Here is a 57,671-nt window from a genome sequence, read left to right on the forward strand (position 1 = left end):
TCATGATCTGGGGAAATCTCATCGAATTTAACCGCCAGCAGCGCCTGGCCCAGCCGGTATTCATTCATTGAAGTACGCAGCTTAGGAGCAATGCTCTTTTGCTTCATCAGCTTGCTGTATTTATGAGGGAAACGGTAATCATACCCGTAAATGATGGACAAATATTCAGGATTGCGCACCTTCATATACGGAGCGGCTTTGCCGTCCTGCACTTCCGGCTTGATGACGACACCCTCCATATGGTTATCGACAGTTAGCCTGGCAAAGAACCCTTCGGCTATTTCATAGCTTTGCGGATCGGACAAATCAAGCAGCACGAGCTCATCATCCGACAAGAACCGGTACATCTCCGATGTATTCCAATCGGGAAGCTGCTCTTCCCCGTTGTCATAAACGATTTTTAACAAAGCAAATGGTTTATACTCCGCCTCTCCGTCCTCGGCATAAAGCTCCAGCTGCCTTTTGTACGTTTCATAGGCCTTCCAATGCTCCTCGACCGGAACATGAGTGTCTATGATTTGACGGAGGTCTTTGTAATTTTGATAAATATGGCTGCTGTATTTTTCGCTTAATTCGGTCTTGGGCATGCGGAACTGGTCCTGCTCGAACCCGCTGCCGCGATACTGCTCAACCAGCTTGTCAAAAGCCTCATCAAATCCGTTCTGCCTCAAAAATTCAAGCTCGCCTTCCAGCGCCTTCTCGATAGGCTTGAACTGCTTTTGAATCAAGCCTTCGCCTATCGCCGACCAAGGCATAAGCTCGCCGTCCAGCAAAAGCATGGAGATTTGGTGCTGCTCCATATACGAACCGAACTTGTTCAGCAGCTTGGCGTAAATCCCGGTCAAGTCGATTCGATTGATTTTATAGCCGTTGCGGCTTACCGCAAAGCATTGATCGATGTCCTTATGCAAATAAATATTGCATCGGGAGCCCATATATTTAGGCTGGAGCACCACCTGCTGAACGCCCCGTTCTTGGAAATAGTTCAAGCCGCTTTTTAACGATTCCAGCTCATTGACGGCCTCATCCTTATCTGCAGGAGACATCGTACCGGAGATAAAGTTCACCTTATGACGGGTGCTGTAATGCAGGCGGCGCACTTCATCCTCTTCCAGATCTTGAATCGAAATTTTGCGCGCTTCACGAAACAGAACCTTCAGTTCCTCCTGAATGACGGCTTGCGCTGCCTTGCGTGCTTTCAGGAATGGCTTGAACGATATGCTCACCGACGTCAGGGCGTTGCCGTGAACGGCCCCGGTATCCAAGTGCAGCTTATTTTTGATACGGAAGGACTGCTTGGCGGCAATATGCCCAAAAATATGATACGGATGGTTTCTTACCGCCTCTTCCTGCAAGAAGGAAAGCTGCTCCTCTGCCGGAGTGCTGCGATCCAGCCTGAAATTACGTTGATGACGCATCGAATTCGGGTCCAGCTTCCCGATATACTTGTTGCGGCAAGGCGCATGGGTTACATAGAAGGACGGACCGTTCATTCCTACCATCCGGTAGAAAGGTTTCGATAAGCCTACGAGATGATTGAACTTTTCGAGCAGTGCCGCATCGCTCTGCAGGGCTTGAATCGACGTGAAGTAGCTGTGCAGCAGCTCCTGATCCGCCCCGCTGATTTCTCCCTGCAAGTATTTGTAGACGAAATTCTCATGGTTGCCCATGACAAAAAGAAAATGTTCCCGGTTCTCATACAGAAACTGTACCGTTTCTCTGGTTTGATTGCCTTTATCGATCCAGTCGCCGAGCAGAATCACCTTCGTATTCCGCACTTTTTCTGCAGCAACCAGCTTGTTGCCGTCGATTTGAAAACCGTGGTCCAGCAGCAGGCCCTTCAGGTCCTGAATGCATTCATGGACGTCGCCCACGATAATATATTTCTGATCCTGCGGAAGCGCCGTCGAGGCATATTCGCCCCAATCCTCTACGATCACTTGGTAATCCGGATTTGCGCTACCCTCTTCCGGCAAGTAGAAATCTTTGCTGCGCACCTTGTGAATTTTGGAATAGCCTTCTCTAGCCAAGGAGCCGAGCACTTCTTTACGCAGCCTGTTAATATGATTCGTAATAAGCCTCTTCGACCGTTCCGAAGCGTAATAATCTTCTCTTTTCCGATAATCGAATAAGATGACTTCCAGATTGTAGTTTTGCTCATGTGCAATCTTGCGTACCTTCTCTCGAAAGTCTTCTGCCAAACCGGTCGTGTCCAGAACAATGAACTCGGCATGAATGGGGAAGCTGGCTGCCATTTTTACTTTTTCGAATAACAGATGGAAAGCCTGCTCGCTGGCCTCCAGCATCACCTGATCATATTTATCGTACTCATAGCCGAGCACTTCCTGCCGGATGCTGTCTGAGGAAATGTATTGGACGTTGGTCTTTAACCCGCTTCCTTCGTCCTCCAAACGGAGACCGGGAATCAGCACCTCCTTGGCGAAGGTCGTTTTGCCGCATTCTGTTGAGCCTATCATCATAAAAATCGTATGAACTTTAGTCCGGATTTCCAACCGTTACGCCCCCTTTTTTCTAAGAATAACGCCTTGCGTCGTCCTGATCTCATTAACCCCGTCGCCAATCGATACAAATTCGTAGTCCAGATGGGTTGGAGATACCGCACTTTCGAACCATTGTCTGAATTGCTCCTGCCCCATTTCCCAGCGATGGTCATCATGTCTGAATCCGCTAATCTCGTAATACCGGTTAAAGTCGGAGTTCGGGGTGGTAATAATGAAATGGTCGAAATCGACGTGCTCGCATATTTTGGCGATTAGCGCCGCTGCTTCCTCTTTATCCATGTGCTCAATGACTTCCGTTAAAATCACGTCGACCTGTTCCATGTTGTATTCTTCCAGAAAGCGGTCGATAGACTCCAGAGTGACGATGTTATCAAGCTCCTTGGATTTGGCTTTACGGTTCACGACCTCCAGCACTTCTTCGTTAATATCGATCGCATAATAGCTGTCCTCGATTTTCCCCGCGAAAGGAATCGCATAGAATCCTTCACCACATCCAATATCCAGTATCGCTTTGTTAAATGGCAGCGCGCTGCCGATGTAATTCCTTCTTTGGTAAGCCGTCCCGCCAAAATCAAACTGAATGGCGTACCGGGCTGTGCTTTCCAGCTGAGCTTTATATTTTCTAAACCGGTCTCTCGTCGATAAAAAGTTCCTTACAAACAGGCTTCGGATATAGAACGGAGCATCGATGATGTTCATGCTTTTCACATATTTATCAATGATACTCTCCGAAATATCAATGTGCTCCTTGCCGAACATGGACAGAAACAAGCATAGAACACTGGCTACATGCAAAAGCTCGTAGAGGCTCTTGTTCGTTGTAATCGTAAGAGAATAGCTCTGATGAGCCAGATGCTTGCTTTCAAACGTAAACTCCTTCATATGCTTCTCAAAAAACTCAACATATCGAATCATCTCCACATGAATCATATGGATGAAAAATCCGTTCTCGTATCCGTCTGTATCTCGTTCATCCCGCGCCTTCAATGGCGCTGAGAAAAACTCATTGATCGCATTCAGAGGAAATAACGGCGTGTTATACCTCGATACGTTCAAGTATTCAAAGGTCTCCTGTTCGTGCTGCTTATACGAAATATCGTTATCCGCATCTTTAAAATAGACGTTGTAGGTGGAATCGTCCGTATACCAGCCGTAAGCCGTCCCTTTGCGAATCGATCGCAGCAGCATGCCGGATTCGGGATTTTTCTTGAGGATAAAGGAAAGCTTAGGGTTGGTGGACCGTATTTGAACAATAGCCATGCGTACCGCTCCTTAAAATAAAAGTAGTTCTGTTATTTATTATCGATCCTGCAGACTTCTGACAACAGGGTGAAAGTATTACGACCATGCAACTTTTTCCAGCCAGGCACGTTTAAATGGATAGAATTCACCCCATCCCGAAAAGGAGGGAGCAGCGCATGAAGAAGCTGGACGGTCTCTAACTTCCCAGAAGGAGGTTAGAGCCAAAGATGAGCCGAAGCAGAAAGCATGCCCCCGTATGGACCGATCATCACACGCCGGGTACCCGTTGGGCCAAGCGTCAAGCCAATAAAGCAGTTCGTCGTTATACCTATGATTTGCCTAATGGAAAAGGGTACCGGAAGGTCTATAATCCATGGAATATTTGTGATTATCGTTTTTTCAAGACCAAGCAGCAGGCGATTTATGAGTGGGTAATCTCTCCTTGCCTGTGCAATAGACGAATGTCAGAGGAAGAAGCCATTCGAAGCTGGTTGAAGTGGTATGTGAGGAAGTAAAAGGAAGTGTCGGTTCGGGAAGTACCGGCACTTCTTCTTTTTTCGATCGGAGATCAGGGGACATACATGGTTCCCTTCGGCAGCTTACACTTTCCCGGCACTTTTATCCCCCAGCAGCGAATTCAGCTGCTCCAGCAGATTGCCTCCGCCAGTCAACGAAATCGTGCCGATCTTCTCACAAATCTTCTCCAGGAACTCCAGCTCCTTCAACCGGTACAGCGTCATGTTCTCATCCATCAGCTTGGCGGTATTCAGCAGGCTTCTCGTCGATGCCGTCTCCTCACGCCGGGTGATGATGTTGGCTTGGGCCTTTTTCTCGGCAAGCAGCACGGTGTTCATGATCTCCTTAATATCCCCCGGCAAAATGATGTCCTTCACCCCTGCGGACAAAAACCGGACGCCGTACTCTTCGCTCTTCTCATTCAATCTCGACAGAACGAAGGCCGCGATTTCCTGCTTCATTTTCAGCAGATCATCTAACTTCAAGGTTCCTACATACTCCCGCAAAATAAGCTGCAATTGAATGTACAATTGCTCTTCAAAGGAACGGATCTCCAGCACCCGCAGCGGTTGAACGATTCTGTACTGGCATACGAAGTTCAAGCGCAGAGTGACTTTGTCCTCCGTCATCATCTCCTGGCCGGTCATATCCATCTGCTGCTGGCGCAAATCGACGGTTTTGACCGCTACCGAGACAGGCCCCCTCCAGAAGTAATACTTTCCGGGTGCCAGCTCCCTCTGCATCACATGGTTATAGTACAGCGCACCGGATTCATGATTAGCCACCTCGAACGCCTGAAGATAGCTGGCCAGCCTAGGCAATACCGCCAAATCAACCTCGGTCGGCAGCTCGGGGTTCCGGATATCGATCCGGATATAAGTATGCTTCTTCAGTACATTCCAGAACGCATAGCTCCCGGCGGTTAGAAGAGAGACGAATTGGCCGTTCTCGTAATGCAGGACATACTCATGGTCTTGCGCCTGAACGACATCCAGCTCCTGCAAGAGCCGCTCATCCTGCATGAACAGCTGCAAATCCTTCCCCTGGACATGAAAAGGCTTCGTTATAGTAAGAACCTCTACCGTATCCTCCGAAAATGGAGAGAATCGGTACGTGCCTGGCTGCAGCAGCTTGACATAGCTTCCTTTGCGGAACAGCAGCCCGCGTTCGTCGGTTTTAATATTGATCTTTTTAAACATCATGTTTCCTCCTTAAGCAGACCTTCAGTCTGCCTTTGATTGATGACTCTGGAAAAGGGAGGTCCTCCTGCGCGTAAGACGGAATCCCGCTTAAGACTTGTGCTGTGCGAACCATTACGCTTCCGCCTTGACGGGATGCAGCCAGGTCCGGATGCAACCTGTCTCATCATGCCTTGGAGTCAGCCTCTGATCCTGAACGGCACATGCCGGTATCCGCGGATTGCTAAGCCCCGCCGCAGTGTGCGTAGAAAGCCACCGAGGAATCCCTTTCCGGCCATCCCGTAATGGTTAGCATGTTCTCCTCGAGTGAAAGTCGAGTGCCCTACCTCGGGCAATATCGTCCCATACGATATGGGGAATCGAACCCCTGTGAGGAATTGAGCCGAATAGGTCAAACAGCATACAAGTGTATAGGATACGCCTGCACTGCCGGACTACGATGTCCGAGCCTAGGTAAGCCTTCCGTGCGTCAACCCGATACCTATTGTCTCTTATTTGAATCCATCCGAACATGGCGAAAGTATTACGACGCGGAAGAAAAAAGGATTGTCAAAATATACAAAAATGAGGAGAATAAAAGCATAGTCGAAATTTTCTACATCTGAGGAGCTGCTGACTTTGCAAACCATTAAACAATACATCGCTGCCGGATTTCCGCTTATCTGGGTCACGGGATACGAAGAGAACATCATACTGGAGGACATATTCAAGATCAGTAAGGACATCCAAATGGGAGTCAAAATATGGTCCTGTACGAAGGGCTGGTTTGATCCGCAAACGGGACAATCGCTGGAAATGCATCCGTCAGATCAAATCAGCTGTTTTGACGTATACAGGCAAGAGCAGGACAACATGATTCATGTATTCACTAACTTCCACTTCTTCCTGGATAATTATATGGTACTGCAGAAGATACGGGATATGGTGCCGTTCGCCAAGCACGGAAGCAAGCCCTGCATCTTCCTCTCTCCGTATGTGCAGCTTCCTGCGGAAATTGAAAAGGAAGTGGCCCTGGTCGAGTATCGGCTTCCGGATGTACAGGAGCTAGGAAAGGTGCTCGACATCGTGATGTCCTCCGTAGATTCGAGAATTGAGATCACTGATAGAACCAGACTGCTCGAAGCAGCGCTCGGTATGACATGCGCAGAAGCGGAGAATGCGTTTGCCGTTACTCTTGTAAGGCACGGCTCGTTTCATGGACAGGCCATAACGGAGATTCAGAGGGAGAAAACAAAGATCATCAGACGTTCAGGACTGCTTGAATATATTGAGCCCTCACTCACGCTAGACGATATCGGAGGAAACCAGGAGATTAAAGACTGGCTGCTGGAACGGGAACAAGCCTTTACCCCTATGGCAAGGGATTACGGAATTAAGGAACCTGCCGGCCTTCTTTATGTGGGGGTGCCCGGATGCGGCAAATCTCTTGCCGCCAAGGCCGCTTCTGCCGCATGGCAGCTTCCCCTGCTGCGGTTTCCGCTGGATCGCGTATTTGGCTCGCTTGTCGGTCAGTCCGAGAAGCAGATGCGTGCAGCGATTGAGCTGGCCGAAACTTTGAGCCCCTGTATTCTGTGGATCGATGAGCTGGATAAAGCCTTCAGCGGCTTAGGGAACGGCAATGACGGGGGCGTAACCAACCGGATCTTCGGCCAGCTGTTAACATGGATGCAGGAGAAATCGAAGCCTGTGTTCCTTTTTGCAACCGCCAACGATGTGACTTCACTTCCTCCCGAGCTTCTTCGGAGGTTTGATGAAATCTTCTGGGCCGACCTCCCTCAAAAGGAGGAGCGTCAAGAAATCTGGCACATTCACATCGCCAGAAAGAGGCGCAATCCCCAGCTGTTCGATCTGAATGCCTTGGCCGAAGCATCAGAAGGATATAGCGGCGCCGAGATCGAAAAGGTGCTGGAAGCGGCTATGTTTTACGCTTTTAGCCAGAAACGCGACTTTACGACCGATGATATGCTGCGGGCGATTCAAAGCAAAATCCCGCTTTCTATAACGATGAAGGAAAAAATTGAATCCATTAGGGCTTGGGGAAAGCTGCGGGCCAAGAGTGCCTCGCGATGCACAGGGGAAATCGATCTATCCGAAATCGAGGAAAGATCCGCTCTCCCAAAAAGAAGAATTACTCTATCTTAATCTACAACGGAGCCAAACTCATGAGCCATTTTACCAAAATGAAAACAGAAATTCGCGATATTCAAGCGCTGGAGCTTGCCTGTCGCGAGTTGGGCCTGGATCTGCTTCGAGATCAGTCCGCACGGGGATACAACGGGAGGCTACTTCCCGCAGATTATGTAGTGAAGCTAAAGGGCCCTTATGATCTAGCATTCACTTTGGGCAGAACGGGTGCCTACACCATGACTACGGACTGGTACAACGGGCATGTAGAAAAGGAAGTCGGCAAACGCGCCGAGCATCTGCTTCAGCATTATGGGGTTCATGCCGCTACACTTGCAGCACGCAAGCAAGGCTATGCTGTGGAGCGACGTCAGATGGAGGACGGCTCGATCAAATTGATCTGCCGGACAGGAGGCTAATACAATCATGAAATCAATCGAAATTATCGTCAAAAAGGACGGCACGCTGTCTATTGAAGCCATCGGTTTTCAAGGGAAATCTTGTGAAGCAGCCACCCAAGCCTTGGAGAAGGCGCTAGGCATGACCGAGCAGCGGAAGAAAAAGCCTGAGTATTACCAAAGAACCGCCTTGCAGCAAAACCGGAATGTGGAGCTATAAGCCATGGCTTCGATCTTGTTAAATATCCACGGCATTCACCGCTATTCCTATGTAAACGGCCCGGGGAAGCGCTGCGTCATTCATTTTCAAGGCTGTACGCTGGATTGTCCGGGATGCTTTAACCCGGATTCCCACCCCTTAGACGGTGGAACCCGGATGACGCTGGAAACCGTACTCGAATGCATACCGCAGGATATAGAGGGAGTAACCATCTCCGGGGGAGAGCCTTTTTTGCAGCAAGAGGGCCTTCTCGAGCTGGTAAAATATATAAGGTCGCGGCATCTCTCCGTAGTCTTGTTTACGGGCTTTACAATGAAAGAACTCCGACAGATGCCTTTGGCAACGGATATCCTTCAGCACGTCGATGTTCTCATCGATGGACGATTCGACGAATCCGTTCCTTCGTCTGAACTGACGGCAGGCTCATATAACCAGACCATTCATCTGTTAAGCGAACGATACATATTGGAGGATTTTAAAGCAAGACAAGTCGAGATTACATTGAATTCGGACGGTACCATACAGATGACCGGCTTTCCCTCCGATTCTCTACTTAAATCCATTACAACAAAGGGTGAGTCCATATGAACAATTTCGCCGAGCTTCAGCAAGCTATGGCCCGTGATTTGAACAGCCTGTATCAAGCAAGCGGCCTGTTTCAAACCTTATTCCGGCTTCAGGGAGTTACATTGAATCAAAACAACTACAATCAAATTATTCAAGGATTTTCCTCGACCCGCCATCTCTCCAAGGACCGTACTGAAGTTCTGGTACAAACGATATTTCATTATTTAAATATCAAGGTAGATCAGCCTGAGCCGATAGCGGCGGGAACGGCTGCCCAGAAGAAGGAACAGCCCGAGCAGGAGGCGGCCGCACCGGAGGAACCCATTCACCCCATTACGATCAATAAGGAATCCTATAAAGCGCTGCAAGAAGCTATCATGAATGGAGATTTGCATACGGTCAAGACGCATATGGTCTCAGGAGCCAAAATCGAGCATAAATACCGCGGAGGTTTTACTCCCCTGCTGGCCGCAGCCAAGCATCATTCGTGGGATATCGTGGAGTATCTTATCGCCCGGGGCGCTGATGTGAATGCTGTTAATAACGATAATTTCACCCTGCTGGCCGAGGTCATCCGAGAGAAGCAGTCGCACATTTTTGAAACGCTAATGACCAAAACCTTGTATTCTAACACCATGGAATTAGGGATGTCCTCCTGCGTTCTTAATCAGGCGGATTCCTTCTACGTCGAACAGCTGCTGGCCAAGGGTGCTACCCTTAGACAAGCGCTGATTGACTTTCTCTTGAAAGGCAGCAACACCAAGCTTGTCGAATACATGTTCAAATACCAGCTGCTGGACCGTTCGGGCTTAAATCAAAGTCTGGCGGAGGCTTGCTCCAAGTATGGCAAGGATTTGGCGCTTGTCAAAAAGCTTGTTCAGCAAGGCGCCGATGTGCGCTGCAAAACCAAAAATGAACGAAATCTGATCATCGCAACCGTATACAGCACAGGTTATGACGTATTTGAGTACGACGATGAAAGCCTGGAAACCGATATCGATGATCAACAAATTGCCATCATCCATTATTTAACCGAGCAGGGCGTTGATATTAATGAACCCGATGTTGTGGGGAGAACAGCCCTTCATTATGCAGTCGGGATGAATCATCTCGCGTTAGCTTCTTTCCTATTAAGAAAGGGAGCCGACCCTCAGGTAGCCGATCTTCTTGGCAAAACTGCCTTAGACTATGCAGATGAAAAGGGGTATCAAGAAGTAGCCAACGTGTTAACGGGAGCTGCCGGACAGCGATCATCGCAATCCGTCGCCCGTGAGCAAGAGCCCTCCAGCTTTCCTCCTGATATTGCTGGAAGAAGGAAGCTGAAGCTTAATCTGGATGGGCAGGATTAACACCATAAATTCAACGACACTTCAGCCGTGGCTGCCAGGAACGGATTTCCGCTCCTGGTAACAGCTGAGTACATTACACACTCCCCCCCGATTCAGCAGCTTCAAGTCTGCCCCAGTTCTTCTAGCTTCTCCTGTAAATAAAGAATGTGCCTGGAAAAGGCAGCGTTCAGCTGCCTATAATGATCGATCGTCAATCCGCCCAGCAGCGATGCTTCCCATTGCTCGATCGTCTTATGGATGATGGTTTCCCCGGCATTTACGATGTGCTGCCTTAACGATTTGTCGCCTAACTCCTTCAGCTTAATGACGTCGAGATAGGTCAGAAAATAATGATAGTATTGATTGACCGAATCATCGATCTGCTTTTTCCGCTGCTTCAATGCACTCTCTTTGGTCAAAAATCCCGTGACAACGGTCAAGGCGGCAACGAACAGCGCCATCGGGGGAAAGACGTTCAAAATGGCCCATGTCAGCGTGTGCCACCCCGCCGCCAAAGCGAGGACGCTCGCAACCGTAGTGCCAATGGAGACAAGGAATATCTGCTCCGTTGCTCCTACCTGAAACTGCAGCTCGACATTCTCCCTTGCTTTATGGACCAGCATATGCGGGATAATCCGCTGCAAGTCAGGCTGCTGTGCAGCGATTTCCTTTTTCCACGCCTCTTCATAGACCTTATTGCAGTGGTCCAGTATGAGTCCTATATCCACTGACACCTGCTTGGGATGAAGGTGCTGCTCCATCAGTGTCTCTACAATCGATTTGTCGTCGATCACCTTCTCGTTGGCGGTCAGCTTTTGACCGCCGAGCTTTTCGGACAATTGATTAGCGCCTTTGACGGCATAATTGACCAATGACCCCATTTTCTTGGCCGAATCCTTGATTCCGCTGTACCAGGAGCTGTCCATTTCTAATTTGTGGTGCATTACCGTTTTTTTCTGCTGAAAATAGGCGGCAAGCCGATCATAGGCGGTCTGGAAAAAGAGCTCGGGAGCCTGGGAGTTAAATTTCCACAAATTTTTATGACGCTCTGTAAACTCGTCGGTGATGCTCAAATATTGGCTCGCCTGCGCCTGAACAATTAACTGCTCTTGAATGAGGGCAACGCGTATTTGGTCGTTGTTCCTTGCCTTCGCCAAAGCCTCTCTCACAGGTGCAAGGGCTTTCGTAAAGGAATCGATAATATTATCCGCCGTCTCCGGGCTCACAGCCCGCATATCTCTATGTACCTTGCCGAATGCTTCCAGGTTAATAATCTTATCCATCCATTTCTCTGTCATCCTGTATCTCCTTGTCGTCGTTGGCTATAGCTGGCTATATTTGTAGCGAAATTTTGCGGTACAGCACAGTTGCGGGCCGCATAAGAGCCTTGAGTCTCCGGAAGGCATCCTCCGGATTCGTTACCGCATAGGAGACCAGCAGCGCTACCGCCGCACCCGTGAGGCAGCCAATCCAGACAGGTCCACCGACTAACGACGAGACGAGCAAGGCGCTGCCTGAGACTAAAGCTCCTTTGCCGCATTGCTTCATCGCTGCAACCGGATCGCCGCTTCGGATTGCACTGTATACCATTCCGCCGGCCGCTATCGGGAACAGAATAGGGTTCGCTGTCACAAGCGATGAGATAAGAAGCCCCCCGGAAAGCCTGGATAATCGTGAAGGATCCGGTTGATTCCCAAGCAGCAGCGACGCTGCAAGTCCCCCAAGGCCTCCAAGCAGCTCCGAACCGTTAAAAGTAAGGGCGTCTGCCAAAAAGGTTTTGGAAATGCCCAGTTCACCCACCATATTCCCCAAGTGGTTGAACTGCTCCTGCGTCAAAGAAAATAACGGGTTGATTCCCGACTTGGAGGCGGCGTCCCTCAATAGATGCTCACACACTTGAAGAAGCTCGGTGACGAAGGAATCATCCGTCTTGACATCTCTCACCGCTTCGAATGCCCCCCAAATCGTATGCTGGCCGTCCAGCAAATGGTGTAGGCCCGAGCCGCCTATATGCGTCTCGTTGTAGATAGAATCGATAGCCTTGTCATAGGCATCGAAGTTATGATTGAATTCGTTCGCCAATAAACCTGACAAGGGGTCTCCCAGCGGCGTTACCCCCGCTCCGAGAATAAGCGATTTGTCAGCTACGCTTATCGTGCCAAAGCTTAGATCACGAAGTCTTCTGTTTTTATCCATCCAGGCACATCCCTATCATAAAAATTTCATTCGGGTTGCTGGAGAAGGGATCTCCGCCTCCTGCTTCACTTCTCCAGCTCCCTGAGCAGGATCCGCTCGAACCATTTCCAGGGCAGCAGCGCTTTCCCTAGAATGGCCGCTCGTGCCCCTTTCCCTAAGGTATAACGCAACCGGGGGTAACGGGAACGGGCGATCCCGGCAACGGCGCGGGCGACCTCTTGAGGGTCATCCGCATGCTCTGCCGTGCGCTTCGAATAGTTCATAATGGCGTTGAGATATCGGCTGTAAGGGGAATCCTTGGAAGCTCGTGCCCCCATATGCTCAAAGCCTTTATTCCATATGCTCGTCTTGTAAGCCCCCGGTTCGACCAGGACCACATGGACGCCGAAGGGGAGCATTTCGAGCCGCAGCGCTTCGCTAAAGCCCTCTACCGCAAACTTGGAGGCTGCATAAGGTCCATAGCCTGGAAAGCCTACTCTGCCGCTTACGCTGCTGATCTGGATCACCTTGCCTTGTCTGCGCTCGCGCATAAAGGGAAGCACAGCCTGAGTCATAGCGACGAGACCGAAGAAATTCACGTCCATTTGCTTCTCCCAATCCTCCATGGGAATCTCCTCAATGCAGCCTCCGATGGCCAGCCCCGCATTATTGACAAGCACATCGATTGATCCGTGCCTATCGATCACTCGGGCAACGGCATCGGATATTGCGCCGTGATCCGTCACATCCAGCGGCATACATTCAATGAACGAGGCCAGCCCGGCCTCGTCGGCCTGCTGCAGCAGCATGCGATTGTTGGCTGTATCGCGCATCGTGGCAATAACCCGATAGCCCTGCCTCGCAAGCTCCAATGCGGTAAGCAGGCCGAAGCCGCTGGATGCACCGGTAACAACCGCAACCGGCCTATCGCTTTTATTTGCCTGAACCGGCATATACGGCTGCTGATTCAATCGTCATCTCCCCTTTCCCAGTCATAGGACTGAACCTGCGCTCGACACGTCTAAGCTTCTGAACGCCCGGCGGCCGGTTCAGCAGGCTGAATTCGACGGATGGCGCAGAACAGCCTATTCTAGCCCATAAGCGGTCCAGCGAATCCAGGATGCTCTGTTGAACCGGGTCCATACTGCCTTCCTTCCCCTGCTTGAGCCTTAAGGAGATCTCCAAGGCATCCGGGGCATGCTGTACGGCCTTGTATTCTTCGATATCCGCCGATACGGATATAATAGCGCGGCTGATAAAATCAGGAAATACCGGAACAAGCCCCCCGTCCGCCAAGCCGTACAAATAAAAGAGATCGTCACAGCGTCCCTCTACCCGCTCTAAAGCCAGATGAGGGGACCCGCAAGGACAAGGCTCCGCCCTCTCGGTTAATATATCATTCAGCCGATAACGGACAATCGGCTGTGTCGTCCGTGAGAAATCCGTAATGATCGGAACGAACTTGCGCAGGCTTGCGTCCAAATAGTCCTTCTCCACCGCGACGATATCCTCGTTGAGATGAAGCGTTCCGTGTGGGCAGGTAACGGCCAGGAAGCCCTCGGTACACTGATAAATTTGGTGTACCTTCTGCTTGAATGCTGCCTCTATCCGTTCGCAGTCCAACGGATCCAGCACCTCGGCCACCGACAAAATGCGGTGCGGCTGAATGTCCAGCCTGCCGCTCTCCGCAGCCTCGGCCAGCACGCGCAGCAGCGACGGGGGCGCCGCCAGGATCGTAGGCTGCTGCCGGTTCAGACGATCCACATGCTCGGCCAACGGGTTGAGCAGATCGTAGAACCGGAACTGCAGCCTGCGGCTGCCGACGCTGCCGTACAGATTGCTGTCGGCGCGCAGGAAGAACGCGATCCGCTCGCGGTGAAGCAGCGAGCGGGGCAGCACCTTGGCGAGCACCGTGCCGGCCCAGGCCATCCGTTCCCGGGTGCTGACCAGGAACAGTCCTCTGCTGCCGGAGGTGCCCGAGGACATGCCGATCGTAATCGAGCCGATCGTAGGGGTGAAGTCCCGGCTCGCCTCAGCCTTCAGCGCCAGAGCAAAGGCTTCCTCCCTGTCGATCCCCGCCGTGTTCAACCGGTTGAAATGCTCCATCATCTCCGGTTTCCCGATGATCGGGAACCGTCTCCATTCACTGTCGGGGAGCTCTCCCCATAGCTCCCTGTAAAATGCGGAGCGGCACCTTACGAACCGGAGATGCCTCCGTATGCGCCTCTCCTGCCATCGCTCTAACCGTTCGCGGGAGGAAAATCTCATGCGGTATTTCGTCAGCAAGTAATACCATACAATCAACAGCTTTCCGATCATCCTTCGGCACCGCCTTTCACGAGCGAATCCCATACCTCACCGCAATGTGACGGGATAATCCGCAGCTCCGGGCATTGCTTATAGACTTGATGAACTTTATGGAAGCTGTCCCTATATTGAACACGGTTCGCCATGATGAAGCCCGCCATCCAATGGGGAGGCAGCAGCTCGCGGTAAGCCCGGCTGCTCCATACGGCATCCGCGCACAAGAAGTAAGCTTGGCTCTCCGAGGACATGATAATTCCGATCTGGCCTGCCGCATGACCGGGCACGTCGACGGCTATGACGCTGCCGTCCCAGAACACATCCATCCCCCGCCGGAACGGCAGCTCCGGCGGCAGCTCGATGAGACGCCTCTCATCGATGGGGAGCGAGCGCGCCTCGAAGTCATCGGGCAATAGTCGCGGCAAATAACCCGCCGCCACTGCGCTCCAGCCCTTGCGATAACGTACGGCATCGTACGCCTCATGCAGATATACGAACTTTGCATTCGGAAAATCCCGCAAGCCGGCGATATGATCCGCATGAAAGTGAGAGATAATAATGTACCGAATATCGGCCGGGTCAATCCCACGAATGCGCAGCTGATGGGCTGCACTGTCCTCCGGTGTGTAATAAACCGGCGTCATCCGCCCATACAACGAATAAGGCCATCGGGCCGTTTCTTCGAAGAAACGGTCCGTATAGCCGGTATCGAACAGAACCGGCCCCCGCTCCGGATGCTCGATAAGCGCAAATAAAGCCGGAAAACGTACGGTCCGGCCGCTTCCTCCGCGGATGGTTATCCGCTCCTTATGCGTGCAATAGCCCGCCGCCATCAGGGACACTTCTGTGTATACTTTAACCATGCTGTTCCTTATACCAAGCGGCATAGGCGTCAATCCCTTCCTTCACCGTCACCCGGGGACGGTACCCGAGCAGCTCCTTCGCCGCCGAAATGTCGAGCGTCTGGCTTCTGCCGAGCAGGCCGACCGCATACCGGGTCAATAGCGGCTCCTTGCCGCTCCCGAACAAACGGGCCAGCCCTTCCATGCATCCCGCCGCCAAGTAGGCTGCGGGATAAGGAATGCGTCTCGCCTGCATCGGCTCCCCGAGCCGCTCGAACAAATAGTACAGCGCGTCGATGAACCGGACCGGCTCATCGTTCGTTATATTAAATTTACGCCCCAGGGCGGCGGCAGGAGCCGACATGCACAGCAGCAGCGCATCGACGGCATTATCGATATAGGTCATGTCGATTACAGCCTTTCCGCCTCGAATGAGCGGCAGTCTCCCTTGGCGATTCGCTTGAATCAGCCTCGGAATAATCGCCGGGTCTCCCGGGCCGAATAGGGCACGGGGCCGAATCGTTATGACCGGAAGGCCGGATACACAGGCTGCCTGGTCGATCTCCTGCTCCGCCAGAAGCTTTGTCTCCGCATATCCATTGGCCGCTCTGCGTGGTAAAGGGGCCGCCTCCACGATCCCATACCGATCGGTGTAATCGAAATAAATGCTTGGCGTCGATACATGGATAAGCCGCTGCACGCCGTTGGCGACGCAGCCTTTAATCACATTACGGGTCCCCGTAACGTTGCTCTCATAGAAATCGTTATAGCTGCCCCATAACGAAGACAAGGCTGCGCAGTGGAACACGATCTCCTGACCCTCACAAAGCCGGGCCATCTGAACCGTGTCCTCCAGCCGGGACGGGACGAAGGTGATCCCCTGTTCGGTCAGCTCGGCTCCGATTCGTTCCGTCCTTCCGGTCGCCGTCACCTCATGACCGAGCTTATATAGAGCTATCGATAAGCTCCTGCCCAGAAATCCGGTCCCCCCTGTGACCAATACTCTCATTTCATCTCACCGCCGTTCCATTCAATGTCCCGCGTGGACGCTTCCATCACGGAAATCCGATGCTCCCTGCCCTTACGCCAATTCCAATATACGAGCCGGAATTGCTGCCAGAACGGCTGCGGATCAAGAAGCCGGAGCACAACATCCTGCGCCCCTGCAAGGAATCGCAGCCAATAGGAGAAGCGGCTCCGCCCCGCCGGAGATAATGCAGCCGCCAGACCGTAGCTGATCATAGCCACGGTAATCATGGCTCTGCGGTCCTTCTGCGGCGTGATCCGCTTCTGCTCCGATTGCAGCTGCCGTTCGCCCCCAAACAACGCCTGATCCAGCCGGTCCTCCGGCCGAAACAGATGAATCCCGCTGGTTGCTCTAGGATTGCATTCCAGCGGATAGACCGTTCCGTCCTCTGCTTCTATGAAATCAAAGGCGATCTGACCTGTAAAGCCCTCTTCCCGGACAAAGCGCTCGACCCAGCGGTCGATCCCGGGATGCTGGACCGGTTCGAAGCTGATGCAGGCGCCGAGCCCTGCCGTAAATCGGACCGGGTACACCGCATGCGCGGTTATCCTTCCCTGGTGGGCGATGCTATAACTGCAATAGGCGGCTCCCTCCATATACTGCTGCGCGACCCAAGGTGCAGCCGCCGAAACCGGCAGTTCCCTTATAGTCTGCGTATAGGATCGCCAGCCATCTGCAGCAGCCTCCGCTAGGAATACCTTGCTGGAAAACCGGGAAAACACCGGCTTGAACACCCACTTCGTAGCAGCAGGGCCTCCAGCCTCATGCCGGAGCCTGGCCTCTTCCGCCGCCCGCTCCATGAAGGCAAGGCAGTCCTGCGGCGACGTTAACAGCCTCGTCTCCGGTACGGCGAGCCCCAGCTGCGCCGCCAGCTGTATGAACTCCCATTTGCTGTGCAGGCGCCGTAATTTATCGATCGGCTCAACGAAGACACGGCATAGGGAGCCAAGCTCGCCTAAGCCTCCGGCCACATAGAACAGCTCTTCGCACATCGGCAGCAGCCATTCGATCCGTTCCTTCTCAATAAGTTGCTTTAAAGCCTCCACATAGGCTTTCGGATGGATAGCAGGCTCCGGTACGATGTAGCTGCGCCGTACCGCTCTGGAGCGCCGGCACAGGTGCTGCGGACAGCTCTCGGCCATGAAGACGAGGTGCCCGTTCGCCGCCAGCTGGCGGGCCAGATCCAGAGCAGCCGGCGCCCGTCCCCCCGTCAGCAGTACCCGCTTCCCCGTCTCCGATCGCTGACCGCTAGTAGTCAAGGACCATCCCTCCGACCGACAGGCCGGCTGACGTCCCGAGCAGCATCACCCTCGAGCCACGAGATATGCGCCCTTCACGGATTGCTTCATGCAGCCCCATCGGGATGGAGGCCGCAATCGTATTACCGTGCGTCGGGGTAATAAACATCAGCTGCTCCTGCGAAATGTTCAGCTTGCGGCTGATCAGCCTCATCGCCATCGCGCTTCCCTGATGCGGCACGACCACCTGAATATCCTTCATCGAGCACCCGGCCTCCTGCAATAGCGATGCTGCAAAGCCGGGCAGAATCCGCGATGCCATCTTGTAGATTCCCGGTCCGTCCATCTCGAACAGGAAGGCTTCCTCCTCCTGCCCGGACAGCGCATGCGCTCCCGTTCCGCCTCCGCGAATTTGCGAGAGATGCGCGCCGGAGCTGTACGTCTTCATGGCGGAGCACAGGATGCGGGAGCCTTCCCTCTCCTCTGCCGCCTCGATAAGGACAGCCGCCGCTCCGTCTCCGAACAGGGCTGCGCTCTCCTTATGCGACCAGTTGAGACCGAGGGAGGCAATCTCCGTCGAAACGAGCAGCACGCGCCGGTATCTGCCTGCTGTCACCATGTAAGACATCACATCGAGTCCGGTCAGGAAGCTTAAACACGTTGAATTGATATCGAAGGCGGGAACTCCGGACCATTCCTGCCCCAGTGCCCTTTGGATGAGTGAGGCCGTACTTGGAATCGGCTGCTCCATCGTACCGCTCGCGCATACCAGACAATCGATGTCGGTGAATTCCAGTCCCGCCTGCCTTAAGGCTTCCAGGGCAGCGATGGCTCCCATCTGGGATGCCGTCTCATCCTCGACGAAATGCCTTCGCTTGACGTCTGACTTTTTCTGTACCCATCCCGCCGGAACTCCCAGTATCGCATCCATCTCTTCCGCCGTTACAACCCGCTTGGGCAAATATTTGCCTGTACCCGTTATTTTAATGTTTCTGCTCTGCATAGTTAACCCTCCTCATGCATGCACGTTGTCAAATCCACTATGAGATGTAATCGAGGACCGTGATACATGATTGCTTGTCGAAACTTGTATATCCTATTGTAAACTATTCCGCTGAAGCTAAAAGTACTATTTTTTTCTAATACCTGGTCAAAACAAACAAGCCGCCCCGGAGAGCAGCTGTGATTTCATTGTTTCATGAAATGAAACTTTTTTCTTAGGACGATCATTCCAAAAATCAGGGGGCCGTTTTTACCAAGGAATGGGTAAATCCGTGACAACCTGCCTACTGGATTCACCTCCCATTTTCCTATTTTTATTTCCATTTTTTATAGTATCATTATACATAATTGTCAATTCAACATTTGTGGAGGATGAGAATGAGAAGATCAAGCATTTCATGCAAGCTCCTGACAGGTTCCATTGCTTTGGCTTTATTATGGGGAGGGGGAGCCCATCCCGCCTTGGCGGCCGATACGGCCTTCATCAACCAAATATCGGAGCAATACCAGACCTTTGAGAAAAAACACCGGGACCTGTATGATCAGTATCTTCAGAATGAAAGGCATTTGTATGATACCTATCACAGTCAAATGATGGCGGTCTATAATGAGCTTATGCGGCGGTCCCATGCCGATTTGGATACAATGACAAGCCTGATAGACAGCGACATTCAACAATTGAAGCAAAAGTATAAAGAAAACAGCTCCGAGTTTAAGGATTATGTCCGGAAAGCGGATAAGAATCGTGCCGGAGGTCCTATGAATCTATACAAAAGTATCATGGATCCGAATAGGGCCGGCAGCCCAATGGATCAATTTGAGGATAGCTTGGATGCCAACTCGGCAGGCAGCGCAACCGATCAGTATGATGATACTCTTGACCCGAATCATGCAGGCAGCGCGATGGATACCTACGACGACGAAGCGAATCAGCACTCCGCTGGAAGTGTCATGGACGGTTTTGAGAAGGATTCGTCCATTCATAGTGCAGGCAGCATTATGGACAGGTATGAGAAAGGAAAGCTGACGAAGTCCGAGGCGGAGCAATTGATGGCGGATGCCCTGGCCAAGGCTGAAGCCGGTATGAACAAGCGGATCAGTGAAACCGAGCACAGCGTGCAAGCCCAAAAAAACGAATCGCTGCGCGACATCCGCGACGCCTGGCTGAACGTGAAGAACTCTCTCCTTAAACAGCGCGAGCAGACGATCCAGGAGATTTCGGAGGCACGCAAGAAGTTGACCGGCACAGGGATCGATTTTGAGCCGTTAGTTCTGGATGATTGGATTACCGTTATTGTAGACGGAGATTACTTAATCTTCGAGCAGCCTCCGGTTATCGTGGATGGGAGCACCCTTGTGCCTATGCGGACTATTTTTGAGAAGCTGGGGGCAGAGGTGCTATGGAGCTCAAACGACCAATCCGTCACAGCCAACAGAGGAGCTGCATCCGTCTGGCTTCAAATCAATAACAGCAGTGCCCGAATCAATAATCAGAGCCAGACACTGGAGCTCGCGCCGAGGATGATTAACGGGAGCACCATGGTGCCTCTAAGATTTGTCAGCGAAGCGCTCGGCTGTAATGTGCAGTGGGACGACAGCAAGAAGACGATCACCATCACCTCCGCGTAAGGCATCTAGTCGGAGAAATATCAAGAGGGCTTGCCTCCATTCGTGGAGGTGAGCTCTTGTTTTTTTGCAACTTTTTCCATTAAGGGGGAGTCTATATCATTGGGATTTCCTACCAATAGAAATCAGGACTTTCAGATAGCAAAGGAGAGTCATTGCATCAAAGGGAAAAGACCGATTCGGCGCATCATTCGCCATGAAGGAGCATCAGGAAGCGGAGGAAATTCAAGCTTGGATTAACCATCATATCGATCATTAACTATAAAAGTGTCTCTGGAGGAAAGCGATCATGTCTGCCGTAAAGAAGCTCATCCTATCCGTTATGGCTTTCGCTTTATTATCGGCACTGCTGTATTACTTCGTGTACGCCAGCCCCAACGCCAGGTGGAACAGCCCGCAAAGATATATCCTTGACCAGTTTTATCAGGCGTTTCAAACCAGGGATTACTCCATGATCTCACCGCTGGTCTTTGACCGAAACCCTCAGATGGTCATTAACATCCGATTCTGGTATGGGGACGTGAAAAGCTACCACATACAGACCATTCGGAGCATTTCCAGCTCCGAGAAGCAAGCTGTCATTACGGTAACCAGCCTTAGAGAAGGTAAGGAGCACCGCAACACCGATACGATTCTATTGGCTAAGCAGGATGGCGGATGGGCCATTACATCCTATAACTCTGATTTGGAGTACAAGCTCCCGTAAGGCCTAGAAATAAAAAAGCCGAAACGAATCTATCGTCTGCCGAATATAAACCCGAGAGCTCCGACGATTTCATCCGTATCCTCGTCAAAGCAGAAGATGGCATCCGTATTCATAAGCACCAGAAACCTATTTCCAGCGCGATTATAGACATCCGATATGGCAAAAAAAGCACCTGCCCTTGCGGCAAGTGCTTCGATTCGTTCTTCATTCAAATAATCCGGATAAGACGGCTTAGCCCAGCATGTGCCTACCCGATATACTCCACAATACATTCCGCCTCCGGGTTCGCCTGGGTCACATTGGAGCCGGCCACCAGCTGAAGGCTGCATTTCTCGGCCGTATCGCAGCGGAAATACAAATCCTGCTTCAGCAGGAACCCCTGCGAATGGTTCGGCGCCGTCAACGTAGCCAATACCGTCGGCGTCGCTTCCGTCGTCTGTACCGTAAAGGTCGCCGCCCCTGTAGAGGTGACCGCACCGGCAGGCGATTGCAGGAAAATGTTCACGATGCGTGCGTTCATTGGCACATAGAACCCAACGGTCGTGGAGGCCGAATAAGGGAATTTGCCGTCGGCCCGTTTGACCGAAATGGCGGTTCTTTTGGTGATGCCGAACGAGCTCTTCTGGAATCCGTAGTCGCATTCCCAGGATTTGCGGGAAGGATCTCCCTGGCCCCTCGTATTCGTAAAATGAATCGTCGGCGTCCCGCCCTGATTCGCGTTGCCGCCTTCCGCCGTAAACACGATAAAATCCGACGGGCTCGTATGCTGATTAATCTCACAGTTGGCATAGACAATATTGTGCGGATATTGGAAGCTGTTCACCCTGTACATATATTCGTGCTTGCCGAGCAGGCGGCAGTTATCGAATTTGATGACAGGCATTTTGGTGTTGTTGCTGTAGAACGTGGCGACCAGCTCTGTCGCTGCGCGTAACGGCACAGAGCTCGACGTATCGACATTGATGAAGGACACGATTCCCGCGCTCCACTCGCAGTAGATCAGCTTGCTGTTGGCGTTGCGGTGCTCCATTCTGGAGCCGATGCACAGAAAGCGTTCCACTCCATAGGAATGCGCAGCCCCGAGCAGCTTGAAGAACGTGCCCGCATTAGCCCCGATATGGATGTAGCTTCCGCCCCAGACGGTAATATTGCCGCCTTTCTCAAACTGGAGGAAATCCCCCTCCTGTACCTCGAAATTGCAGGAGTAGAAGTTATAGTTCAGGAACTGGTCCGACCCTCCGGACGAAGGGACATAGACGCCTTTCAAGCAGCTCCCCGCCCAATCTACTTCACACCAGTTCATCTCGCTGTTCGTGTCCGTCCCCTCCAGGTGGAACGTATATCCCCAGCTTCCGCGGAAGCGGATCCGTTCGAACGACCAGCTCTGAGGCTGCCCGGTCGAGTAGGAGCGCATAAAATGATTGCTTGTGCTGGTCGAATAAAACTCTATATCGGAGATCGAGCAGAACTGCCAGGCGTTATTGTTGTGGGCCAAATACGTCCCGGCCGCCGCAGGGCTGTAGATGACCTGGGTAGTGCCTGCTCCGGCGCCCTGGATGTGCAAGCCGACCGTACTCGTCGTATAGCTGCTTCGCAGCAGCGATTCCGGTTGGGTTATGAGGTAGGAGCCCGGTGGCAGGAACAGGCTGACCCGACCTAGCTTGCTTCCCGAAGCCCCGGGGGCCGGGTTCGTGACGGCCTGGCTCTCGGCATAAGCAATCGCCGCCTGGAAGGCAGCCGAATCGTCGGTGGTGCCGTTGCCCACGGCCCCAAAATCCTTGACGCTGACCCACTCGCGCAGCTTGTCCCCGGCCGTTCGCGTGCTCAGACCTGCCGCCTGCAGGAAGGATACATCATCCGCATCGACAGTACTGAGGAGCTGAGCTCCGGTGCCGGTTTTGTATACCGCATCCGTAACGGAAGTCTGGCCGCCGCTCAGAGCGTTAGCTACGCCATTGTTTAAGAGTACCCCGGTCATGGCGGCAGCGCCCGTCATTCCGATAGCCGTCAGTATCTCCCTGCGGCTTAATCTTTTGTCCTTCTCTTCCGACTCTTTGTTCTTGTCCATCATGATCCCTCCTGTGATTGGTTAATGGAATCGTCAAAAAGCAGGGTTATTTGGGCGGCCCGCCAAGGACACGGCAGATCGACTCCGCTACGCCGTCTCCATAGCTGCCTGCAGCCAAATAACCGTGTGCCGATTGAAGGCGGGCCTTCACCTCCTCCTCGGCATTGCCGGGAGCAGCAGCGATGAATCCGAAGCCGCCGTCGAGCATGGACAGATCATTGCAGCTGTCCCCTATGACAAGCGCCTGCTCCGGAGGAACTCCAAGCATGCGGCACGCTTGCACCAATACAGGACCTTTGCCTACTGTCAAATGCCGGACGCACACTCCTGCAACATTACGCACCGCGTAGTAAGGCAGACCGCTTCGCTGCAGCCAGTCGGCCATAACCGCCTCCCCCGCCCTGGCTGTATCGGCGCTGCTGAACAGCACCTCTACGAAGCCTCTTCCTGCTTCCTTCTCCTCCTCGCACCGTTTTGAGGCAGCATCAATCTGCAACAGCTTGCCCTCGAGCAAAGCGGAGATACCGGAAATCACATCGACGAAATGCGAGCGTTCGACCCGCTCCACCTCATCGTTCCACTCCGTCTCCGCCGCATACTTGCCTTGGCTGTCAAGGAAATGGATCAGGCGCTCCTCAGAGATGATCACATGAGGCCAGCCCTCCTGTTCCGGTTCAATGCCTTCTCGCTCAAGCAGCTTCAGAATGAACGTCATGTCCCTGCCCGTTACAATCGCGATGCGTATTTGCCGGGCTGCCGCCCGACGTAAAGCCTCCACACCGGATGGCTTGAAGCCATACCTGCCGGAAGTCCCTCCAAGCAGCGTCCCGTCCAGATCTACGGCAATCAGCTTCATGCTTCCTTGGATTCCCCTTTCAATCCGACCAGATAGTGCCCCAGCGCAACGGCGTAGCGCAAGCCCTCTTCCCGCAAGGCATTCGGCAGCACGCGAATCGACTGGTGAGTCTCATAAGTGAAATCCCCCCTATAATCAATGGCATCGAGGGCCGACATGACCGCCGTCCAATCGATGGAGCCTTGGTAAGGAAGCAGATGCTGATCCTGTATACCATCGTTATCGTTAATATGAGTCGCCTTGAGCCTGTGGCCGAATTTGCGGATTTCGTTCGGATGGATTCCCTGCTCATGCGCGTGTCCCGTATCGAGACATCCCCCGACCAGCGGATGATCCAGCGCATCGATCAGCTCTATAAGCTCATCGAATAAAGCGCAATACGTTCTTCGAACGGTATGAGGGCGCGCCGGACGATCATAGAAATTTTCCAGGGCAATACCGACACCCGTCTGCTCCATCACCGGAAAGAGCCTTCGGAAGAACCTCACATTAAACTCCTTGGCCTCATGATGAGACTCCCCTTGGACGGAGACCCCGCTGGAATGGAATACAACCCAGGATACTCCGAGAATAGATGCCGTCTTTATCGAACGGACAGCAAGCTCCTGGAACGATTCGATATCCAAACCCGGCACCATTTGCTGGAACAACCGCCCGTGCACCGGCCCGTGCATTTGGGTAAACCGTATGCCGTTCTCATCCGCTATTTCGCGAATATGATGCGCCCATGCCTCCTCCTCCTCCCGCGTCTTGGTCAGCACATCCTTCTGATGATCCCAATAGTTGAAATCCAGCGCCTCGAAGCCCGCCGCCTTGCATACGGGAATCGCCCGCTCATAGTCGGTCCCGAATACATTTAATGATGTAGAAATCTTCATGTTCTCGTTGGCCTCCCCATCATTTGGTGCCCTGCGACTGGATATACCGGGTAAGCTCTTCTTCCGCTTCCCGCAGGGCCGTGTTCACGTCCTTTTTATCTCCAATGTAGTCTAGGAAAGTCTTTTTCAATATTTCATTGCCTTTGGAATGGTAGATGGAGAACGGCGGGGCGTAAGCCGGGCTGCTTTTAAATATGCCCTGCAAATTTTTCCCCTTCAGCATCGGCAGGCCGCTTCCGAACGCCTTGCGGAGCTCCGGATTGGACAATGCGGACAGCTTGCCCATGCTGGAGCTCAGGCTCTGCACCTCATCGGACAAGAACACCTCGATCACCTTCATCGCATCGTCCTTATGCTTACTCGTGCTGGTCATCATGACCACATTCAGGTCATACATCCCGTACGTATTCGGCAGCTCCTTGTAGCTCGGGAATTGAACCATATCCCAATTCAAATCGGGGGTTTTCTCCAGTTGGTCGAACATATTGACCGTCCCCACCATCGCGAGCGTCTTCTCTTTCGTAAAACGGCCGGTGCTGAGTTTGCCCGGATTATCCGGAATCGAATACAGCTGCTTGCCCAAGTCGAAGGCTTTCTTGTAAGCATCGCTGTTCACCAGCACCTTGATGGTCTTGCCGTCCACAGGGACCAGAGATAACGGGTACGTCAACCTGGAGAGCGTATCCATGTCAAAGCCGCTGTACTGAACGCCATCCTGCGTCCGGGACATTTTGCGCGCAAGCTCCACCGTATCCTCCCATGTCATGCCGTCTTTGGGGTAGGGTACCCCGAATTTGTCGAACAAATCTTTGTTGTAATAGAGTGCATAGAACTGGATCTGGTAAGGAGCCCCGTAAATTTCCCCCTTGTCGGACAGCTCCTTGATCGTTTCCATAGCCTTGGGGTCGAACCGGCCGAAGTCGAAGCCGGCCTTGCGGGCATAAGGCGTCATATCCTCAAAGATGCCGTACTGCTTGTTCCCGTTAATATTGCCGTTCCACATAAGAATCAGATCCATATCCTCTTTGGCTGCTATCGTGCTTTCGAACTGCGTCGCATTTTTGGCCAGCATTTCGACCGTGATGTAAGGATACTTCTTCTTCACAGGCTCGGCGATCAGCTTGTTAAAATCGGACTCCGACATCGGATTGTACGGAAACAGCTTTAAAGTCACCGGGTCAGGATCCTTGGGCTTTGTCAAGCCGTCGCCCTCCTTCGCGCCTGGTTCCGGTGCTCCGCAAGCCGCCAAGGCCAACAGGGTGAATGCGGTTCCACAAACGAATGCGAGCTTTATCTTCATGGACCGGTCTCCTCTTTCCAGAAGTGAATTGCTGTCCTCATTATCTTTCATGAATAGACCGGTTAGGAATATCAAACGGTAGGATATTTTTTGGCAATTTGTAGGGGTAATGTTGACCGATTGTTAAGGCAGGACTCCTTCGTTAGGGGAATATGAAATTTTGGATAAGGGGCTTTCGGAAAAAATGAAAGTAAGCTATTATAAGGATATGAAGCGCTTACAATACGGAATGATTCTCGAAACGGCAGGTGGTATCCATGCAAGAATACGCCCACGAATACGCCGAAAGATGGATTCATGAGACCGACTCCTTCGATATGGGCAGCGGCCTGTTCCTCCTTCATATGGGACATAACATCGCCAAGCCGGACTACAGTAACGGCCCGCGCCAGAAGGCACATTATACTATACATTTTGTAAGGGAAGGACGGCTTCAATTTCTTTATGGCGGCAGCGAAGTTGAGCTGGGTAAGGGCGATATGTTCTGCATGTTCCCCCATACGTCCTATACGTATCGGGTGGCGCCGTCCGACGACCGCTTGAAAATGATCTGGTTCGCTATTAACGGCAGCCAAGTGCCGGATTTAATGATGATGGCGGGGTTCACCCCCGAGCAGCCCTGCCAGCGCAAGGTCGTCGATCCCGACCTGGAATCGATCCTCCACCAAATGATCCGCCTGCCCAAAAGCCTGAGCAAGAAGCATTTGGTTCTCTGGAGCAGCCTTATGTACCGTATTTTCTCCAAGCTCATTCCCGATCAGGAGCCGGCCCCGACCCCGCGTACACCGGATGTTTGGCTGAGAAAAAGCCTGGACTTCATCCATACGTGCTACGCCGAGCCAATCACCGTCAACGATATCGCCGCCTACGTCAACATCCATCGCACGCATTTCTCCAAAACATTCACCGAACACCTCGGTATCCCGCCTGTGAAATACCTGCAAAATATCCGGCTCGGCAAAGCGGCGCAGCTGCTCAAGCAGACATCGCTATCGGTTACGGAGATTGCATTGACTGTGGGGTATCCGGATTTGTTTTCGTTTACGAGAGCCTTCACGAGACAATACGGGGTTTCGCCCAGCCGGGTCAGGTACGGCGGATGAGCTGGGCTGGATAGATTAGGATCGCCTGCCAATAATCACGTTAGCGTCGAGCTCTTCGGAATGAACCCATTGCGGCTCCAAGCCATGTTGAGCAAAAAGCCCGGCTGTCAACGGCGCCTGCCTCTCGCTAGTTTCGACTAATAGTACTCCCCCGCTGGCGAGCCAGACAAGGGCTTCCGCTATGATCCTTCGCTGGATATCGAGCCCATCCGCTCCTCCATCGAGCGCCATCCGTGCCTCGTGGACGCGGGCTTCCACCGGCATGAAGGAAATGGCCGCGGATGGCACGTAGGGTGCATTCGCTATGATCATATTGACGCGGCGATGTAGTCGTGCAGGCAACGGGGCGTAGAGGTCTCCCTCATACAAGGCCCCCTTGTCCAACGGAACATTCCGGCGGGCACATTGTACGGCGGCAGGGTCGAGATCAACCGCGTGCAATTCGATGCGCCCCATCCCGGCGGCCAGGACCGCACCTACAGCTCCAGAACCGCAGCACAGATCGACTATTATGTCTCCCGGTTGAGTCAGAGCTTCAGCCTGCTGTACGAGAAACCCGGTTCGCTGCCGGGGCACGAAAACTCCGGGATCCAGCTCAATACGCAAGCCGCAGAATTCCGCCCATCCGATAATATGCTCAAGAGGGAACCCGGCGACTCTGAGCTCTATCCGCTCGGCCAGCTCGGCTGAATTCCTAGAAGAAGACATAAGCAGTCTAGCCTCGTCCTCGGCAAACACACACCCGGCAGCACGAAGCCTTCCGGCAATCCTATTCAAAATCGCTGTTTCATCCTCGCGATAATCCACATATCATCCTACTTTACATAGAATTTGATCAATTTCATTCTACATGCTAATCACAGTCCCTTCCTATAGAGAATTTTTTTCTATTTAAAAAATCCACCAGCCCTGTCATCCGCCAGCCTAGTGAAAAAAAACAACGGGGAGACCTTCTGTCTCCACCGTCGCATGAGTTCATCTTACTGAAAAGTAATATTATGTATACTTGCACTAACGGAACGGGTTGCTGGATATTTGGCGACATCAACTGAAATATAGAAGGAAACTTTTCCCGTGTAGCCTGGCGGCAGCTGGATGGTATGCGATCCGTCACCACTGAAATCATCATTCCCACTGTTAGTGTCCTCATAGAGGTAGAAATCTGTGCTGTATGGAGAATCCGTATATGCTTGAATTTCAACATTGCAATAAGGATCATCCACGAAAAAGGACCAATTAAAGGTTACCTGGCTGATATTCTCAACATAAGTTTCCCCCCACACCTGGCCGTAGCAATAGGAATTCCCATTAGAATCTATCCTCGCATATGCGCTATCTGAAGTAAATTCTGTAGTTAATATGCTCCTGCAATCTCGGTCCCCGGTTGCATCGTCATAGTAAGTCCATTCGATAGGTCCAGCTTGAGCGAATGCGGGTTGTACTGAAACCAATACGGAAAAAACAACGAGAAAAATACTTACGATTTTTTTTAGCCTCATACACGGCCTCCTATAAGATCATGTTATAGCTGGCCAGCTATCAAAAACAGTATTACATTTATTGCCAATCAGGAAAATAGGTGGATTGTGCTTTGTTGGATAGGGTTGGATTACGGAAAATTGAAAGGCTGTCAAGCGTCTTACCGTTGGGTGCTACACAGCTGTTATAAAGAGGTGTCTTTTGTCCTAACAAGAGCTTTTTTTTGTAAATAGAAGATGAAGCTTAAAGGGAGTTTGTTGAACGTTGTCGAATAATGTATCTACAGAAATAACATGTTCGGAGCTTGGGGTGCGTGGGTGTGCAGACGATCTATTTTCTTAAGGGGATGATAGTATAATTACGTGTTTGCTGATAGATGATGAAGAGCCTGCGCTTTCTTTGCTGGAGAGGCTGATTTCGGACAACGGCGGTTTTCGGATTGAAGGTAAATATACGTCGGCTCGGGCGGGACTCGAGCATCTAGCCAAATCCAAGGTGGATGTCGTGTTTATGGATATGGATATGCCGGAGGTGAATGGGCTTAAGGCCGGTGAACATATACAGCAGATGGATCCCGGCATCCTCATCATCTATGTCACTGCTTATTCGGAATATGCGCTGGAGGCTTTCGGCATTCCTGCCTTGGATTATTTGTTAAAGCCCATCGATCCGAAGCGGCTCACCAAAACATTGGGGCGTATCGCGCAGCATGTGCCGCCAACAAACCATTCCACCTCTCATCCATGGATTCGGTGCTTCGGCCAGCTCTCCTTTGAGGGTGCGGATGGTGAGGAAAAGCAGCTCAAGTGGAAGACGGGGAAGGCACAGGAGCTGTTCGTTTATTTACTGCATGAGCAGGAGCGCTGGGTTAATAAAGAAAAGCTGCTTGAAGCTTTATGGCCCGATTACTTAAAGGATAAGGCGCTTACTTATCTTCATACGACAGTATCGCAAATAAGGAAGCTGCTGCGGGAGCAGTCCCTTCCAGTTACTGTTGAGTACTCGCTAGATAATTACCGGCTATTGCTTAAGGGAGTGCATTACGACGTTAAGGAGTTTGAAGCGGCAGTCAATAAGGAAGTTCGTATCACTTCAATTACTGTCCCTATGTACGAAGCGGCTGCTTCTCTCTACCGGGGGGATTTTTTGCAGGAATATGACTATGTATGGGCGGAGTTGAAAAAAAATCAACTATTGGAGCACTATGTTGACCTGGTACTAAATCTGGCGGATTACGAAACTGCAAACGGTATGGAGAGACAGGCATTGAGGCGCCTTCGCGAGCTTCAACCCAAGTGCCCTTATTCGGAGGAGCTGTGCCGCCGCCAGCTTGCCGTCTGTGCAAGATTGAACGACCGTGCTTCGCTAGATAACTATTTTGCCAAGTTTGCCGAGCTGCTCCGGTATGACTTAGGCGTCGAGCCAAGCCCTCAATTGGTACAATTTTATCAACAATTCCACAATGATAAGCCCTCGGACCTGAATGCATAAAGGTCGGGGGGTATTTTTTTAGAATCGGTTTAGAGGCGATTGTTATAATCCGGTAGACGAACAATTTGTCATTTCAAGTCGGATCGTGTTAGCGGATCGGTTATAACCAACGATACGAAGCGCATCCCATGAACAGGAGGACAAGCAAGTGAACAAAAAGCAATGGATAAGCGCTGTAATGGCTGCCGCATTATTATCCGGCCCTATCCTGCCGGCCAAAGGCTCGGCTGCCGCTTCATTCAGTGATATTGATGGCTCCTATGCAAAGAATGCCATTATGGAGTTAGCCAACCAAGGGATAGTAACTGGTGTGGAAGATCATAAGTTTTATCCTGCATTGACGATTACTCGACAGGATTTCGCTATTATATTGGCCAAAGCCTTGCAGTTGGATGTTTCGAACCCGCCTGCCACACCGACCTTTAAGGACGTTCCCCCAAGCAGCTACGCCTACAGCTATGTCGAGGCGGCTGTCAAAGCCGGATTGATCCAAGGAACAGGCAATAACCTGTTTGGTACGGGTCAAAATTTATCCCGTCAGGATATGGCCGTTATGTTCGTAAGAGCATTGGGGGCTAATCCCAACGGTAAAGCAGGAGCCTTGAAGTTCGCTGACAGCAACCAAATTGCTGATTATGCCAAAGAATCTATAGCAGCTGCTGTGGAGTATGGACTGATTACCGGGGAAGACAACAATGTGTTTAATCCTGATGCCAAAGCGGATCGTCAGGCTGTAGCTCTAGTCGCCTCCAAGCTTTTGAAGCTAAAGACGAGCGGGAATGCTCAGAAGCCCGACTCAGAGAAGCCCGACTCAGAGAAGCCCGACACAGGAGAGAAACCTGACTCGAAACCGGATACCCCTAAAGATAACGGCACAGTAACAGACCCTACTCCTGTTGTTGGCGGGTCCTCCTCCTCGGGTTCAACTCGTCGCAGCAGCAGCTATCGGGATCTCATACCACCTACATTGGACGGCACCAAGTTCGAGGCGGTCGATAACTACAACGGAACGGAAGATCAGATTCGCGGATTGGCGGGGGCTGTTGGTGAGCAAGGAGCACTGGTACAAGCCTACCCGTGGACGGATGCGAATGGGAATAACACGGTTGAACCTGAAGAACTGGGAACGGCGATACCCCTCGGCACCAGTGAAGCGGACGGCTCCGTGAGTGCGGTCAATATCGGTGATTTACGCGCTGGAACTTACCGCTTTGTGATTACAGCCAAGGATTCGTGGAACAATGAATCTTTGAAGGATGCCGCGCATGCAGTCACTGTGACTTTGACCAAGAATGAAGTTCCTGATACGACCGCACCGGCAGTCAATGCTTCGAAGTTCGAGATAATCGACAACTACAACGGAACGGAAGATCAGATTCGCGGATTGGCGGGGGCTGTTGGAGAGCAAGGTACTCTGGTACAAGCCTACCCGTGGACGGATCTGAATGAGAACGCTGTAGTCGATGCAGGGGAATTGGGAACACCTATACCTCTCGGTACCAGCGAAGCGGACGGCTCCCTAAATGCGGTCAATATCGGGGATTTGCGTGCGGGAACTTATCGTTTCGTGATTACAACTAAGGATATGTCGGGCAATGAATCAGCAAAGGATGCCGCACACGCAGTCACAGTGACCTTGACCAAGAACGAAGTGCCTGATACGACCGCACCGGTCGTCGATGCTTCGAAGTTCGAGGCGATCGATAACTACAACGGAACGGAAGATCAGATTCGTGGATTAGCAGGAGCCGTTGGTGAGCAAGGGGCTCTGGTACAAGCCTACCCGTGGACGGATGCGAATGAGAATGATGCAGTCGATGCAGGGGAATTAGGAACAGCCATAGGATTAGGCTCCAGTAAGGCTGACGGCTCCGTGAACGCGGCCAATATCGGGGATTTGCGCGCGGGTATTTACCGCTTCGTGATTACAGCCAAGGATTCGTCGAGCAATGAATCTTTGAAGGACGCCGCGCACGCAATCCGTGTGACCTTGACCAAGAATGAAGTTCCTGATACGACCGCACCTGTCGTCGATGCTTCGAAGTTCGAGGCGATCGATAACTATACAGGAACGGAAGATCAGCTTCACGGACTGGCGGGGGCTATTGGAGAGCAAGACGCTCTGGTACAAGCTTACCCATGGACGGATCTGAATGAGAACGATGCAGTCGATGCAGGTGAATTAGGGACGGCGATAGAATTAGGTATCAGTGAAGCGGACGGTTCTGTAGCGGCTGCCAATATTGGTAACCTGCAGCCGGGCACGTATAGATTTGTCATTACGGCCAAAGATGCGTCAAACAATGAATCGGTGAAGGATGCTTCGCATGCTGTTACCGTTGAACTGGTGAAAGGGATGTTGACTACACCTACGGTGACTTCTACCATTTATGGATTCGACGGAGGCATTTCACGTACCAAACAGCTGGTAACCGGCTCTACGCAATCGCGCGTTCGGTTTGACTTTTTTTCCGGAGAATCCTATAGAAATGGTGAAATTCAGGTAACGATGGATGCCCTGACTTTTACCACGGATGATTACTATAACATTAGCGGATGGGTCCATCCGACGAACGATCAAATTAGTAATAATGGCCATACACTGACCTTCACGGGAAGCAACTCAGGTATTTCGGATATCGCTTTTGAGCTTCACGATAAAGTGATGCCGGCGCCCGGGACCTATCAGATTAGGTTTAAAGGGGATGCGGATGGAGCTGGAACCGCTAAATCTTACTCCGAGGAACAAATCATAACCTTAGTTATTATCCCTCCGGCCTAATACAGCTGGAAAATGGAAACGCCGTTCTTGTATAAGAGCGGCGTTTGTTTTTTGATCATCTATCTAACTCGCTCGGATCGTCCAGCTCATCCGATTGATAGCTCCCCATATACTGCTCAAGATGCTGCATAAACAAACGGTCCAGGCTGTTCAAATTCTCATCCCTGTACATAAGAAAGATCTGATTCATCGGGAACGGATTATGCTCGATCGGAATCGCAACCATCTCTCCCGAATCGATCTCCGGCTGCATATACAGCGGACAAGACAGAAAAATGCCCATCGTGCTTTTAATCCAGAATTTGATCAGCTGCAAATTGTTCGTTTCATAATGCGGGTCGTACAGCATATTCAAATCCTTGAAGGTCATGTCGATTTTTTTGCGATGGAGGCTTTCCGCCTCGTATAGAATGAGCCTCTCTTTGAGAACCTCCTCTAGACTGAGCTCATCGCGTTCCGCATAAGGGTGCTCTCTCGAAATCACAGCATAGGCCGGATGAGCATACAGCAGCTTGAAGGTGATGCCCGGATCATTGGCCGTATAACGGGTGATCCCGATTTGAATATGCTTACTCTTGAGCATTTTGATCTGCTCTTCTGTGGAGTAGCAGTGTACCTTGAGCGCGATGCCCGGATGCATAGCTAGGAAGCTCTCCAGAATAGGAGGAAGCATCGTGCCGGCAAAGGAGTTGTTGCACCCTAAAGACAGCGTACCGGTCAAGCCATGCTCCAGCTGCTCGATAGCCTCACGGCCTTGATCAAGCGCTGTCAGCGCACTTAATGCAAAGGGAAGGAACGTATGGCCCTCGTGGGATAAGCGAACGGTTCCGTTCACGCGAATAAGCAGCGGCTTGCCGAGCTCTCTCTCCAGCTGCTTAATCCGGTGTGAGACCGTCGGCTGAGGCAGATACAGCTTCTCCGCTGCCTTGGATATGCTCCCGGTACGATAGATGGTGACGAAGGTTAGAATTTGATCGAAGGTCAAGTGGCACCGCCTTTCCCGGAATCGTCCGACCTATTTATACAGCCGAAGCCGCGACAAGAATATTCAAAAAATGAATAAGGTCATTCATTTTCGATTATTTACTTGATTCCCCATCCTTCATACTATGAACTTACAGGTATTTTACCTTTGTAGGATATACCTTGAAGCTCACCAACACAAGAGATAAATACAAGATAAAGAAAGGTGACCTGCTATGAGGATGGAAAAAGCGGTGCGGGCTGTCGGAATATATGGCGGCGGTATTTTTTTCGGAGTGATGTCGGTGGCGCAGCCGTTTTTTACCCTGTATGCTGAAGCACTCGGTGCATCCACGGCCATGATCGGCCTCATTGTTACTCTTAGAGCGCTCGTCCCTATGTTCATCGCCATGCCGATAGGCCAAATGATTGATACGCTCGGCGCGATGAAAATGACCAAGATCGGCTGTCTTCTGCTTATCGTTTCCTTGGGACTTACGTCCTTCAGCACGACCTTGCCTATTCTTGCAGTCTCCCAAGTGCTTCTCGGGACAAGCATGATTATTATGGCTTCTTCTCTTCAAGTCTTGGCATCGGATGGAGAGCAGAACAAGGAGCTGCGCAATAAGAATATTAACCGGTTCTCGATGTGGAACTCAGCAGGCAATATGGCAGGTCCTCTGCTTGGCGGAGCGGTGGTAAGCTATATGGGCTCCTCCTTGTGGAGCTACCGGTCCGCTTTCCTGGCATCGCTCGTAGTATGCTTCATTTGCTATATTCTGATCCTGCTCGTCCGCAATCCCGATGATGCCGGTGTGCGCGGCAAAACCAAAGAGCTGTTCCAGCCCAAAGAGATGCTGAACAGCTATGTGAGCGGCATTCATCTGACCCGGCACCGCGCGGTTCAATTCGGCCTCGTCGGGACGTTCCTGATCATGTTCATTCAAGCGTTATACGCAAGCTTCATTCCGCTTTACTTAAACAATCAAGGCTATTCCGCCTTCGTCATCTCGTTCGTCATTTCGTTGATGGGCTTATCCGGGTTTGTATCGCGGTTTCTGCTAGGGCGGCTGATGAAGCTGGCGACGCTGGAGCGGATTCTTATCATCGCGGGCTGTATGGCTTCCGTCTGCCTGATCTTTATTCCTGTCGCTTCCTTGCACTTTATCGGAATCGCTGTCCTTACCTTCCTGCTTGGCAGCTCTATCGGCATGAATTTGCCGGTCACCATTATGATTATGGTGGAGGAAACAAAGGAGACCGAGCGCGGCAAGGTGCTGGGCCTGCGGCTCTTGACGAACCGGCTGTCACAAATGGCGGCCCCGACCCTGTTCGGCCTGCTGGGCCAGGCATTCGGCTTGACCGCTGCCTTTTATACCGGGGGAGGCATTCTGCTCGCTACGATGGTCGGCTTTGCGGTATACAGCTCGCATCGGGGACCTGTGACGGGCAGGGAGGAAGCAGCCGCGGCGGCTGTCGAAACAGTTCCTCGCGGATCATGTTCGAAGAATGGGTAACAATGAGCCAAAAAGCTGGAGGTTCCCATCTTACGTGTTGGAAGCCCCAGCTTTTTCAACATTTCATCAACCTGCTCTCGCAAAGCTCACTCTCCGGCCTGCTGGAAGTCAGCATTTTCCCCTTGTGTTCAAAAAGGCAAATACAAAACAGAGGGATTAATCGTCATTTTCTTCCTCGTCTTCAAACTCAATTATTAATCCTCTCTCGACTAAATAATCTCTTATTTCTCGCGTACTAACCGGGACAGGAACCCCGTCTCCACGTAACCTTTGCTCTGACCAAAATAGAACAATGCTTTTGATTTCAGTAAGCAGTTCGTCTTCTGGAGCCATTTTAAGACAATCTTTTAATATAGCCTTCGGACTGACTTCAAGCTCGGTTTGGAACTTGATTCGCAACGTAATCACATCCCATGCTTAATCTGGTGTAACTTAATAAGATGCACGATGGTTCTATGGCTTCCAATATAATATTTTCACCATTTCGGCGATCTTTTTTTGATGTGCTGTCATTTGTTCCGCTGTATTGTCAGACTCCCTTTTTAATAATTCCAGTGAGGGGGTAATTTCCGTTCTGACATCATGACGCAAGACCTCAACCTCATTAACTAATTGCCTAAGTACCTGAATATCTTTGCGAAGCTCTGCCATTTCTTCAAGCAGCTGAGTGTTTGTTTGATAAATATAATGGAATAAAGGAGGCGTTTCATCTATGGCTTCATTGCGCAGTGGATCATCCGGTTCTTCAATAGGAAGGGATGAAGGACTCGCTCCTACTTCCTCTGCAGTTGGTTGGATGTCTGGTTCTTCGATAGTAAGTGATGAAGCATCTGCTTCTACTTCCTCTACACTTAGCTGTGCTTCTGGTCCCTCAACAAGAAGCGATGTAGCAGTTGCTTCTACTTCCTCTGCACTTATCTGTGATTCCGGTTCCTCAACAGGAAGCAATGAAGCGGTTGCTTCTACTTCCTCTACACTTAGCAGAGCTTCTGGTTCCTCAACAAGAAGCGATGTAGCAGTTGCTTCTACTTCCTCTGCACTTATCTGCGCTTCCGGTTCCTCAACAGGAAGCGATGTAGCAGTTGCTTCTACTTCCTCTGCACTTATCTGTGATTCCGGTTCCTCAACAGGAAGCAATGACGCATTTGCTTCTACTTCCTCTACACTTAGCTGTGCTTCCGGTTCCTCAACAGGAAGCGATTTAGCATTTGCTTCTACTTCTTCTACACTTAGCTGTGCTTCCGGTTCCTCAACAAGAAGCAATGACGCATTTGCTTCCACTTCATCCACACTTAGCTGCGCTTCCGGTTCCTCAACAGGAAGCGATTTAGCATATGCTTCTAATTCCTCTGCACTTAGCTGTGCTTCAGGTTCTTCAACAAGAAGCAATGACGCATTTGCTTCCACTTCATCCACACTTAGCAGAGCTTCTGGTTCCTCAACAAGAAGCGATGTAGCACTTGCTTCCACTTCATCCACACTTAGCTGTGCTTCAGGTTCTTCAACAGGAAGCGATGCAGCATTTGCTTCTACTTCCTCCACACTTAGCAATGCTTCCGGTTCTTCAACAGGAAGTGATGCAGCATTTGCTTCTACTTCCTCCACTCTTAGCTGTGCTTCCGGTTCTTCAACAGGAAGCGATGCAGCACTTGCTTCTACTTCCTCCACACTTATCCGTGCTTCCGGTTCCTCAACAGGAAGCGATGTAGCACTTGCTTCTACTTCCTCCACACTGAGTTGTGCTTCAGGTTCTTCAACAGGAAGCGATGCAGCATTTGCTTCTACTTCCTCCACACTTAGCTGGGCTTCCGGTTCTTCAACAGGAAGTAATGAAGGACTCGCTTCCATTACCGCTACACTTAGTTGAGCGCCAGATTCCTTGATAGTAGGTGACGAAGACTCTGCTTCTAGTACTGCTGTACTTAATTGAACGTCCGGCCCCTTAACAATGGATATCGAGACTCTCTTATTCGTGCCCTGTGAATGATTCTTTATATACTTTGGTGTTGATTTATGTTTGAAGTTCCCATTCTTCTTTCTCATCTATCCTAGTCCTCTCGTTGTGGATTCGATGCCCTCAGGTTCACTAAGCTAAAGCCTAAATCAATTTATTCAAGGGGGCCCATAAATGTACCTTGTTTTAAGGGAAGCTGCGCATGCAGCTGCAGCCAAGACCGTGATAATTGTTTTTCTTACTTAGAAAAAATAACCGCCCCAATGAAAAGGACGGTTATTGGCTATATATTTCGCTGTTTTCGTTCAATCAGGATTGTCTCCTAAGTGCTTGGCCGCAGCGGGCACAGTAGCGGGCATCCGGAGGTGACTGCGTTTTGCATCCTCCGCAAATAAGAGGCTTGGCTTTCGGAGCATCCGCCGCAGCGGCTTCAATCAGCAATTCATTCTGTAGAAGCGGATTCAGTGACGTAATGGCATAGCTTTCTTCCATCGTTCCTTTACGAAGGAGTCCGTACAGAAGAAGCAATCCTCCCGCTCCGACGGCAACCATCGATAGCACTCTCCATAAGCCTTCTACGAAATGGAAGTCCCATAATGTATGAAGTGCCACAGCCACCAACAAGAGAGCTGCGGCCAGCCCTTGCCGTCGGCGCACGAACCGCGTCCTCTGTACAGCATGGCGCCTGTTTAGTACGTACCAGACCCCGGTGGCGGCGATGGCCGTCCAGGTTCCGTGCCCAAGCGGAGAGAGCAGTGCTCTAACCCACAATACCGCAAGCATCTCGCCGGTCGAGCCCTGCTCCAGATACGACCAGCCGTAAACCATGCTTTCAACGGCGGCAAAGCCCATCCCGGCTGCTGCCCCGATCACGACGGCGTCCATCAGAAACCGCATTCGTCCTCCTCTGAGGAGTAACGCGCATACGATCAGCTTTGCGCCTTCTTCAATCAAGGCTACCGATAGAGGCACGCTCAGCTCTGTAAAGCCACCAGCAGCCCTATCGACACCGAAGAGCCATTGCCGCTCCACTACCCAGGCAAGAGGCACCGCAACAGCCGCCGACAAGACGAATATCCATGCCAGACGCACTTTGGACAATCCAAGCTGCTGTGAGCTACGAATATAGGCTACGTAAGTTACAGGCCCGACCAGCCCGCCCGCCAGCAATGCCGCCATTTGCCATAGCTGGTTGTGCAGCCAGACGGCCATGACCGTGCAGACAGCAAAGAGACCCCCAAGCAGAAACAGCAGATCGATCCATCTGGTCGATCGGTTAGCGCCTGCTTTCTCCACAGTCAGCAGGTCGTGTTCCATGCCCGATTCCATCTCATCTCCCTCTGCCGCCGCAAAAGAAGGAGCTATCGCGAGATCCGGACGCCGGATTCGCATCACCTCCGCAAATTGCCGTCTCACTGGTGCATAATGCTGCCAGATTGCCTGAAATTCGGCGCTTCCCATAACCAATAGCTCGCCGTCTTCCATGGCGGTGACCGTCACTGATTGAGGCTGCTCCGCCAGCAGCGCGATTTCTCCAAAAAAATCTCCCGTCTCCATGACCGCGCGTTGTTGGCCAGTCGAGGTGATCTCGAATCGCCCGCCGCTTATCATATAAAAATTTCCCTTGGGATCGCCCTCCCGCAAAATGGCTTCCCCTTGCGCCACATTCCTTCGCATTGTAATTTCGGCTAATCCGCGCAGCTCGGAATCGGGAATGGACGACCAGATTGATGCTTTGCGCAGCAAGCCGTGCTTCATGCGAAGCTCTGCCGCATACATTAAGCTTTCATGGAAGAAAGGACTTGCTTCGGCAAGCTTCTCAAAAGCTGTGCGATCCAGTCGAAGCGCTGTAACTTGACCAAGAGCCTTAATGTCGGCTGTCCGCTTCTCATTGCGGATTAATGCGATCTCACCGATCAAGGCACCATATCCGAGCTCCGCCAACATGACTTGTTGTCCAATAAGGCTGCGGGTATGAACCTGCACTTTTCCATCCAGTACAAAATAGCAGTCGTTGCCCTCCTCAGCTTCGCGCATCAGCCACTCCCCATCGGAGAAGCAGACCGTTTCCATGGTGGATGCTGCATTCTCAAGCTCCGTCTCCGGGACCCCGTGCAGCAGCGTATGGTTCCTTAAGAAGCCCAAGATATCGAAGGACATTCCGATTTCCAGCCTTTCTCATATATATCTTTAGCACTGTATTGAATTTAAACATTCTGATGTCGAAAAAAAAGAAACCTGCCGAGGACAGGTTCCCGTACTGCTTCATTATCTCATATTTCCGACAATGTTGCCGCGTTGTTCAGCCATTTTTTTAATGAAATTGCTCATGGCATCAAAGGCTTCGTTTCTCTTGTTCGTCAGACTTTGCAAGCGGAGCATATCCATTTGCTGGGCGCTGTTTAAGCTGTCGATTTTACTGCGAAGTGATTCCAACGCGCGGTCTACATCGGCTTGAGTCCATTTATTCGATGACGGTACCGAGATACCGTTCTCGGTTAATTTTTTCTGCAAATCTGCATCTAATGTCACACTGTCACCCGATTTTTGCGGGCGGCTCGATTTTAGTTTGCTTAAGCTCTCATTCAATTTGGCAATTTCGTTATTTACTTTTTGTATTAATTCCATTTGCGCTTTCATCTGCTCATCCAATTGCTTGCTTTTATCCGTTTGAACCTGCAGTAATACAGTCTCTAAATCGGGATTGGAAACTTGAGTCGTAACCGTTCCTGGAGTGATGGACCCGATAGCATTCTGAGTTGCTTGACCGCCGACCGCTGCCTTTACCGAGCTGTATGCCGAGTCGTTCATCATTAATCCTACGCCGCCCACAATCCCGATCACGAAGGTTCCTACAATAGATAATGCCATTTTCTTATTCATCCTTGATTCCCCCCACTCGCCTCACTGGTTTGATTATATCTCTGAAGCTCCCCTTAAGTCTGTTAAGTGCACCACATACTGCAAAAATAGGCGAGGGCTGCGTAAGACGGCAAGAAGGATAGGTGGGTTCGGTTTATAGCCATAAATTACAAAATAACGTCAATAGTAACGTTTTCAGCTGATATCGTGAATTCCATCAAAGGACCATCCAATAACACATGAAGTTCAAATCCTGTTTTTGTAAGATAAACCTCATCATAAAGCCAAATACTGCCTAGGCTCAAGTTTTTAGGCTGTAGCTTCTCCACTCCCGTAAAGGTTAACTTGACATCAGTTAAATAATGATAGCCGCCTCTACAATCCAATGTCAGGGTAAAGATGTCCTTCAAAGGCATCTCAATCGAAGTTACTCGCGCATCGTGTAAGGACTTTTCAAACATCTGAATAACGCTTTCAGGGAGTGAACTTTTTATGGAGTCATAGTAGCTCCGATAGGTCATCCCATTTGCTTTCGTTCGCTCATCATACTCCGATCGCCATTGATCGGCCATTTTTCTAAGCTCTTCAGAAGGAAATTGTGAATTTAACGTTCCGTCTTGAATATAGGGGTGAAAGAATGCCGGGAGGTATTTGAGTAAATCAGCTCTTTTATACTCCAAGTTGTTCTTACAAATTTCTTTGAAGTCCAAACCTTCAGATTCATACCAGGCGATGTTATCTTCCCATTCTTCCTTCGTTTCATAAAAAGTCAAAAAGCTTCTTATTTGCGCTTCTTCATACCACTCTTTAGTGAAAAATTTCATTAGTTCCTCCTAGTTGATCACTCACTGCACGGTTTATGTCCTATGTTGGTTTGCACTAAACCGCCCGCAGCATATCGCAGCTGCATCTCTATATCGTACATTGAGAATGAAATAAGACCAATGTCCCAACGAATTAAGCCGCCGCTCGATAATATTTATTAGCAGCCGGCCGAAACATGAGAATGAACGCAATGATTACCGAGGCCAGATGAACCATTCGGCTTATCCCGAACAGAATAGAATATAATGTCATTCCGTCGAGGGCTTTTTCAAGCGAATTCCCTTCCAAAATCCACTTGACTGGATCAATAAGCAAGGATAGAGTTCCGATCCCGCCAAGAAGTACTGCTAAGACTATACGTGCCCAGTTTCTCCCGCGGTACATCTTCACAATGATGTAAATCAGAGCGGCAAAAATTATCGTTCGGATCCCAACTGCGATGAATAGACTATTTCCTGGCCCAGAGTCTCTAGATAACAGTTCGGTTACAGCGATAACCATCTCAAACACTCCCGCAGCAATAGCAACGAGCCAAAAAAGAAATGACTTCTTAACCTCCTGTGGAACTTTCCTCGCGTTATCCATAGAAACATTCCTCTCAAGTTTTTTTATGTATCTCATCTTACTTTGAAGAGGATATGTTCCGTAACCGTCCCGAGATTGATTTACAGCTCGATCCAAGTCCAGTTTATGGCTGGATCTAAGCTCAGGAAAAACTATCATGAATAGGAATTAACTGTATTTATTACTATTTACCTTTCTAAGTTCACTCTTGATATTTTCCAATAGATATTACATCACGTTCATGTACACTTAAAATATGTGAGAGCGAAACCTTATCGCCATCCCTGAGTAATAGTCCAAACCGGGAGTTCATTCCCGACCAGCCTTCGACTCCATCTTTTTCATAATTCCCTGATACGTATGCAAGAGCATTCTCCTTATTTGACCAAAATTCAATCCGCTTGGTGTTTATGTTGTTATCTAATTGGTCGACCAACAGCAATAGGAAAAGCTTTTGATACTCTGTGTTAACCTGCCTACCCGTTTGAATGGTATCTGTTGCATATACTGTTGCTGCTGCAGTTAAAGCAATGCCGCAGATTAGACCTAAAATGAACTTTTTCAAAATAGGTTCAACTCCCATCTTAAATGACTTATTTAAGAAGACGTATTACACAAAATTGCAAAATGGAAAAAGTATTGAACTAAACCTACGCAACAAAGCTGCCGTTCATGCGGCAGCTTTGTCATGTATTGCGCTATTGCACCCGTTCAACAATGTTTTGTTTCCATGAAAGGTCTTTCATTCTCGACAACCTATTCATAATTGTTATTACCTAAATCCGGGCAAGCTTATCTGGGTTTCGAACGGCATACATTCTGGCAATCTTTCCTCGGCGGAGTTGCATGAATAAAGCGGCCACGGTTTCCCCCCTCGACCGGATAACAATACTGGTCTCACCGTTCAGAGGGGTGAGCTCGAAGTGAAAATCGCCCTGAAAATAGGACTTTAAGCTCCTGACTCCATCGAGCAAGACTCGGGCCACTTGATCGCACGTTTGTACCGGATACCTGAACGCAGTTGCTTTCCCGCCTCCATCGGCAATGAACATGACGTCTTCGGTTAACAACGACATCACATGATCGACGTTCCCTTGCTCGAGGGAGGTGAGAAACCGGCTGACCCATTCCAATTCGACCGCTTCAGCCGAAACCGGCTCCTCCTCGGATATGCCCATTTTGCTTCTTGCCCGGCTCAACAGCTTTCGACAGTTCGCCTCTTGCTTACCGAGCAGTCCCGCTATTTCGGGATAATCGAAGCCCAACGCCTCACGCAGGACGAAAACAGTCCGCTCTGTCGGCGTCAGCCGCTCGAGCAGCACGAGCATCGCGTATGACAGCAGATCGCGGCGGACGACCGTTGTCTCGAGCGGGTCCGTCTCCGGCGTCCGAACCGGTTCAGGGAGCCACGGACCGACGTACATCTCTCTCTTTTTTCGTGCCGACTTCTGCAGATTGAGACAGTGATTCGTTACCATTTTGCACAAATACGCCTTCGGCTCCTCCAGACGTTCGGGATGTACGTCACACGCCTTAACAAACACGTCCTGCACCGCATCTTCCGCGTCTGCTGCAGAGCCTGTCAACTGATATGCCAGCGTGAACAGCAGTGCTCTATATTGATCGTACAGTTCCTCCATACGCCGACTCACCTTTTCCTGATAATGGTAGCTAGTAGTTATCGTAACATACTGCCTTTATCCCATGCCAGCTTCCTGATTTTCCATCCCAGCTTTCCCGTCATGATGAAATTAAGTCCCCATTTGCGTGCCCATACAAAACCGCGGTTCTCCCCCAATCCGATGCAGAAGAAATCCAGTATCGAGCTGGCGGATTTGTGAACCGGGGCCGGGCGGCCCTCCAGATCGGCCATTACGATTTTCCCCAGTCTATCTGCTTGAAGCACACCTTCTCCTGCCCTCATCAGATCTGCCTTGCCGGTTGTCGGGTCGACGATTCTCGCACAATCGCCGATGCTGTATACGCCAGGCGCCCCTTTGACGCGATAGCACTCATCCACCAGCACTTGACCTTCGGGAGTAAGCGGCAAGCCCATGCTTCGAAGAGCTGGATTCGGGATCAGACCAATTGTCCATATACATAGGCCAACCGGCAGACGATCGCCGTTACTGAGCTTCACCGCTCCTGCTTCCGCATGTATCACCTTGCGGTTGTAAAGTACTTTCACGCCACATTCGCCGAGGAACTGATCCAATTTTTTTCCGACATTTTCGGGGCCTTCCAGGAACAATCGTTTCTGTCCACTCAGCAGATAGACAGAGACATCGAACGAGTTCAGTCCTAGCGACGATGCTTCCTTCTGCATCTCAAGCGCCAGCTCGGAGGATGTTTCAACGCCACTGATGCCTGCTCCTGCAACTGCAACCGTCATCAGCCGCTTTCGTTCCTCAGGGTTCGTCTCAGCAGCAGCTTTCCGCAGGTTGGCGCGCCAACGCTCCTGGATGTCTATCGCGGCTTGCGGGTCGGTCAGGGCAATGCCGCCCCGATCGGGTTCCGGCTGCTGAACGATGCTGCCGACCGATACGACCAATAGGTCAAACCGCATGAGGACCTGATTTCCTTGCGCATCCTCATAACGAATCTGTTTCCCCCCGCTATCCACGGACGTAACCTTCCCTTGCACGAATTCGACACCTTCCGAGAACGAATAGTGCGTCCAGGGGATCATAATCTCTTCCTGGCACACGGCTGGCCGAAACAACAGCATTTTACGCAAATGACCGGGCTGCTTGTCGATCAGAACAAACCGGATCTGCCGTCCGTTCGTCATGCCCCGGGTCTCTTCCTTTATTGCTTTGAGCGAATGAAGCCCAACATGGCCGCCACCGACGATTACGCATGTCAAATCGTTCATCTTTCCTCAGCTCCTTAACGTTTTGCACATATAACAACGTAAGCCTCTGATTTGTGACATCGGAAACGAACGAATAAAAAATCATGCATGGATTCGTCTTTTACACAACCTATCATGGTAACTTTATTAGCTCTAGACCGTCTAACTTTTACGACACACTTCAATGGAGGAAAAGTATGTGGAAGATACTGTTTGTATTACTTGGAATGCTTCTAAGTATGTCAGGTTGCAAAGAATCTACCAGCACTCATATAAAAAAAGCAACTCCAGAGATGCAAAGCACCAATAAAACTGAAGTTGGATCCGAAGTAAAGTTTAGAGCTTACACTAATCATGTTCCGGTCAATGCGGAAGTGATGACAAATGATAAACGTAATCAGCTTAACCCCGTTACCAGGGAATTAGTTTCTTTATTAGACGACTATGTTTATGCATTCAATAAAAACGATCTTAAACAAGGAGGGGACAAATTTTCTTCTGTAGACACTCCGGCAAGTGAAATTATGCCAGGTAGTTGTGTCATTAAAATAAGTGCAACGGATATCATTAAAGTAATTGATCAGTATACCGTTGGAATCGTGGCGAATGTCGAGGCACGCTATAAATCAAATGATGAATCGCCCTTCTGGAAAGGGAAGCAATGGTTTATGTTTACTGTCAGTGGGGATGGCCATTTCATACTTGGATACTGGAATTCTCCTTCAGTAGATCCCCTTTTCTTTAATGATAAAAACGTTCAAGACGTTCCTTCAATGCCATAAATAGATACTGCATCCCATACTCTCATCAGTTGAGTAATCGCAGCTTCAAAGACCTCGTAAGGAACACCGTCCCGGGCTTGAGTGGAAATTCCTCGTAGAAATGTTTCAAATAACATAACCATCACGGAGATATCCGTAGATTCGGGCAGCTCCCCGTTACCTACGGCTCGTTCTATACATTCTTTTATCCAACCCCGGACCCTCTCTCTTTCCTTGGACAGCAGGTCGCGGATATGTTGTTGCTCAGGCGAACAATTTACGGCAGACAACACTAACAGGCAACCTAAAGGATGGGAGTTCTCCGTCTGCATCCGTGCTGATTCCCGCAATCCCAGTTCCATTGCTGCTTTAGCTGTCAAGCTTGTATCCCTGAAAGTTTCCGAAACATGTCCATAAGTAGATATATATCGATCCACCGCTTCGCGGAACAGCGCTTCCTTGGATTCAAACGCCGCGTAAAAGCTCGCGGCCGATATATCCCCCATCGCCACCCGCAACTGAGCCACTGAGGTGGATTCAAAGCCGTGTTCCCAGAAAAGCAGCATGGCGGTCGCAACCGCCTCGTCGCGATTAAATGCGCGTGGACGTCCCGTTCGTGGCATAAGATGATCTCCCTTCATTAATTTTATAATAATCGATCCATAATTCGTTGACAAGGGAGCGTGGGTAAGCTTAACATATAGAATGATCGATCTATAATTAAACTCGGCTTAACTGCTAATCTCGGTTTTTGCTCAAATCTTTTGCAAAGGATGTGTGGACAGATGATAATCTTTAGAGACAAACCATATCGCTGTACCTCGGAAATTGTACTTGACTTAGTCAGCGGTAAATGGAGAATATCCATATTAAATGAATTGTCTAAAGGTCCGGTACGGTTTAATCAGCTGCAGCGGCTGCTACCCAATGCGACCCAACGCATGCTTACAATGAAACTAAGAATGCTGGAAAGCGACGGACTCATTATCCGCAAGGTTTATCCGGTTTCGCCGCCAAGAGTGGAATATCGCTTGTCCGAGCTGGGCGAACAATTGGTTCCCATGCTCACGATGTTATGCGATTTTGGCAGCACCTATATCGACAGCTTTCCCGATGAAGTATCGTATTCCGATCATAAGCATGCCTAATATGAAACCTTTAAGAGGTACCCAGGATGAGTACCTCTTAACCTTATATTCCGCGATCACAGGCTTCCTTCGTATTGGCTGCGCAGCTCGTGCTCCTCTTTAGATGTCCTGCGAGTTCGTCGATCTAAACGATAGTTGATCGAAGCCAGCACGGATGCCAAAACAGCCACAATTCCCCCCGACCAGGAAAGATCATTAAGCTCCATGTTCGTCGTGACAAACCCTCCCAAAGCGGATCCCATGGCAATCCCGACATTAATGGATACGGAGGTTAAGGACGCAGCCAAATCTCTGGCCTCTGGAACATGCCGATCGGCCCAATCAATGAAGTACAACTGCATCGTCGAGTTCATAAGGTAAACAACGAGAGCTATAAATGAGATGCTGACAAGTCCTCCGACAAGCGAGCGGGAAGATACGTATAGTGACGCGAGAATAACGGCCTGAGCCAGGAATACATAGCGAATTGTTCCCATCCCGCCACCGGCAGCCAGCTTCCCCCCGATTAGCGTGCTGAAAATGGACACGACACCATAAAGTAAAAAGACGAGGCTGATATACCGTGCCGGGCACAAAAAGCACATCCTGGAGCAATGGGGCTAAATACGTATAGACGCTATACGTTGCTGCAATGCTTAACGCAGGGATAAAGAAAGCAAGCAAGTACAACTCTGGGATAGGCGAATAATCGGAGTTGCTTTTGGAGTGAACTTCGCGCCCCCTTCAGTCTTCTGGGAATGGTTACAAGGCTCACTAGCAATGAAACGATTCCCAATAGCGTAGTAAACCAATAAGACATATGCCACCCTCCCCATTGCCCGATGAAGGTGCCAAGAGGGACGCCTAGGACACTAGCTACGGTGAAACCCGTAAAGATGATGGAGATCACCGGTCCTCTTTTTTCCAGAGGCATCGTTTCACTGGCTACAGCCATCGCAAGCGCAATCAAGACGCCGGTAACCACGGCCGTGACCACTCTAGAAGCTAAAAGCAGAGCATACGACCCGGACATCGCCGTGACCATATTCCCGACAATAAATACGCCGATCAAAATAAGGATGAGCGGATACTTGGAGAATCGGCTGAATAACGCCGTGAAGATCGGAGTACCTATGGCAAAAGACAGGGCAAAAGCAGACACCAGGGAGCCTGCGGCAGATATGGCGATCTTCATGTCCGAAGCCACTTCGGTTAATAATCCGACCATCACAAATTCACTGGTTCCCAGGACAAAAGTCAATAAAAATAGAGTAAACGTCAGCAGCTTGTGTTGTCTAGTCAATATAAATCTCCTCCTGCTCCTATCCGGATAGACAGTAAATCTCGTTTGGTTTTAGGACTTACAGCACTAAAAATTGCGTTCCGAACCCTTTGCCGGAAACATAAGCCGCTTCCAGCTCCTTTTTATCTCCTTTGTCCAATAAAACCACATTTTCAGGATACAGTTTGCCTAGTAACGCCCATAATACAAGTTCATTTCCACCGCTAGGAATAAAATGAATGCCATCTATATTCGTCACCAATCCAGAATGCGCGAGAATGTCTGCCGCTTGGTGCCAACTAACGGAATTTCGTTTAGCCAATGCGGCATCGGCATTGTCGTTTCTATTCGGACGATATAAAAACCGATGTCCCCTAAAAAGCTGACCGAGATCTACCGTAAACTCGCGGCCTGCCATTGCCAGGTTGAACCGCAGGGTCGTTCGATCTGTACCGGCATTTGGCAGCAACCGAGCGATAGATGGTTCACCGTAATGCTCCCCGGAAATAGGAAGCCCGTTCTCGTTCAACGGTGTACCCTTCCCCGCCTCGTTGCGCGGAGCGGCATAATAATCTTCATATTCATAATCGAAGGAGACAGCAGTCAAATCTTCTGTTCCATCTGTCGCTATAGTTTGTACAGGGTGCCACTTCAGCAGATACTGCGCCGCCGTTCGGGCCGACTCTCCGAGACCCGCCGGCAAGACGGTCCCCAGATGATATTGGAAGCCGTAACCGGCATCAGTCAAACCGGAGCTGACGACACTTTGCGCATATCGGATAATCGATTTGTGCGTCAACTTTTTCCCGAGCAATTGTGTTAAAAAGATCTCCCGGGCCGGCTCCAGAAAACGCAGTCCTTTGAAGCCCGCGTGTTCCTTGACTTCAAACGGAACTTCCTCCCAATTGGCAAACGGAAGCAAGGCATCCCGCAGCAGAACGAATTGGTGCAGATATTCATTATAAATCTGCATGATCTTTGGACCGCCATAGGGACCCCATACCTGAGCGATGGCTTCCGGGATCAGGGGGTGGCCATAACAGTGACTGCGAAATTCCAACTTTCCGAGCGTTTCCGGTCCATACTTGGCGAGCGCGTTTTTCTCGGAATTTATTTCCCTGGCCCAGCTTACCAATTGCTCGCCGATGCGCACCGCCTGCGCCGTAATCTCGGCGCCAGCTTTATCCTCGAGAGCCAAAGGCCCCAGTGGCAAAGATGACAAACGTCCTGAAATCGCCAAATTGGCTTGAAGGCTGTCCAAGAGCACCGACGGATCGCCGTTCGTCGGTTCGCCAAGCTGTATCAGTATTGCCTCAAGCATCTTATCGAGCTCCATAACGACCTCTTTTGCCCGGTATACACCGGCAGGCAGATTCCAATCCAAGGCCTCGTTCACCCCCTGTCTGATGGAGTCGCCAGGATATTTGCCGATTAGAGACCCCATATCGATAGCCTTCCCCCATACAATTCGCTTATCTTTCAAAGTAACTTGGTATTCCTGCATACCTTCACACCTCACCTATGATTTTTTTAAACGACCGTACCGCTCTGCGAAATATGGATCGATCGTTCTGTATGTTAGGTTATCAGAATCCCCTACCCTTGAGTAGTACGCACTTTTTTGTATGATCCGATTATTTTTGTAAGGTAGGATACATTTAGATACTGGGATTGTGGGGATCATCGGTGGAAAAAGACAAAGGCCCGTGACGTTTAACGCCACGAACCTTTGTCATACATATTTCCTTCTCCATTTTATAATTACATATCGTACGAGTGCCGAAGTAGCCCATACCTTGAATGAGACAGCCTACGAGCTGATGAACGTATCGTGCAGCTGGCCTCTATAAGGAACATGTCTCTTTACAGGGGGATTTTCTTTGCTCCCCTTCACGGGTAAAAAGGATTAAATTCGTCTTTGCACACCTTTGAACCATACGGCTTTAATAGAGAGTGTATCCGAGATGTTAGTTGTCGGATCCCCATCGACAAGTACCAGGTCAGCGCGCGCACCCTCGGCAATACGGCCACGATCATGAAGACCGAACCGCCGGGCCGGTTTCGAGGTAGCTGACTGAAGCGCTTCTATCGGAGTGAATCCGGCCGAAACCAGTAATTGCAATTCATGATGCACGCTGGCTCCATGAGCAAGGCCGCCAAGATTCGGAACGGGAACGGGGGCAACATCCGTCCCGACCAGGATATCCACTCCGGCTCTGCGAAGATCCATCACATTTGTAAAGCTATTTTCCATTTTTCCTTGCGGGTAAGTATTGAAGCTAGAGTTCAAAATATCGATCCATTCGGGACTTAATTTGGAATGAACACGCGGGTCATTCGCCAATTGTGATGCAGGGCTCCCAAGAATGGACGAGTTCAACACCAAGCACGGTATAACAAACGCGCCAGAATCGGCTATGGATTGCACTAACTCCGACGTGTACTCAGGCCTGTCGGTAAACAAGTGGCCCAAACCGTCGACTCCCAAATCGATGGCTTCTTGCGATGAACGAGCCGTCAAGACGTGGGCGATGACCAGCTTACTGAACTTGTGGGCTTCCGTCACGGCAGCTTTCAGAATCTCGTCGCTTAGTACAGGCAGGCCGGGTGCACCCATAACCGTTCCTTCTTCAATCATAATCTTAATATAGTCGGCTCCATTTTCCACTTGAGTATGCACATGCTTAATCGCTTCTTCCACCGTGGTCACTTGAGGTATTTCTTCGTGATCGTGAGCATATGCAGCCAGCATCGCTTCCCGGTCTTCCTCCGATAACTTCTCTAGTTCCTTTAATACGAATTCCGGTATTTCAGCTCCATCTGGCAGCAATTCATCTGGGTGTCCGCCCGGAGCGGTGATCGCTGTGCCAGCAGAACGGACGTCAGCGACGTCATTCACATTTTTCAACTGAATCTCGCGCCCTCTTTTAGTAAAATCGCCGTTCATTTCTAGTTCTGTTGTAACGCCAAATTTTAAGGCATCTCGTAATCCTCCGATTGAGGTATGGACATGTGCGTCAATTAGACCAGGCATCAGAGTCGCATTTTCACCATCGATAATCGTTGCATCAGCCGGAAGGTCTCTGCCCACTGAAATAATGTACTCCCCTTTAATGACAACATATCTCGGCGTAATCACTTGATTTCCATCAAAGATACGTACATTTGTAATGGCCGTAACTTGTTCTAACACATCATTTTGAGCTGCCTTCTCCATTTGAATTCCTCCCAAGTGTTTGTTGATAAAGAATTAGGATTATAACTGTTAGATTTCTAACTGTAAAAAAACTAACTTTTGTTTGATACAAAATTTGGATCCCTGTATAGTTTATTTACTTACAGTTAGATTTCTAACAATATGGGGAGGTACGATCATGAAGCCTCGCAAGGATACGCCTTATCTGGACTTGTTTCAGATTATTGGCCTTAAGTTAAAGAAAAAAGCGGACGATAGCATAAAAGAGTTAGGATTAAACGCTCAACAAGGAAAAATAATTGGCTATATCTACGAGAATCAAGAAACTGAATTAATTCAAAGGGATCTTGCCGATCGGTTTCATCTGCGTGGGGCAAGCATTACAAGCATACTTCAAGTTCTTGAGCAAAAAGGATTTATCGAGCGTAAAGTTCCAGCCAATAATGAACGGCAAAAAAATATTTATGTTTTACCAAAAGCCGTTGAATTGATTGAAGACTTCTATGACTCCTTCCAAAAGGTGGAGGACGAGATCGTTCAAGTCCTTACCGAAGAGGAGAAGCAGACCTTAAAGGAATTGTTGATCCGAATTAATGAACGCTTATAACTGCGGTTGTAATCTCCTGGACGATCGCTGGAGTTCCTTGTTTCATTAGGCTATGTAATCAGGATGAATAGAACGAAGGCAAGTCAAATTGTTCGGTAGACAAGGGGAGTTGTAGCTGATGAGTGACTTTAATAAAGAAAAAATACCGAAGGAAGCGATCCAAGCATTTAACGTTGTAGAGGAGCTGCTTGGCAGTGCAATAGTCGGGGTATATCTATTTGGTTCTGCAGTAACCAGTGGCTTACGCATTAATAGCGATGTAGATGTCCTCGTGGTTGTAAATCAAAGTTTGACTGAAGTAAGTCGCAGAAAACTAACAGACAGACTCCTGTCTATATCCGGAAAGGTAGGAAATGCTGATTCTGTGCGACCACTTGAAGTCACGGTAGTAATTCATGAAGAAGTTGTCCCCTGGCGATTTCCGCCAAAACACGAATATATCTATGGCGAGTGGCTCAGGGATGAGTTTGAGAATGGACAAATTCAGGGACCAACTTCTAACCCTGATTTGGCTATTGTTTTAGCACAAGTGAGAAAAAATAGCGTTTCTCTTTTTGGTCCTGATGCTTCTGATCTACTTGAACCCGTGCCGATGACACATATTCGAAGGGCAATTATAGAATCTTTGCCAGGATTAATTGAGAGCACCAAGGGCGACGAGCGAAACGTAATTTTAACCCTTGCCCGAATGTGGCTGACAGTGGCTGTTGGTGAAATCTCATCAAAGGATATAGCTGCAGAATGGGCTATACCTCAGCTGCCAAAAGAGCATGCGACTTTACTCAACATAGCAAAAAAGGCTTATCGCGGAGAGTATGTTGATCATTGGGGAGGACTGGAAAGCGAGGTAACTGCACTCGTTAATCATATAAAAAACTCTATAGAGTCTTATTTTTAACGGCAGGCTTTGAAAGACTGAAAAACATGTGAAAATAAGAAGAAGATCGGAATGCATTTATAAAAAGCACTCCCGGAGGTTGCCCGGATCACACATCTAGATTGCCGCTGTTTGATTGAACGTTACTTCAATAAATTAAACAGGACGTATTGAGTAAAAAGACATTTCAATCTCATCCTCAGTCACTGTACTAGAGTGAGTACCTACATAGTGCATCGCAGAGACTATTTCATCCAATGTCCCTTGAATTAGGTCACCGTCTTTTGAATGAAAAATAAATAATCCTTTATCGTACGTAACATTTTGCACATTGAAGACCTAGCAACACAAATACCTTTGCGCCATTATAACATACATTTCATCCCATTCAGCAAGCTAGTATATAGCTTAATCGATCCTTGTTAACAGGTCCTCAATTTTTTCAGCAAGTTCTTCTTCTATTCCATCTTCAGTCAATTCGGAGAACACCATGCGGATACAACCCTCCATTCCTCATATGACAAACATATAGCTACCCAGGCTTTCATTTAATTCAGCGGTTTTTTGTTTGTTATAACCTTATAGGTGTCATGCAATCCTAGCTACTCATGAAATTGTTCTACTGGGGCATATCGCTCAATTATAATATTATAGAAAAGGAGGTTAATTAAGTTGAAGAATAGTACAAATTCAGGTAGAAGGTCTGCAATAATTTCTGGGGTGTTATTAATAGCCGGGTTGGTTACAGGTATATTTAGTGTTGTTCCTGTTATAGATGGAGCAGACTACCTTGTCAAGGCTTCTACAAATGAAAATCAGGTGCTAATAGGAGCCTTTTTCCAATTGTTAATGGTTGTTGCCTATGTTGGTATTCCTATATTGATGTATCCGATTTTAAGTAAGCATCATAAAGATTTAGCTCTTGGATCTGTTGCTTTCGGCATCATTGCGGGTGTGTTTATTATTATGGGTGTAATCACTCTTCTGTTGCTACTGACATTAAGCCACGAATTTGCAAAAGTTGGAGCTCTGAATGGTTCGTATTTTCAGATCCTGGGTGAATTGTTACGGGAAGTACGTGATTTGGTGAACCATGTGGCAACGACACTGGCATTTGTTTTGGCTATGTTCTTGTTTAACTGCATATTTTACCAAACAAAAATCGTTCCACGTTGGTTGTCCGTTTTAGGTCTTGTCGGGTCTATATTGTCCATATTGGCAAGCTTACTATTTATGATTCGCTTCATCGGTCTGGATGCAACCTACATGATGTTGAACATTCCAATAGCCTTTCAACAATTGGTTTTGGCTATATGGCTAATCATTAAAGGATTCAACCGGGTGGAACAGGATTCAGAATTCCTTTAAGATGAGCGCTCTAGAAAAGAAGGTGAAACGGAAATGAATAAATCAGAACGTTTTTGGGACAGAACCGCAAGTCAATATGATCAAATCGAGATGAAGGATGAACAAACTTACCTCCAAATCATACAACGAACGAAAACGCATCTCAAAATAAGCAACGTGGTGTTGGATTACGGCTGTGGAACTGGATTAATATCCAATGATATTGGCGAAGACGTGAAAGAAATTCATGCGATTGATATATCTTCTAATATGATCGCAATTGCCGAGAAAAAGGCAAAAGAACGAAACATCACAAATATAAACTATGCTCACGCAACCATTTTTGATGAAAGGTATAAGAAAGGATCATTTGATGTCATCTTGGCCTTTCATGTTCTGCATTTATTGGAAGATGAATGTATCGTTCTACAAAGAATGAATGAACTGTTGAAACCAGGAGGATTATTAATTTCTGCAACACCATGCGTGGGAGAAAAGATATTTCTAAGAAACTTGTTATACATTGCAGGTAGAGTTGGTTTAATACCGATTATAAGATCATTTAAAATACGCAATTTAGTCGATACAATTGAGAAAGGGAATTTTTCAATTGTCGAAACGGATTGCTTGAAGAAAAGTTCTCAAGAATATCTCATTGTTGCTAGGAAGTTTTGATAAAGGAGCCTTTGCAGCCGTTTTGCCAAATATTTCGCCGTAACTTACCTTTCTAATGTTTCATAAAGTATTTTGAGTAGTTTAAAATCTTTTCGGTCCCTTCCATTTCATGGAACTTTTTTCGTTTGACTGAGTCTAACTATGAGGGGGGAGGAAAATCGTGTACCATGCTCTTTTACTAATAATCCTGTGTTCTCTATTGATAAATACCGATAATTCCCAAACGCAACAAATTGAGCTCGAACAGCCAGCGGGCCAATCGTTTATACTATCTCCTATGTACAATGAGGATTTGAATGTCAAAACGGGGTACGGTCCCGAGACAGGCAAGTGGTTTTTGAGTAACAAAGGTGGACAGATCGGTTTCTCAATGTCAGGAGGATATATGAAGGCCGGCAGCGATGTTTCGGTGAAACTGGCAGCCTCTATCCCCGATAGGAACATCCGCTTTCGATTGTCCAAGCTGGACAATAACCTCAAACCTCTCTCCGTCTTGGATGAAAAAATCGATTCAGTGGACGTAGCAGTCCCAGCCAGTTACTCAAACAGGCTGCCAGAGGAGCAGGATGCGATATATTTGCTCAGCGCAGAAGTACTGGGTCAAAATAATGAGGTAGAGGATACGCTATTGTCGGTCGTGTATGCTCCTATATTGGAAATAAATTCGGCAATGACTTTGGATAAGATGCAGTATACGAATCTAGACATCGTTACATTGAACATTAGCAATTACGGCCCAACCGTCATTATGCTTGGAAAACCTTATAAATTTCAAAAATATAATCAGTCGGTATGGGAAGACGTGCCTAATCGAAGAGCATTCACATTAGAGGGCATAGGATTGGAACCGGGAAAAACATATGAACAGAAAGTGACTGTCAACGATCTGGAGCCAGGAAAATACCGAATTATCAAAGAAGTCTCCATCATGGATATACACGATACTAAAGAGGCTTTGACAGCGGACTTCGAAGTGGTTTCACCCGAGCATTTTCCAAATCGTTAACGAATCCAATTAATGTTTTCATTAACATCTATACGTTTTCGTTCACTAGATGTAACGTTATCCTGCCCAAAAGCTTAATGAGGCTACCGATCAATTCGAACTTTGCTATTGAACTAACTACACCATATCCCGATTTTTCCAATTAAACACGCCACTCCTCAGGAAGCAGTTGCATGTATTTGGGCTGTAAATACCGATCATCGACAAGCACGAGAGAACCACGATCCTGCTCCGATCGAATCAGCCTGCCGCCCGCTTGCAGCACCTTGTTCATGCCCGGAAAAACATAGGCGTAATCAAAGCCGTCCCGTCCTGTTCTGTTGTAATAGTTTTTCATCAGATCACGTTCCAGTCCGATTTGTGGTAGTCCCACACCAACAATAATGACACCGGTCAGTCGGTCCCCTTGAAGATCGATCCCCTCCGAAAATATGCCTCCCAATACGGCAAAACCGACTAACGTTCGCTCCCTTCCCGCCTGGAACGCGTCCAGAAACCGCTCCCGGTCCTCTTCCGACATCGTATGGGTCTGAACAAGGATATCAGCGTCCGGCATTTCCGCTTTATACGCGGCCACTCCGGCCTTCAAATATTCAAACGAGGGAAAAAAGACCATGTAGCAACCATTACACCTGCCGATTTGCTCGCGAAGCAGTGATCCCAGTCTAGCCATCGAGCTTTCACGGTCCCGGTATCGCGTCGATAACGCCACGATGCTCACCTCCCATTGGTCCTTCGAGAAGGGGGATGGAATCGCAAACGTATAATCGTCCTCCCCCGCACCGAGCACATCCATGTAGAAGCCGAATGGGGACAGCGTTGCCGAGAAAAAAATTTTGGCCTGATAGCCATTGCTCATATGTCGCAGCAGTTGGGACGGATCCAGGCATAGCAGCTTGACTCTGACCTCGCTGCGCTCGACTTCGGCATAGGTGACGAACCGTTCGTCCGCCAACTTCGCGATTCGAAGGAAGCTTTGTACCGCGAAATAAACATCCTTCAAAATCGTCAGATCTTCTTCCCCGCCTGCAACAAGCGTCTGCTCGGCTGCTTCGGTGAACGACTCTAACCGTTCAAGCAAGCTTTGCGGCGGGCCATCAAGCAGCGAATGCTTCCGCTCCCCCACCTTCTTGCGCAGTTCGATGAATATTTCATTCAAGGCCTTCGCCGCCTGGGCAAGCTCTCGTTGCTTGCCCTTGCTTTCCCGCTGAAGATGGAGAAAACCGGATTTTACTAGCTCCGCAGAAAACATGTCCCCTGCCCGGTCGACCAAATTATGCGCTTCGTCCACCAATAGAGCAGTTTGCTTGCGCTGCTCCTTCAGCAACCGCTTCAACGACACACGCGGATCAAACACATAATTATAGTCACAGATGACCGCATCCGCTGCGTAGGCTGCTTCTATTGACAGCTCGAACGGACATATCCGGTGTTTGCGTGCATAGTGTTCGATCACCTCGCGATCCATCAATGCCTCATGCTCCAGCATGTCCAGCATCGCACCGTTAACCCGGTCATAGAAGCCATCTGCGTATTCACAGTACTCCTTCGAGCAGCGCACCTCATCCTTGAAGCATACTTTTTCCTTCGCCGTCAGGGTGACGGTCTTCATCCGTAAGCCAGCATCCGCCATAGCGCGCATCGCATGCTCCGCCGCAGTCCGGGTTATCGTTTTGGCCGTTATGTAGAAGATCCGTTGAAGATGCCCTTGCCCGATCGCTTTAACGGCCGGGAACAAGGTTGAGATCGTTTTGCCGGTTCCGGTCGGAGCTCTTGCGAATAAATCTTTCCCTTCGGCGATCGCCGTATACACAGCACCGGCCAACTTACGCTGCCCTTCCCGGTAGGCCGGATAAGGAAAGGGCAGGCTCCGCGCGCTCTCGTTTCGTTCCTGTTCGTGCTTAGCCATCCATCTTGCATATGGTGTGTATACCTGCAGCATTCCGAGCACTAGACCTTCCAGTTCCTCGGTCGTCTGCTCCTTCCGAAAATGAATTTGTTCGTCAGTATCCAGCTGTACATAGGTCAATTGCACGCCCAGCTTCAATAAGCCTTCCTTCACGGCATACATATACGCATAACATTGTGCCTGCGCCCAATGCTCGGGATGCGCGTGTTCCTCAATACGTTTTATATCCTGCACGGTGGACTTAATTTCCTCAATGGTGACAAGCTCGTTCTCCGGGAATCGGATGCCATCGCAGCGCCCTTCCAGCCGAAAACGCAAGTCCCCGCATTCGATTTCCTGCTGCAGCGGTACT

Annotated in this window: 53 protein-coding genes (2 of these 53 only partly in view); 19 read left to right on the forward strand and 34 right to left on the reverse strand. The window is 49.8% G+C overall.

Going from position 1 to position 57,671, the window contains the following annotated elements; translation table 11 throughout:
* On the reverse strand, positions 1–2,513 hold the 5' portion of the coding sequence (locus ABEA66_RS08850) for a metallophosphoesterase (RefSeq protein WP_345587261.1). Its footprint begins 73 nt before the window's first position; the window shows 2,513 of its 2,586 coding nt (coding positions 1–2,513); its start codon is at positions 2,511–2,513; its stop codon lies beyond the left edge, outside the window.
* Positions 2,514–2,516: 3 nt separating this feature from the next.
* Positions 2,517–3,782, reverse strand: a complete 1,266-nt coding sequence (locus ABEA66_RS08855) for a methyltransferase domain-containing protein (protein WP_345587262.1) — start codon at positions 3,780–3,782, stop codon at positions 2,517–2,519.
* A gap of 209 nt (positions 3,783–3,991) precedes the next feature.
* On the opposite strand from ABEA66_RS08855, the gene ABEA66_RS08860 reads away from it, so the two are divergent.
* Positions 3,992–4,279 (forward strand): hypothetical protein, encoded by a 288-nt coding sequence (locus ABEA66_RS08860; RefSeq protein ID WP_345587263.1) that lies wholly within the window; start codon positions 3,992–3,994, stop codon positions 4,277–4,279.
* Between the two features lie 84 nt (positions 4,280–4,363).
* On the opposite strand, the gene ABEA66_RS08865 is transcribed toward ABEA66_RS08860, so the two are convergent.
* The gene (locus ABEA66_RS08865; RefSeq protein ID WP_345587390.1) at positions 4,364–5,479 is read right to left on the reverse strand and encodes a slipin family protein; all 1,116 of its coding nucleotides are present in this window, start codon (positions 5,477–5,479) and stop codon (positions 4,364–4,366) included.
* Positions 5,480–6,097: 618 nt separating this feature from the next.
* On the opposite strand from ABEA66_RS08865, the gene ABEA66_RS08870 reads away from it, so the two are divergent.
* From ABEA66_RS08870 to ABEA66_RS08890, 5 genes are read left to right on the forward strand one after another with little or no spacing between them, the layout of a single operon-like run.
* Positions 6,098–7,621, forward strand: a complete 1,524-nt coding sequence (locus ABEA66_RS08870; RefSeq protein ID WP_345587264.1) for an AAA family ATPase — start codon at positions 6,098–6,100, stop codon at positions 7,619–7,621.
* 20 nt (positions 7,622–7,641) lie between these two features.
* The gene (locus tag ABEA66_RS08875; RefSeq protein WP_345587265.1) at positions 7,642–8,022 is read left to right on the forward strand and encodes a DUF1257 domain-containing protein; all 381 of its coding nucleotides are present in this window, start codon (positions 7,642–7,644) and stop codon (positions 8,020–8,022) included.
* A 7-nt stretch (positions 8,023–8,029) separates the two neighbouring features.
* Positions 8,030–8,221, forward strand: coding sequence for a DUF2997 domain-containing protein (locus ABEA66_RS08880; RefSeq protein ID WP_345587266.1), 192 nt, complete (start codon positions 8,030–8,032; stop codon positions 8,219–8,221).
* A 3-nt stretch (positions 8,222–8,224) separates the two neighbouring features.
* Entirely contained in the window at positions 8,225–8,809 is a 585-nt protein-coding gene (locus tag ABEA66_RS08885; protein ID WP_079912060.1) for a 4Fe-4S single cluster domain-containing protein, read from the forward strand.
* Complete coding sequence (locus ABEA66_RS08890) at positions 8,806–10,137, forward strand: ankyrin repeat domain-containing protein (RefSeq protein ID WP_345587267.1); 1,332 nt, start codon at positions 8,806–8,808, stop codon at positions 10,135–10,137. The genes ABEA66_RS08885 and ABEA66_RS08890 overlap by 4 nt, the downstream gene beginning before the upstream one ends.
* Positions 10,138–10,238: 101 nt before the next feature.
* Here ABEA66_RS08890 and ABEA66_RS08895 read toward each other — a convergent pair whose 3' ends face one another.
* The 8 genes from ABEA66_RS08895 to ABEA66_RS08930 form a co-directional block, all read right to left on the reverse strand.
* A complete protein-coding gene (locus ABEA66_RS08895; protein WP_345587268.1) occupies positions 10,239–11,414 on the reverse strand; it encodes a hypothetical protein in 1,176 nt (391 codons plus the stop codon).
* 34 nt (positions 11,415–11,448) lie between these two features.
* Positions 11,449–12,312 (reverse strand): hypothetical protein, encoded by an 864-nt coding sequence (locus ABEA66_RS08900; protein WP_345587269.1) that lies wholly within the window; start codon positions 12,310–12,312, stop codon positions 11,449–11,451.
* A gap of 65 nt (positions 12,313–12,377) precedes the next feature.
* Positions 12,378–13,244: an SDR family oxidoreductase gene (locus ABEA66_RS08905; RefSeq protein ID WP_345587391.1), complete on the reverse strand. Its 867-nt coding sequence runs from the start codon at positions 13,242–13,244 to the stop codon at positions 12,378–12,380.
* Positions 13,225–14,607, reverse strand: a complete 1,383-nt coding sequence (locus ABEA66_RS08910) for a F390 synthetase-related protein (protein ID WP_377739972.1) — start codon at positions 14,605–14,607, stop codon at positions 13,225–13,227. Before ABEA66_RS08910 ends, ABEA66_RS08905 begins: the two co-directional genes overlap by 20 nt.
* Positions 14,607–15,482 carry an MBL fold metallo-hydrolase gene (locus tag ABEA66_RS08915; protein ID WP_345587271.1) on the reverse strand — a complete coding sequence of 292 codons (876 nt, stop codon included), beginning with the start codon at positions 15,480–15,482 and terminating at the stop codon, positions 14,607–14,609. The genes ABEA66_RS08910 and ABEA66_RS08915 overlap by 1 nt, the downstream gene beginning before the upstream one ends.
* Positions 15,451–16,446 (reverse strand): NAD-dependent epimerase/dehydratase family protein, encoded by a 996-nt coding sequence (locus ABEA66_RS08920; RefSeq protein WP_345587272.1) that lies wholly within the window; start codon positions 16,444–16,446, stop codon positions 15,451–15,453. The genes ABEA66_RS08915 and ABEA66_RS08920 overlap by 32 nt, the downstream gene beginning before the upstream one ends.
* The gene (locus tag ABEA66_RS08925; protein WP_345587273.1) at positions 16,443–17,723 is read right to left on the reverse strand and encodes an ATP-grasp domain-containing protein; all 1,281 of its coding nucleotides are present in this window, start codon (positions 17,721–17,723) and stop codon (positions 16,443–16,445) included. The genes ABEA66_RS08920 and ABEA66_RS08925 overlap by 4 nt, the downstream gene beginning before the upstream one ends.
* Entirely contained in the window at positions 17,713–18,705 is a 993-nt protein-coding gene (locus tag ABEA66_RS08930; protein WP_345587274.1) for a beta-ketoacyl-ACP synthase III, read from the reverse strand. Before ABEA66_RS08930 ends, ABEA66_RS08925 begins: the two co-directional genes overlap by 11 nt.
* Before the next feature lie 377 nt (positions 18,706–19,082).
* Between ABEA66_RS08930 and ABEA66_RS08935 the strand changes: the two genes are divergently transcribed.
* Both ABEA66_RS08935 and ABEA66_RS08940 read left to right on the forward strand, forming a co-directional pair.
* Positions 19,083–20,333, forward strand: a complete 1,251-nt coding sequence (locus tag ABEA66_RS08935) for a stalk domain-containing protein (protein WP_345587275.1) — start codon at positions 19,083–19,085, stop codon at positions 20,331–20,333.
* A 286-nt stretch (positions 20,334–20,619) separates the two neighbouring features.
* Positions 20,620–21,036, forward strand: coding sequence for a hypothetical protein (locus ABEA66_RS08940; RefSeq protein WP_345587276.1), 417 nt, complete (start codon positions 20,620–20,622; stop codon positions 21,034–21,036).
* Between the two features lie 29 nt (positions 21,037–21,065).
* Here ABEA66_RS08940 and ABEA66_RS08945 read toward each other — a convergent pair whose 3' ends face one another.
* From ABEA66_RS08945 to ABEA66_RS08965, 5 genes are read right to left on the reverse strand one after another with little or no spacing between them, the layout of a single operon-like run.
* Complete coding sequence (locus ABEA66_RS08945; protein ID WP_079912049.1) at positions 21,066–21,308, reverse strand: hypothetical protein; 243 nt, start codon at positions 21,306–21,308, stop codon at positions 21,066–21,068.
* Entirely contained in the window at positions 21,284–23,107 is a 1,824-nt protein-coding gene (locus tag ABEA66_RS08950) for a glycosyl hydrolase family 28-related protein (RefSeq protein ID WP_345587277.1), read from the reverse strand. Before ABEA66_RS08950 ends, ABEA66_RS08945 begins: the two co-directional genes overlap by 25 nt.
* 43 nt (positions 23,108–23,150) lie before the next feature.
* Positions 23,151–23,960: an HAD family hydrolase gene (locus tag ABEA66_RS08955; protein ID WP_345587278.1), complete on the reverse strand. Its 810-nt coding sequence runs from the start codon at positions 23,958–23,960 to the stop codon at positions 23,151–23,153.
* Positions 23,957–24,838: a sugar phosphate isomerase/epimerase family protein gene (locus ABEA66_RS08960; RefSeq protein WP_345587279.1), complete on the reverse strand. Its 882-nt coding sequence runs from the start codon at positions 24,836–24,838 to the stop codon at positions 23,957–23,959. The genes ABEA66_RS08955 and ABEA66_RS08960 overlap by 4 nt, the downstream gene beginning before the upstream one ends.
* Positions 24,839–24,857: 19 nt before the next feature.
* Positions 24,858–26,138, reverse strand: a complete 1,281-nt coding sequence (locus tag ABEA66_RS08965; protein ID WP_345587280.1) for an ABC transporter substrate-binding protein — start codon at positions 26,136–26,138, stop codon at positions 24,858–24,860.
* A gap of 257 nt (positions 26,139–26,395) precedes the next feature.
* Here ABEA66_RS08965 and ABEA66_RS08970 point away from each other — a divergent pair, with 257 nt between their 5' ends.
* Positions 26,396–27,241 (forward strand): AraC family transcriptional regulator, encoded by an 846-nt coding sequence (locus ABEA66_RS08970; RefSeq protein ID WP_345587281.1) that lies wholly within the window; start codon positions 26,396–26,398, stop codon positions 27,239–27,241.
* Between the two features lie 15 nt (positions 27,242–27,256).
* Here ABEA66_RS08970 and ABEA66_RS08975 read toward each other — a convergent pair whose 3' ends face one another.
* Both ABEA66_RS08975 and ABEA66_RS08980 read right to left on the reverse strand, forming a co-directional pair.
* Positions 27,257–28,048 (reverse strand): putative protein N(5)-glutamine methyltransferase, encoded by a 792-nt coding sequence (locus ABEA66_RS08975; protein WP_345587282.1) that lies wholly within the window; start codon positions 28,046–28,048, stop codon positions 27,257–27,259.
* A 173-nt stretch (positions 28,049–28,221) separates the two neighbouring features.
* Positions 28,222–28,740 carry a hypothetical protein gene (locus tag ABEA66_RS08980; RefSeq protein WP_079912042.1) on the reverse strand — a complete coding sequence of 173 codons (519 nt, stop codon included), beginning with the start codon at positions 28,738–28,740 and terminating at the stop codon, positions 28,222–28,224.
* A 346-nt stretch (positions 28,741–29,086) separates the two neighbouring features.
* Here ABEA66_RS08980 and ABEA66_RS08985 point away from each other — a divergent pair, with 346 nt between their 5' ends.
* Positions 29,087–30,211, forward strand: coding sequence for a response regulator (locus tag ABEA66_RS08985; protein ID WP_345587283.1), 1,125 nt, complete (start codon positions 29,087–29,089; stop codon positions 30,209–30,211).
* 148 nt (positions 30,212–30,359) lie between these two features.
* The gene (locus ABEA66_RS08990) at positions 30,360–32,993 is read left to right on the forward strand and encodes an S-layer homology domain-containing protein (RefSeq protein ID WP_345587284.1); all 2,634 of its coding nucleotides are present in this window, start codon (positions 30,360–30,362) and stop codon (positions 32,991–32,993) included.
* Between the two features lie 55 nt (positions 32,994–33,048).
* On the opposite strand, the gene ABEA66_RS08995 is transcribed toward ABEA66_RS08990, so the two are convergent.
* The gene (locus tag ABEA66_RS08995; protein ID WP_345587285.1) at positions 33,049–33,978 is read right to left on the reverse strand and encodes a LysR family transcriptional regulator; all 930 of its coding nucleotides are present in this window, start codon (positions 33,976–33,978) and stop codon (positions 33,049–33,051) included.
* Positions 33,979–34,192: 214 nt separating this feature from the next.
* On the opposite strand from ABEA66_RS08995, the gene ABEA66_RS09000 reads away from it, so the two are divergent.
* A complete protein-coding gene (locus ABEA66_RS09000) occupies positions 34,193–35,473 on the forward strand; it encodes an MFS transporter (RefSeq protein ID WP_345587286.1) in 1,281 nt (426 codons plus the stop codon).
* A 156-nt stretch (positions 35,474–35,629) separates the two neighbouring features.
* Here ABEA66_RS09000 and ABEA66_RS09005 read toward each other — a convergent pair whose 3' ends face one another.
* The 9 genes from ABEA66_RS09005 to ABEA66_RS09045 all read right to left on the reverse strand — a co-directional run bounded on the left by ABEA66_RS09005 (position 35,630) and on the right by ABEA66_RS09045 (position 44,553).
* The gene (locus ABEA66_RS09005) at positions 35,630–35,872 is read right to left on the reverse strand and encodes a hypothetical protein (protein WP_079912037.1); all 243 of its coding nucleotides are present in this window, start codon (positions 35,870–35,872) and stop codon (positions 35,630–35,632) included.
* 54 nt (positions 35,873–35,926) lie between these two features.
* Positions 35,927–37,516: a hypothetical protein gene (locus tag ABEA66_RS09010; RefSeq protein WP_345587287.1), complete on the reverse strand. Its 1,590-nt coding sequence runs from the start codon at positions 37,514–37,516 to the stop codon at positions 35,927–35,929.
* Between the two features lie 220 nt (positions 37,517–37,736).
* Positions 37,737–39,587: a cyclic nucleotide-binding domain-containing protein gene (locus tag ABEA66_RS09015; protein ID WP_345587288.1), complete on the reverse strand. Its 1,851-nt coding sequence runs from the start codon at positions 39,585–39,587 to the stop codon at positions 37,737–37,739.
* A gap of 108 nt (positions 39,588–39,695) precedes the next feature.
* Positions 39,696–40,310 (reverse strand): hypothetical protein, encoded by a 615-nt coding sequence (locus ABEA66_RS09020; protein WP_345587289.1) that lies wholly within the window; start codon positions 40,308–40,310, stop codon positions 39,696–39,698.
* A gap of 146 nt (positions 40,311–40,456) precedes the next feature.
* On the reverse strand, positions 40,457–41,113 hold the full coding sequence (locus ABEA66_RS09025; protein ID WP_345587290.1) for a DUF4085 domain-containing protein: 657 nt from the start codon (positions 41,111–41,113) through the stop codon (positions 40,457–40,459).
* A gap of 133 nt (positions 41,114–41,246) precedes the next feature.
* Complete coding sequence (locus ABEA66_RS09030) at positions 41,247–41,699, reverse strand: hypothetical protein (RefSeq protein ID WP_345587291.1); 453 nt, start codon at positions 41,697–41,699, stop codon at positions 41,247–41,249.
* Positions 41,700–41,880: 181 nt separating this feature from the next.
* Positions 41,881–42,243, reverse strand: coding sequence for a hypothetical protein (locus ABEA66_RS09035; protein ID WP_345587292.1), 363 nt, complete (start codon positions 42,241–42,243; stop codon positions 41,881–41,883).
* A gap of 211 nt (positions 42,244–42,454) precedes the next feature.
* Complete coding sequence (gene sigJ / locus ABEA66_RS09040) at positions 42,455–43,318, reverse strand: RNA polymerase sigma factor SigJ (RefSeq protein ID WP_345587293.1); 864 nt, start codon at positions 43,316–43,318, stop codon at positions 42,455–42,457.
* A 38-nt stretch (positions 43,319–43,356) separates the two neighbouring features.
* A complete protein-coding gene (locus ABEA66_RS09045) occupies positions 43,357–44,553 on the reverse strand; it encodes an NAD(P)/FAD-dependent oxidoreductase (protein ID WP_079912029.1) in 1,197 nt (398 codons plus the stop codon).
* A 176-nt stretch (positions 44,554–44,729) separates the two neighbouring features.
* Here ABEA66_RS09045 and ABEA66_RS09050 point away from each other — a divergent pair, with 176 nt between their 5' ends.
* Positions 44,730–45,314, forward strand: coding sequence for a hypothetical protein (locus tag ABEA66_RS09050; protein ID WP_345587294.1), 585 nt, complete (start codon positions 44,730–44,732; stop codon positions 45,312–45,314).
* Here the strand turns inward: ABEA66_RS09050 and ABEA66_RS09055 are convergent.
* A complete protein-coding gene (locus ABEA66_RS09055; RefSeq protein WP_345587295.1) occupies positions 45,290–45,916 on the reverse strand; it encodes a TetR/AcrR family transcriptional regulator in 627 nt (208 codons plus the stop codon). The two genes, ABEA66_RS09050 and ABEA66_RS09055, sit on opposite strands and share 25 nt — an antisense overlap.
* 162 nt (positions 45,917–46,078) lie before the next feature.
* On the opposite strand from ABEA66_RS09055, the gene ABEA66_RS09060 reads away from it, so the two are divergent.
* Positions 46,079–46,441 carry a winged helix-turn-helix transcriptional regulator gene (locus ABEA66_RS09060; protein ID WP_345587296.1) on the forward strand — a complete coding sequence of 121 codons (363 nt, stop codon included), beginning with the start codon at positions 46,079–46,081 and terminating at the stop codon, positions 46,439–46,441.
* 56 nt (positions 46,442–46,497) lie between these two features.
* Here the strand turns inward: ABEA66_RS09060 and ABEA66_RS09065 are convergent, their stop codons facing one another.
* The 4 genes from ABEA66_RS09065 to ABEA66_RS09080 form a co-directional block, all read right to left on the reverse strand.
* A complete protein-coding gene (locus tag ABEA66_RS09065) occupies positions 46,498–47,016 on the reverse strand; it encodes an MFS transporter (RefSeq protein ID WP_345587297.1) in 519 nt (172 codons plus the stop codon).
* A gap of 41 nt (positions 47,017–47,057) precedes the next feature.
* Complete coding sequence (locus ABEA66_RS09070; protein WP_345587298.1) at positions 47,058–47,723, reverse strand: MFS transporter; 666 nt, start codon at positions 47,721–47,723, stop codon at positions 47,058–47,060.
* 58 nt (positions 47,724–47,781) lie between these two features.
* Positions 47,782–49,206, reverse strand: coding sequence for a hypothetical protein (locus ABEA66_RS09075; protein WP_345587299.1), 1,425 nt, complete (start codon positions 49,204–49,206; stop codon positions 47,782–47,784).
* 402 nt (positions 49,207–49,608) lie between these two features.
* A complete protein-coding gene (locus ABEA66_RS09080; RefSeq protein WP_345587300.1) occupies positions 49,609–50,919 on the reverse strand; it encodes an amidohydrolase family protein in 1,311 nt (436 codons plus the stop codon).
* 157 nt (positions 50,920–51,076) lie between these two features.
* Here ABEA66_RS09080 and ABEA66_RS09085 point away from each other — a divergent pair, with 157 nt between their 5' ends.
* The 5 genes from ABEA66_RS09085 to ABEA66_RS09105 all read left to right on the forward strand — a co-directional run bounded on the left by ABEA66_RS09085 (position 51,077) and on the right by ABEA66_RS09105 (position 55,410).
* Complete coding sequence (locus ABEA66_RS09085; protein WP_079912023.1) at positions 51,077–51,505, forward strand: MarR family winged helix-turn-helix transcriptional regulator; 429 nt, start codon at positions 51,077–51,079, stop codon at positions 51,503–51,505.
* A 118-nt stretch (positions 51,506–51,623) separates the two neighbouring features.
* Complete coding sequence (gene ant(9) / locus ABEA66_RS09090) at positions 51,624–52,403, forward strand: aminoglycoside nucleotidyltransferase ANT(9) (protein ID WP_345587301.1); 780 nt, start codon at positions 51,624–51,626, stop codon at positions 52,401–52,403.
* Between the two features lie 651 nt (positions 52,404–53,054).
* On the forward strand, positions 53,055–53,750 hold the full coding sequence (locus ABEA66_RS09095; protein WP_345587302.1) for a DUF4386 domain-containing protein: 696 nt from the start codon (positions 53,055–53,057) through the stop codon (positions 53,748–53,750).
* A 33-nt stretch (positions 53,751–53,783) separates the two neighbouring features.
* Positions 53,784–54,404, forward strand: a complete 621-nt coding sequence (locus ABEA66_RS09100) for a class I SAM-dependent methyltransferase (protein ID WP_345587303.1) — start codon at positions 53,784–53,786, stop codon at positions 54,402–54,404.
* Positions 54,405–54,564: 160 nt separating this feature from the next.
* Entirely contained in the window at positions 54,565–55,410 is an 846-nt protein-coding gene (locus ABEA66_RS09105) for an immunoglobulin-like domain-containing protein (protein ID WP_345587304.1), read from the forward strand.
* 142 nt (positions 55,411–55,552) lie between these two features.
* Here ABEA66_RS09105 and ABEA66_RS09110 read toward each other — a convergent pair whose 3' ends face one another.
* Positions 55,553–57,671 carry the 3' portion of a helicase C-terminal domain-containing protein gene (locus tag ABEA66_RS09110; protein WP_345587305.1) on the reverse strand. The gene runs 158 nt beyond the window's last position, so the window shows 2,119 of its 2,277 coding nt (coding positions 159–2,277); its start codon lies off the right edge, out of view; the stop codon is at positions 55,553–55,555.

The sequence above is a fragment of the Paenibacillus vulneris genome (genome assembly GCF_039543185.1).
GTDB lineage: Bacteria > Bacillota > Bacilli > Paenibacillales > NBRC-103111 > Paenibacillus_S > Paenibacillus_S vulneris.

Excerpts from the sequence above, each read along its gene's own strand:
- ABEA66_RS08930 (WP_345587274.1), bottom strand. The coding sequence starts at position 18,705 with ATGCAGAGCAGAAACATTAAAATAACGGGTACAGGCAAATATTTGCCC.
- ABEA66_RS08890 (WP_345587267.1), top strand. The coding sequence starts at position 8,806 with ATGAACAATTTCGCCGAGCTTCAGCAAGCTATGGCCCGTGATTTGAAC.
- ABEA66_RS08940 (WP_345587276.1), top strand. The coding sequence starts at position 20,620 with ATGTCTGCCGTAAAGAAGCTCATCCTATCCGTTATGGCTTTCGCTTTA.
- ABEA66_RS08960 (WP_345587279.1), bottom strand. The coding sequence starts at position 24,838 with ATGAAGATTTCTACATCATTAAATGTATTCGGGACCGACTATGAGCGG.
- ABEA66_RS09030 (WP_345587291.1), bottom strand. The coding sequence starts at position 41,699 with ATGGATAACGCGAGGAAAGTTCCACAGGAGGTTAAGAAGTCATTTCTT.
- ABEA66_RS09015 (WP_345587288.1), bottom strand. The coding sequence starts at position 39,587 with ATGTCCTTCGATATCTTGGGCTTCTTAAGGAACCATACGCTGCTGCAC.
- ABEA66_RS08955 (WP_345587278.1), bottom strand. The coding sequence starts at position 23,960 with ATGAAGCTGATTGCCGTAGATCTGGACGGGACGCTGCTTGGAGGGACT.
- ABEA66_RS09060 (WP_345587296.1), top strand. The coding sequence starts at position 46,079 with ATGATAATCTTTAGAGACAAACCATATCGCTGTACCTCGGAAATTGTA.
- ABEA66_RS08855 (WP_345587262.1), bottom strand. The coding sequence starts at position 3,782 with ATGGCTATTGTTCAAATACGGTCCACCAACCCTAAGCTTTCCTTTATC.
- ABEA66_RS08900 (WP_345587269.1), bottom strand. The coding sequence starts at position 12,312 with ATGGATAAAAACAGAAGACTTCGTGATCTAAGCTTTGGCACGATAAGC.
- ABEA66_RS09045 (WP_079912029.1), bottom strand. The coding sequence starts at position 44,553 with ATGAACGATTTGACATGCGTAATCGTCGGTGGCGGCCATGTTGGGCTT.
- ABEA66_RS08945 (WP_079912049.1), bottom strand. The coding sequence starts at position 21,308 with ATGTATTGTGGAGTATATCGGGTAGGCACATGCTGGGCTAAGCCGTCT.
- ABEA66_RS08950 (WP_345587277.1), bottom strand. The coding sequence starts at position 23,107 with ATGATGGACAAGAACAAAGAGTCGGAAGAGAAGGACAAAAGATTAAGC.
- ABEA66_RS08885 (WP_079912060.1), top strand. The coding sequence starts at position 8,225 with ATGGCTTCGATCTTGTTAAATATCCACGGCATTCACCGCTATTCCTAT.
- ABEA66_RS09010 (WP_345587287.1), bottom strand. The coding sequence starts at position 37,516 with ATGAGAAAGAAGAATGGGAACTTCAAACATAAATCAACACCAAAGTAT.
- ABEA66_RS08895 (WP_345587268.1), bottom strand. The coding sequence starts at position 11,414 with ATGACAGAGAAATGGATGGATAAGATTATTAACCTGGAAGCATTCGGC.
- ABEA66_RS09055 (WP_345587295.1), bottom strand. The coding sequence starts at position 45,916 with ATGCCACGAACGGGACGTCCACGCGCATTTAATCGCGACGAGGCGGTT.
- ABEA66_RS08915 (WP_345587271.1), bottom strand. The coding sequence starts at position 15,482 with ATGCCGCTTGGTATAAGGAACAGCATGGTTAAAGTATACACAGAAGTG.
- ABEA66_RS09020 (WP_345587289.1), bottom strand. The coding sequence starts at position 40,310 with ATGAATAAGAAAATGGCATTATCTATTGTAGGAACCTTCGTGATCGGG.
- ABEA66_RS08920 (WP_345587272.1), bottom strand. The coding sequence starts at position 16,446 with ATGAGAGTATTGGTCACAGGGGGGACCGGATTTCTGGGCAGGAGCTTA.
- ABEA66_RS08880 (WP_345587266.1), top strand. The coding sequence starts at position 8,030 with ATGAAATCAATCGAAATTATCGTCAAAAAGGACGGCACGCTGTCTATT.
- sigJ (WP_345587293.1), bottom strand. The coding sequence starts at position 43,318 with ATGGAGGAACTGTACGATCAATATAGAGCACTGCTGTTCACGCTGGCA.
- ABEA66_RS09050 (WP_345587294.1), top strand. The coding sequence starts at position 44,730 with ATGTGGAAGATACTGTTTGTATTACTTGGAATGCTTCTAAGTATGTCA.
- ABEA66_RS08965 (WP_345587280.1), bottom strand. The coding sequence starts at position 26,138 with ATGAAGATAAAGCTCGCATTCGTTTGTGGAACCGCATTCACCCTGTTG.
- ABEA66_RS08980 (WP_079912042.1), bottom strand. The coding sequence starts at position 28,740 with ATGAGGCTAAAAAAAATCGTAAGTATTTTTCTCGTTGTTTTTTCCGTA.
- ABEA66_RS08875 (WP_345587265.1), top strand. The coding sequence starts at position 7,642 with ATGAGCCATTTTACCAAAATGAAAACAGAAATTCGCGATATTCAAGCG.
- ABEA66_RS08905 (WP_345587391.1), bottom strand. The coding sequence starts at position 13,244 with ATGCCGGTTCAGGCAAATAAAAGCGATAGGCCGGTTGCGGTTGTTACC.
- ABEA66_RS08865 (WP_345587390.1), bottom strand. The coding sequence starts at position 5,479 with ATGTTTAAAAAGATCAATATTAAAACCGACGAACGCGGGCTGCTGTTC.
- ABEA66_RS09025 (WP_345587290.1), bottom strand. The coding sequence starts at position 41,113 with ATGAAATTTTTCACTAAAGAGTGGTATGAAGAAGCGCAAATAAGAAGC.
- ABEA66_RS08935 (WP_345587275.1), top strand. The coding sequence starts at position 19,083 with ATGAGAAGATCAAGCATTTCATGCAAGCTCCTGACAGGTTCCATTGCT.
- ABEA66_RS09100 (WP_345587303.1), top strand. The coding sequence starts at position 53,784 with ATGAATAAATCAGAACGTTTTTGGGACAGAACCGCAAGTCAATATGAT.
- ABEA66_RS08860 (WP_345587263.1), top strand. The coding sequence starts at position 3,992 with ATGAGCCGAAGCAGAAAGCATGCCCCCGTATGGACCGATCATCACACG.
- ABEA66_RS08970 (WP_345587281.1), top strand. The coding sequence starts at position 26,396 with ATGCAAGAATACGCCCACGAATACGCCGAAAGATGGATTCATGAGACC.
- ABEA66_RS09075 (WP_345587299.1), bottom strand. The coding sequence starts at position 49,206 with ATGCAGGAATACCAAGTTACTTTGAAAGATAAGCGAATTGTATGGGGG.
- ABEA66_RS09080 (WP_345587300.1), bottom strand. The coding sequence starts at position 50,919 with ATGGAGAAGGCAGCTCAAAATGATGTGTTAGAACAAGTTACGGCCATT.
- ABEA66_RS09000 (WP_345587286.1), top strand. The coding sequence starts at position 34,193 with ATGAGGATGGAAAAAGCGGTGCGGGCTGTCGGAATATATGGCGGCGGT.
- ABEA66_RS09085 (WP_079912023.1), top strand. The coding sequence starts at position 51,077 with ATGAAGCCTCGCAAGGATACGCCTTATCTGGACTTGTTTCAGATTATT.